59 protein-coding genes, 1 tRNA gene and 1 riboswitch are annotated in these 54,962 nt (G+C 56.9%); of the genes, 29 read left to right on the top strand and 31 right to left on the bottom strand.

Going from position 1 to position 54,962, the window contains the following annotated elements:
- Window position 1 precedes the first annotated feature (1 nt).
- Both AAC060_RS15890 and folK read right to left on the bottom strand, forming a co-directional pair.
- Window positions 2-77: transfer RNA gene (locus tag AAC060_RS15890), tRNA-Lys, on the bottom strand.
- A gap of 45 nt (window positions 78-122) precedes the next feature.
- On the bottom strand, window positions 123-653 hold the full coding sequence (folK, locus tag AAC060_RS15885) for a 2-amino-4-hydroxy-6-hydroxymethyldihydropteridine diphosphokinase (protein ID WP_339828103.1): 531 nt from the start codon (window positions 651-653) through the stop codon (window positions 123-125).
- A 117-nt stretch (window positions 654-770) separates the two neighbouring features.
- Here folK and AAC060_RS15880 point away from each other — a divergent pair, with 117 nt between their 5' ends.
- The 4 genes from AAC060_RS15880 to AAC060_RS15865 all read left to right on the top strand — a co-directional run bounded on the left by AAC060_RS15880 (window position 771) and on the right by AAC060_RS15865 (window position 3,728).
- A complete protein-coding gene (locus AAC060_RS15880) occupies window positions 771-1,322 on the top strand; it encodes a superoxide dismutase family protein (protein ID WP_339828099.1) in 552 nt (183 codons plus the stop codon).
- A 37-nt stretch (window positions 1,323-1,359) separates the two neighbouring features.
- Window positions 1,360-1,824: a low molecular weight protein-tyrosine-phosphatase gene (locus AAC060_RS15875; protein ID WP_339828097.1), complete on the top strand. Its 465-nt coding sequence runs from the start codon at window positions 1,360-1,362 to the stop codon at window positions 1,822-1,824.
- 315 nt (window positions 1,825-2,139) lie between these two features.
- Window positions 2,140-2,874, top strand: a complete 735-nt coding sequence (locus AAC060_RS15870) for a Bax inhibitor-1/YccA family protein (RefSeq protein WP_339828095.1) — start codon at window positions 2,140-2,142, stop codon at window positions 2,872-2,874.
- A 149-nt stretch (window positions 2,875-3,023) separates the two neighbouring features.
- Window positions 3,024-3,728 carry a hypothetical protein gene (locus tag AAC060_RS15865; protein WP_339828093.1) on the top strand — a complete coding sequence of 235 codons (705 nt, stop codon included), beginning with the start codon at window positions 3,024-3,026 and terminating at the stop codon, window positions 3,726-3,728.
- Between the two features lie 74 nt (window positions 3,729-3,802).
- Here the strand turns inward: AAC060_RS15865 and AAC060_RS15860 are convergent, their stop codons facing one another.
- The 11 genes from AAC060_RS15860 to AAC060_RS15810 all read right to left on the bottom strand — a co-directional run bounded on the left by AAC060_RS15860 (window position 3,803) and on the right by AAC060_RS15810 (window position 10,326).
- Complete coding sequence (locus AAC060_RS15860) at window positions 3,803-4,417, bottom strand: glutathione S-transferase family protein (RefSeq protein ID WP_339828091.1); 615 nt, start codon at window positions 4,415-4,417, stop codon at window positions 3,803-3,805.
- A 1-nt stretch (window position 4,418) separates the two neighbouring features.
- Complete coding sequence (locus tag AAC060_RS15855) at window positions 4,419-5,138, bottom strand: YafY family protein (protein ID WP_339828089.1); 720 nt, start codon at window positions 5,136-5,138, stop codon at window positions 4,419-4,421.
- Window positions 5,138-5,512, bottom strand: a complete 375-nt coding sequence (locus AAC060_RS15850) for a VOC family protein (RefSeq protein WP_339828086.1) — start codon at window positions 5,510-5,512, stop codon at window positions 5,138-5,140. The genes AAC060_RS15855 and AAC060_RS15850 overlap by 1 nt, the downstream gene beginning before the upstream one ends.
- A 105-nt stretch (window positions 5,513-5,617) precedes the next feature.
- Window positions 5,618-6,409: a VOC family protein gene (locus tag AAC060_RS15845; RefSeq protein WP_339828084.1), complete on the bottom strand. Its 792-nt coding sequence runs from the start codon at window positions 6,407-6,409 to the stop codon at window positions 5,618-5,620.
- Between the two features lie 12 nt (window positions 6,410-6,421).
- Entirely contained in the window at window positions 6,422-6,805 is a 384-nt protein-coding gene (locus AAC060_RS15840) for a DUF1428 domain-containing protein (RefSeq protein WP_339828081.1), read from the bottom strand.
- Between the two features lie 23 nt (window positions 6,806-6,828).
- Entirely contained in the window at window positions 6,829-7,503 is a 675-nt protein-coding gene (locus AAC060_RS15835; protein ID WP_339828079.1) for a glutathione S-transferase family protein, read from the bottom strand.
- A gap of 27 nt (window positions 7,504-7,530) precedes the next feature.
- Window positions 7,531-8,187, bottom strand: coding sequence for a glutathione S-transferase family protein (locus AAC060_RS15830; RefSeq protein ID WP_339828077.1), 657 nt, complete (start codon window positions 8,185-8,187; stop codon window positions 7,531-7,533).
- A 69-nt stretch (window positions 8,188-8,256) separates the two neighbouring features.
- Window positions 8,257-8,715: an SRPBCC domain-containing protein gene (locus tag AAC060_RS15825; protein WP_339828075.1), complete on the bottom strand. Its 459-nt coding sequence runs from the start codon at window positions 8,713-8,715 to the stop codon at window positions 8,257-8,259.
- A 15-nt stretch (window positions 8,716-8,730) separates the two neighbouring features.
- Window positions 8,731-9,369: a glutathione S-transferase family protein gene (locus tag AAC060_RS15820; protein ID WP_339828073.1), complete on the bottom strand. Its 639-nt coding sequence runs from the start codon at window positions 9,367-9,369 to the stop codon at window positions 8,731-8,733.
- A complete protein-coding gene (locus tag AAC060_RS15815) occupies window positions 9,366-9,848 on the bottom strand; it encodes a VOC family protein (protein ID WP_339828071.1) in 483 nt (160 codons plus the stop codon). The genes AAC060_RS15820 and AAC060_RS15815 overlap by 4 nt, the downstream gene beginning before the upstream one ends.
- 28 nt (window positions 9,849-9,876) lie before the next feature.
- Window positions 9,877-10,326: a VOC family protein gene (locus AAC060_RS15810; protein WP_339828068.1), complete on the bottom strand. Its 450-nt coding sequence runs from the start codon at window positions 10,324-10,326 to the stop codon at window positions 9,877-9,879.
- A gap of 59 nt (window positions 10,327-10,385) precedes the next feature.
- On the opposite strand from AAC060_RS15810, the gene AAC060_RS15805 reads away from it, so the two are divergent.
- A complete protein-coding gene (locus AAC060_RS15805; RefSeq protein WP_339828066.1) occupies window positions 10,386-11,096 on the top strand; it encodes a helix-turn-helix domain-containing protein in 711 nt (236 codons plus the stop codon).
- A gap of 67 nt (window positions 11,097-11,163) precedes the next feature.
- Here the strand turns inward: AAC060_RS15805 and clpA are convergent, their stop codons facing one another.
- On the bottom strand, window positions 11,164-13,482 hold the full coding sequence (gene clpA, locus AAC060_RS15800; protein ID WP_339828064.1) for an ATP-dependent Clp protease ATP-binding subunit ClpA: 2,319 nt from the start codon (window positions 13,480-13,482) through the stop codon (window positions 11,164-11,166).
- 269 nt (window positions 13,483-13,751) lie between these two features.
- Complete coding sequence (locus AAC060_RS15795) at window positions 13,752-13,949, bottom strand: DUF1192 domain-containing protein (RefSeq protein ID WP_339828061.1); 198 nt, start codon at window positions 13,947-13,949, stop codon at window positions 13,752-13,754.
- A 103-nt stretch (window positions 13,950-14,052) separates the two neighbouring features.
- Here AAC060_RS15795 and AAC060_RS15790 point away from each other — a divergent pair, with 103 nt between their 5' ends.
- The 6 genes from AAC060_RS15790 to AAC060_RS15765 all read left to right on the top strand — a co-directional run bounded on the left by AAC060_RS15790 (window position 14,053) and on the right by AAC060_RS15765 (window position 19,691).
- Window positions 14,053-15,063 (top strand): NAD(P)H-quinone oxidoreductase, encoded by a 1,011-nt coding sequence (locus AAC060_RS15790; RefSeq protein WP_339828058.1) that lies wholly within the window; start codon window positions 14,053-14,055, stop codon window positions 15,061-15,063.
- Window positions 15,064-15,067: 4 nt separating this feature from the next.
- Entirely contained in the window at window positions 15,068-15,502 is a 435-nt protein-coding gene (locus tag AAC060_RS15785; RefSeq protein WP_339828055.1) for an NUDIX hydrolase, read from the top strand.
- Window positions 15,503-15,582: 80 nt separating this feature from the next.
- Window positions 15,583-16,500, top strand: coding sequence for a UDP-2,3-diacylglucosamine diphosphatase (locus tag AAC060_RS15780; RefSeq protein ID WP_339828052.1), 918 nt, complete (start codon window positions 15,583-15,585; stop codon window positions 16,498-16,500).
- Window positions 16,497-17,561, top strand: a complete 1,065-nt coding sequence (locus AAC060_RS15775) for a glycosyltransferase family 1 protein (protein ID WP_339828049.1) — start codon at window positions 16,497-16,499, stop codon at window positions 17,559-17,561. The genes AAC060_RS15780 and AAC060_RS15775 overlap by 4 nt, the downstream gene beginning before the upstream one ends.
- 152 nt (window positions 17,562-17,713) lie before the next feature.
- Complete coding sequence (locus AAC060_RS15770) at window positions 17,714-18,400, top strand: DUF1013 domain-containing protein (RefSeq protein WP_339828101.1); 687 nt, start codon at window positions 17,714-17,716, stop codon at window positions 18,398-18,400.
- Window positions 18,401-18,572: 172 nt separating this feature from the next.
- The gene (locus AAC060_RS15765; protein ID WP_339828046.1) at window positions 18,573-19,691 is read left to right on the top strand and encodes an MBL fold metallo-hydrolase; all 1,119 of its coding nucleotides are present in this window, start codon (window positions 18,573-18,575) and stop codon (window positions 19,689-19,691) included.
- 38 nt (window positions 19,692-19,729) lie between these two features.
- Here AAC060_RS15765 and AAC060_RS15760 read toward each other — a convergent pair whose 3' ends face one another.
- Window positions 19,730-21,013, bottom strand: a complete 1,284-nt coding sequence (locus AAC060_RS15760) for a TCR/Tet family MFS transporter (RefSeq protein WP_339828044.1) — start codon at window positions 21,011-21,013, stop codon at window positions 19,730-19,732.
- Between the two features lie 97 nt (window positions 21,014-21,110).
- On the opposite strand from AAC060_RS15760, the gene AAC060_RS15755 reads away from it, so the two are divergent.
- Complete coding sequence (locus AAC060_RS15755; RefSeq protein WP_339828042.1) at window positions 21,111-22,790, top strand: long-chain fatty acid--CoA ligase; 1,680 nt, start codon at window positions 21,111-21,113, stop codon at window positions 22,788-22,790.
- Between the two features lie 12 nt (window positions 22,791-22,802).
- Here AAC060_RS15755 and AAC060_RS15750 read toward each other — a convergent pair whose 3' ends face one another.
- The gene (locus tag AAC060_RS15750) at window positions 22,803-23,963 is read right to left on the bottom strand and encodes a diguanylate cyclase (protein ID WP_339828040.1); all 1,161 of its coding nucleotides are present in this window, start codon (window positions 23,961-23,963) and stop codon (window positions 22,803-22,805) included.
- 164 nt (window positions 23,964-24,127) lie between these two features.
- Here AAC060_RS15750 and AAC060_RS15745 point away from each other — a divergent pair, with 164 nt between their 5' ends.
- Window positions 24,128-26,107 (top strand): lipoxygenase family protein, encoded by a 1,980-nt coding sequence (locus AAC060_RS15745; protein WP_339828037.1) that lies wholly within the window; start codon window positions 24,128-24,130, stop codon window positions 26,105-26,107.
- 23 nt (window positions 26,108-26,130) lie between these two features.
- On the opposite strand, the gene AAC060_RS15740 is transcribed toward AAC060_RS15745, so the two are convergent.
- Window positions 26,131-27,423: an NADH:flavin oxidoreductase/NADH oxidase family protein gene (locus AAC060_RS15740; protein WP_339828034.1), complete on the bottom strand. Its 1,293-nt coding sequence runs from the start codon at window positions 27,421-27,423 to the stop codon at window positions 26,131-26,133.
- Between the two features lie 208 nt (window positions 27,424-27,631).
- Here AAC060_RS15740 and AAC060_RS15735 point away from each other — a divergent pair, with 208 nt between their 5' ends.
- The 3 genes from AAC060_RS15735 (at window position 27,632) to AAC060_RS15725 (ending at window position 30,333) form a co-directional block, all read left to right on the top strand.
- Window positions 27,632-28,024 (top strand): hypothetical protein, encoded by a 393-nt coding sequence (locus AAC060_RS15735; RefSeq protein WP_339828031.1) that lies wholly within the window; start codon window positions 27,632-27,634, stop codon window positions 28,022-28,024.
- An 87-nt stretch (window positions 28,025-28,111) separates the two neighbouring features.
- A complete protein-coding gene (locus AAC060_RS15730) occupies window positions 28,112-29,458 on the top strand; it encodes a metallopeptidase TldD-related protein (protein ID WP_339828029.1) in 1,347 nt (448 codons plus the stop codon).
- An 86-nt stretch (window positions 29,459-29,544) separates the two neighbouring features.
- Window positions 29,545-30,333 (top strand): 3'(2'),5'-bisphosphate nucleotidase CysQ, encoded by a 789-nt coding sequence (locus AAC060_RS15725; protein ID WP_339828028.1) that lies wholly within the window; start codon window positions 29,545-29,547, stop codon window positions 30,331-30,333.
- On the opposite strand, the gene AAC060_RS15720 is transcribed toward AAC060_RS15725, so the two are convergent.
- Genes AAC060_RS15720 through crtY form a run of 3 tightly spaced genes read right to left on the bottom strand, consistent with a single transcriptional unit; the run spans window position 30,330 to window position 33,968 of the window.
- Window positions 30,330-31,265 (bottom strand): phytoene/squalene synthase family protein, encoded by a 936-nt coding sequence (locus tag AAC060_RS15720; RefSeq protein WP_339828024.1) that lies wholly within the window; start codon window positions 31,263-31,265, stop codon window positions 30,330-30,332. The genes AAC060_RS15725 and AAC060_RS15720 overlap by 4 nt on opposite strands.
- Window positions 31,262-32,782 carry a phytoene desaturase gene (locus AAC060_RS15715; RefSeq protein ID WP_339828023.1) on the bottom strand — a complete coding sequence of 507 codons (1,521 nt, stop codon included), beginning with the start codon at window positions 32,780-32,782 and terminating at the stop codon, window positions 31,262-31,264. Before AAC060_RS15715 ends, AAC060_RS15720 begins: the two co-directional genes overlap by 4 nt.
- A gap of 13 nt (window positions 32,783-32,795) precedes the next feature.
- Complete coding sequence (crtY, locus tag AAC060_RS15710; RefSeq protein ID WP_339828021.1) at window positions 32,796-33,968, bottom strand: lycopene beta-cyclase CrtY; 1,173 nt, start codon at window positions 33,966-33,968, stop codon at window positions 32,796-32,798.
- A gap of 109 nt (window positions 33,969-34,077) precedes the next feature.
- Between crtY and AAC060_RS15705 the strand changes: the two genes are divergently transcribed.
- The 8 genes from AAC060_RS15705 (at window position 34,078) to AAC060_RS15670 (ending at window position 41,188) form a co-directional block, all read left to right on the top strand.
- Complete coding sequence (locus tag AAC060_RS15705; RefSeq protein ID WP_339828019.1) at window positions 34,078-34,842, top strand: sterol desaturase family protein; 765 nt, start codon at window positions 34,078-34,080, stop codon at window positions 34,840-34,842.
- A complete protein-coding gene (locus AAC060_RS15700; RefSeq protein WP_339828017.1) occupies window positions 34,784-35,242 on the top strand; it encodes a DUF2141 domain-containing protein in 459 nt (152 codons plus the stop codon). The genes AAC060_RS15705 and AAC060_RS15700 overlap by 59 nt, the downstream gene beginning before the upstream one ends.
- Before the next feature lie 69 nt (window positions 35,243-35,311).
- Window positions 35,312-36,691 carry an HD domain-containing phosphohydrolase gene (locus tag AAC060_RS15695; RefSeq protein ID WP_339828015.1) on the top strand — a complete coding sequence of 460 codons (1,380 nt, stop codon included), beginning with the start codon at window positions 35,312-35,314 and terminating at the stop codon, window positions 36,689-36,691.
- Between the two features lie 97 nt (window positions 36,692-36,788).
- Window positions 36,789-37,655, top strand: coding sequence for a MipA/OmpV family protein (locus tag AAC060_RS15690; protein WP_339828013.1), 867 nt, complete (start codon window positions 36,789-36,791; stop codon window positions 37,653-37,655).
- 81 nt (window positions 37,656-37,736) lie between these two features.
- Window positions 37,737-37,855, top strand: a riboswitch (TPP riboswitch).
- 45 nt (window positions 37,856-37,900) lie between these two features.
- Window positions 37,901-38,305, top strand: coding sequence for a hypothetical protein (locus tag AAC060_RS15685; protein WP_339828010.1), 405 nt, complete (start codon window positions 37,901-37,903; stop codon window positions 38,303-38,305).
- A 22-nt stretch (window positions 38,306-38,327) separates the two neighbouring features.
- Complete coding sequence (thiC, locus tag AAC060_RS15680) at window positions 38,328-40,226, top strand: phosphomethylpyrimidine synthase ThiC (RefSeq protein ID WP_339828008.1); 1,899 nt, start codon at window positions 38,328-38,330, stop codon at window positions 40,224-40,226.
- A complete protein-coding gene (locus AAC060_RS15675; RefSeq protein ID WP_339828006.1) occupies window positions 40,226-40,429 on the top strand; it encodes a DUF4287 domain-containing protein in 204 nt (67 codons plus the stop codon). The genes thiC and AAC060_RS15675 overlap by 1 nt, the downstream gene beginning before the upstream one ends.
- Window positions 40,430-40,729: 300 nt before the next feature.
- Entirely contained in the window at window positions 40,730-41,188 is a 459-nt protein-coding gene (locus AAC060_RS15670) for a Rid family hydrolase (RefSeq protein WP_339828004.1), read from the top strand.
- A gap of 100 nt (window positions 41,189-41,288) precedes the next feature.
- Here the strand turns inward: AAC060_RS15670 and AAC060_RS15665 are convergent, their stop codons facing one another.
- The 3 genes from AAC060_RS15665 to AAC060_RS15655 form a co-directional block, all read right to left on the bottom strand.
- Window positions 41,289-41,768: a TIGR02391 family protein gene (locus tag AAC060_RS15665; RefSeq protein ID WP_339828001.1), complete on the bottom strand. Its 480-nt coding sequence runs from the start codon at window positions 41,766-41,768 to the stop codon at window positions 41,289-41,291.
- Window positions 41,765-42,424, bottom strand: coding sequence for a DUF5343 domain-containing protein (locus tag AAC060_RS15660; RefSeq protein WP_339827999.1), 660 nt, complete (start codon window positions 42,422-42,424; stop codon window positions 41,765-41,767). The genes AAC060_RS15665 and AAC060_RS15660 overlap by 4 nt, the downstream gene beginning before the upstream one ends.
- Window positions 42,425-42,611: 187 nt before the next feature.
- Complete coding sequence (locus AAC060_RS15655) at window positions 42,612-43,208, bottom strand: DUF2726 domain-containing protein (protein ID WP_339827997.1); 597 nt, start codon at window positions 43,206-43,208, stop codon at window positions 42,612-42,614.
- Window positions 43,209-43,367: 159 nt separating this feature from the next.
- On the opposite strand from AAC060_RS15655, the gene AAC060_RS15650 reads away from it, so the two are divergent.
- On the top strand, window positions 43,368-43,958 hold the full coding sequence (locus AAC060_RS15650) for a hypothetical protein (RefSeq protein WP_339827994.1): 591 nt from the start codon (window positions 43,368-43,370) through the stop codon (window positions 43,956-43,958).
- Window positions 43,959-44,210: 252 nt separating this feature from the next.
- On the opposite strand, the gene AAC060_RS15645 is transcribed toward AAC060_RS15650, so the two are convergent.
- The gene (locus tag AAC060_RS15645; RefSeq protein WP_339827992.1) at window positions 44,211-44,381 is read right to left on the bottom strand and encodes a CsbD family protein; all 171 of its coding nucleotides are present in this window, start codon (window positions 44,379-44,381) and stop codon (window positions 44,211-44,213) included.
- Window positions 44,382-44,619: 238 nt separating this feature from the next.
- Here AAC060_RS15645 and AAC060_RS15640 point away from each other — a divergent pair, with 238 nt between their 5' ends.
- Complete coding sequence (locus tag AAC060_RS15640; RefSeq protein WP_339827990.1) at window positions 44,620-45,480, top strand: cupin-like domain-containing protein; 861 nt, start codon at window positions 44,620-44,622, stop codon at window positions 45,478-45,480.
- Between the two features lie 251 nt (window positions 45,481-45,731).
- On the opposite strand, the gene AAC060_RS15635 is transcribed toward AAC060_RS15640, so the two are convergent.
- Window positions 45,732-45,905 (bottom strand): CsbD family protein, encoded by a 174-nt coding sequence (locus AAC060_RS15635; protein WP_339827988.1) that lies wholly within the window; start codon window positions 45,903-45,905, stop codon window positions 45,732-45,734.
- 116 nt (window positions 45,906-46,021) lie between these two features.
- Window positions 46,022-46,564 carry a lipocalin family protein gene (locus AAC060_RS15630; protein WP_339827984.1) on the bottom strand — a complete coding sequence of 181 codons (543 nt, stop codon included), beginning with the start codon at window positions 46,562-46,564 and terminating at the stop codon, window positions 46,022-46,024.
- Between the two features lie 628 nt (window positions 46,565-47,192).
- Here AAC060_RS15630 and AAC060_RS15625 point away from each other — a divergent pair.
- A complete protein-coding gene (locus AAC060_RS15625; protein WP_339827981.1) occupies window positions 47,193-47,720 on the top strand; it encodes a hypothetical protein in 528 nt (175 codons plus the stop codon).
- A gap of 358 nt (window positions 47,721-48,078) precedes the next feature.
- On the opposite strand, the gene AAC060_RS15620 is transcribed toward AAC060_RS15625, so the two are convergent.
- Entirely contained in the window at window positions 48,079-48,630 is a 552-nt protein-coding gene (locus AAC060_RS15620; protein WP_339827979.1) for a hypothetical protein, read from the bottom strand.
- A 193-nt stretch (window positions 48,631-48,823) separates the two neighbouring features.
- Window positions 48,824-49,255, bottom strand: a complete 432-nt coding sequence (locus tag AAC060_RS15615; RefSeq protein WP_339827976.1) for a nuclear transport factor 2 family protein — start codon at window positions 49,253-49,255, stop codon at window positions 48,824-48,826.
- 252 nt (window positions 49,256-49,507) lie between these two features.
- On the opposite strand from AAC060_RS15615, the gene AAC060_RS15610 reads away from it, so the two are divergent.
- Together AAC060_RS15610 and AAC060_RS15605 are read left to right on the top strand one after the other, a co-directional pair.
- Window positions 49,508-49,810, top strand: a complete 303-nt coding sequence (locus AAC060_RS15610; protein ID WP_339827974.1) for an addiction module antidote protein — start codon at window positions 49,508-49,510, stop codon at window positions 49,808-49,810.
- Between the two features lie 347 nt (window positions 49,811-50,157).
- On the top strand, window positions 50,158-50,637 hold the full coding sequence (locus AAC060_RS15605) for a hypothetical protein (protein ID WP_339827972.1): 480 nt from the start codon (window positions 50,158-50,160) through the stop codon (window positions 50,635-50,637).
- A 74-nt stretch (window positions 50,638-50,711) separates the two neighbouring features.
- Here AAC060_RS15605 and AAC060_RS15600 read toward each other — a convergent pair whose 3' ends face one another.
- On the bottom strand, window positions 50,712-52,172 hold the full coding sequence (locus AAC060_RS15600; protein ID WP_339827970.1) for a S41 family peptidase: 1,461 nt from the start codon (window positions 52,170-52,172) through the stop codon (window positions 50,712-50,714).
- 204 nt (window positions 52,173-52,376) lie between these two features.
- Complete coding sequence (locus tag AAC060_RS15595; protein ID WP_339827968.1) at window positions 52,377-53,969, bottom strand: isocitrate lyase; 1,593 nt, start codon at window positions 53,967-53,969, stop codon at window positions 52,377-52,379.
- Window positions 53,970-54,962 lie beyond the last annotated feature (993 nt).

Genomic DNA, 54,962 nt, shown 5'->3' with positions numbered 1-54,962 from the left:
ATGGTGAGCCCTGCTGGGTTCGAACCAGCGACCTACTGATTAAAAGTCAGTTGCTCTACCGACTGAGCTAAGGGCCCCTCGATTGGCTGGTGCAGTGCACAAAGCCTTCGGGAAGCGCCTCCCTAGGGACGCTTTGTTTCATGGTCAAGCGGCTTTGGCGCTTTTTCCTGTCGTTTCTTGGGACGGCGGTTGCGGGCGTCCAGTTGGGCGATGGTTTGGCCGGTCAGAGGATCGCGCCAATCGCCCGCTATTTGCGCCGCCGGGCGGAGTACAAAGCTGCGCTCGCGCATCAGCGGATGGGGGATGGTGAGGGCGGGGATAGCGCTGGCAAATGCCCCGCCGCTCCACATCAGGATGTCCAGATCGAGAACCCTGCGCGACCAGGCCTGGCCCCGCCGTTGGCCGAACTCCGCCTCGATTCCTTTTAGCTTCGTCAGCAGTTCCGCCGGTTCCAGCGTCGTTTCCATGATCGCGACAGCATTGGCATAAGAACGCTGGGAGGGGCCGACCGGGCGCGAAGTGATCGTCGTGGATGTTCCGGCGATGGCCATGTCTGCCCGAGCCAGCCGCTGCAGTGCGGCTGCCAATATAGCGCGCGGCAATCCGAAGCGCTGGTGGCGCTGGTTCGAACCGAGGGCGATCAGATAGAGCATATGCGGCAATCAGGCTCCTGTAAGATGCAGAAAGGACGAGAACGGAACAAAGGGTTCCAAGCGGGTGAATCGGCTGCTATCATGAAATCAATGTCAAGGAAATCAAGGAGAAGCTTCGTGCGTCAGCATCATATCGCTCTATCGGGTATAGTCCTTTTGTCTCTCGTGGCTGCCGGATGCAGCAAGGAAGGTATATCCCCTGGTGAAGTCAGCGGCAATGTGGCGCGCGCGGCGCTGGTCGGTGCGGATCAGGCGCAATATGGCGAAGTGATCGTAGCGCAGGGCGACAACGGTCTGCTCGTCAATATCAAGGCACAGGGCATGTCGCCTGGCCAGCATGGTGTGCATATTCACGAAACCGGGAAATGCGAAGGTCCCGATTTCAAATCGGCCGGCGGCCACTGGAACCCCGCTACAAAACAACATGGATTCGACAATCCGCAAGGCGCGCATGCCGGGGATTTCTTCAACTTGGATATCGGCGCGGACGGTACCGGCGCGCTGGAGGCACTGGTTCGCGGAGCGTCTCTCAGCGGTGGGGAAAATGCCCTGCTTGATGCTGATGGCGCGGCTTTTGTCGTACACGAAGGTCCGGATGATCTGAAAACCGATCCTTCCGGAGAAAGCGGCGGACGGATAGCTTGCGGCGTGTTCACCGGCGGTCGTTGAACCGATCAGCTTATCCCGCAATTATTAGAGTATTTTTATGAGTCTGTCGGTTCTGTTTGTTTGTCTCGGTAATATCTGTCGTTCTCCGTTGGCCGAAGCTGCCCTGCGTCAGGAATGCGCCAGCACCGGTCTGAACATCATCATCGATTCTGCCGGCACCGGTGACTGGCATGTCGGGCAACCGCCTGACGTACGCGCGCAGGCGGTTGCGGCAAAAAACGGCGTGGATATCAGCCATTTGCGGGGGCGACAGGTCAGCGCATCGGACTTTCACGATTTCGATCATATGATCGCGCTGGACAACCAGAATCTGAACGATTTGAAGGCGATGAAGCCGGCTAGTGGTGCCGTGAGGATCTCCCTGTTGTTTGACCATATCGAGGGCAGGGCGGGCGAGGATGTCGCCGACCCCTATTATGGGGAAGATGCTGATTTTGAGCAGACCTGGGCCGAGGTGACCGAGGCCGCCAGGAATCTTCGAAAACTGCTTGAAGCCGCATAGGAAATAGTGATTTTCATCGATATCGGATAATCGAACAATCGTATCTGCCGCCCTGAAAGACGAACCGGTTTTCGGCAATGTTCAGAACCTCCGAGCCCACAGGAAGGCGCGCTCGGGCGAGGTTGCGCTCGGGCATATGGTCCTGATCGAGAAAACCGGAGTAGTTAAGTCAGGGCGATAGATTTTGTCTATCGGAACGCCGGTGGTTTTTTTAGAGCAACTCGCCGGTTTCCCTTGAAAAACATGCGCTATTACGCGATATTGTAAACAACAGAGCCCGTTTACCGGCTCGTTAATTTGAGGAGTATGCATATTATGGCTTGGCAAGACCCAAGAACAACCTTCGGGCAGTCCGCTGTGGGCACGGCACCGCAGACGGAGGTCGCGTTTGACGCCGGCCTGCGTACCTATATGCTCAAAGTCTATAATTACATGGCCAGCGGCGTATTGCTGACCGGCGTAGTGGCAATGTTGTTCGCCAGCTCCGGCCTCGCTCAGGACATCATGTTCGGCGGCGGCCCGTTGAAATGGGTGATCATGTTGTCGCCATTGGCCATCGTTTTCGCGATGAGCTACGGGCAGAATAAATTCTCCACCTTCACGTTGCAGGCGATGTTCTGGGGCTTTGCGGCTCTCATGGGCATGTCGATGTCGACCATCTTCCTGATCTATACGGGCGCATCGATTGCACAGACATTCTTTGCCACCGCAGCCGCTTTCCTTGGTCTTAGCCTCTATGGTTACACGACCAAGAAAGACCTGTCCGGCATGGGCAGCTTCCTGATCATGGGCGTGATCGGTCTGCTGGTCGCGATGGTGATCAACATCTTCCTGCAGTCGACGATGATGAACTTTGTCATCAGCGCGATTGGTGTGCTGATCTTCGCGGGCCTCACTGCTTATGATACACAGCGGATCAAGAGCATGTATGCCTATGTCGCCGGAACCGATATGGTCGGCAAGACCGTAGTGCTTAGCGCGCTCAGCCTGTATCTGGACTTTATCAACATGTTCCAGTTCCTGCTCTTCTTCATGGGCAACCAGGATTAGACAGCAGGCCTGGTCAGAATATCGAAAGAGCCCGGCAGGAAACTGTCGGGCTTTTTTGTTTGGCAGTTCGTCGAGATTTGATCGCAAATGCTGGACAAGCGTTGGCGCGAATCATAAAGAAACCGCTGTTGTTCAGGGAGAGTGATAGTATGCCGCGTTTGAAGGATTTACGTCTTGTTTTGGTAGCTGGCGGATTGGCCTTTCTGGCCGCCTGTCAAACGGCACCACCACCTCCGCCGGCTGCTCCGGTTGTCCAGCCGCAATATACGCCGCGTGCGCCGACACCCCCATTTGGTGCGAGTAACCTGTCCGTCGTTCCCATGCTTCGTGCTGACGGACTGCGCGAAACCATAAACCGTGATCTCGGCCCGCTGGAAACCTTGTGGCATGTTCGGGCAGCGATGAATGTAGCGGCGCTAAGCTGCACCGGTCCCTTGTATGAACGGCTTGTCGACGATTATAATGCGTTCATCAATAATAACAGCGCTTCGTTGCGCAACGCGAACAATGCGATCATTCGCAAATTCCAGCGGGATATCGGCGCAGGTTACAAGACAGAGCATGATCGTCACCAGACGCAGCTCTATAATTACTGGTCCTTCTCGCCGCTTCGTCGGCCCTTTTGTGATCAGGCCGTACAGATCAGCCAGCGTGCCATCGTGACCAAATCTGCCGACCTCAACGCGTTTGCGGAACAGGCTTTGCTGGAACTGGAAAAGCCGTTCACCGATTTCTATCTCGCTTATGAGGAATATGAACGGGATCTCGAAAAATGGCGCGTACAATATGGTCAGCCAGCCACGGAAGTTGGCCAGCCGACACTAGGTTACGATGAGCCTTCTGCCGGGGAATGAAGCGGCTTTAGAGCAATTAAAAAGGGCCAGATGGGATGACCATCTGGCCCTTTTTCTCTGTGCGGTTCAGACGATTAGCTATTCTCGGCAATCAATGCGTCATCGATAGCTTTGGCTGATTTATAAGCCGTTCGCTCCGTCAACCGCTGTCCATATGCGAGAAAGGAATCCCGCTTGGGCAGGGTGCCGAACTGCGTGCCCCAGACCAGCTGCGCGCCGACATAGACATCGGCCATGGTAAAGCGGGTACCGCAGACATGGTCATCGGTCTGGAACTTGCGATCCAGTGCATCGACAACATGGTCATAATTTCCGTAACCCGCCATCTTCTCTTTGTCCGGCTCGACTTCGAAACCCATCGACCGGTTGGTGATCGCCGATTCCAGTGGCCCGGCGGCAAAGAATAGCCAGCGGTAATAATCGGCCCGTTCGTATGCCGTCGGGGCGAGCCCGGCGTCCGGAAAGGCGTCTGCCAGATAAGCGCAGATGGCAGCCCCTTCGGTCACGACCTTGCCATCATGATCAATCGCCGGCACCTTGCCCATGGGATTGACCGCAAGATAGGCGGCGGCCTTCATCGTGGTGTCATAGTCCAGCAGCACCTGCTCATAATCTGCGCCCGCTTCGTGCAGCGCCCAGCGGGCAATCTGGCCGCGCGACATCGGGTTGGTGTAGAATTTCAGGGTCATCTCAATTTTCTCCTTGGTTTGTTTCCGCTAAATATTTCTCGTGTTTTTCTTTCTGCTGACGCGACAATTCTTCGAGCGATTTCCTGGGGTCCGGTTTGTAGACAAGGCCAGTTGGCAGAAGCTCGGCGATGCGGTCGAGCCGGAACATCCGGAAATCATCGCGCAATTCGCACCAACCCACCAGGGTCCAGACTTTGCCCCAGAACCACAGCCCCAGCGGCTGGACATTTCTTTTGGTTGTAGCGCCGTCTTCATCACAATAATCCAGCGCCACAATCTCCCGGGCATCGATAGCCTGCTCGCAACGGTCGATCAATTCTCTGGCCTGTCCCGCCAATCCTATCGAGGGCGAGAATATTTTCGTGTCGCCAACCCGGCTCCGCTCGGCTTCGGGTAAAACCGCTTCGATTTTGAGCAGAGCCTCTTCCGCTGCCGCTATCATCGCCGTGCCGCCCCAGGCCTTGACCATCCGAGCGCCGGTGACCAGGGCGACAATTTCGTCGCGGGTGAACATCAGCGGCGGCAGGTCGAAACCGCTGCGCATGATATAGCCGATGCCAGCTTCTCCATCGATCGGCACGCCGGTAGACTGGAGATCGGCAATGTCACGATAGATGGTGCGTTCCGAGACCTCGAGACGCTCGGCCAGATTGGCCGCTGTCACGAGCCGGCCACCGCGCAGATATTGGACAATCTGGAAAAGGCGGTCGGCTCTGCGCATCAGTCGCTATACTTGAAGATACCGAGGCTGTTGCCCTCAATATCCTTGGCATAGAAAAATGCTCCCGACGGTATCGAAATGACCTCCGATATCACTTCGCCGCCACTGGCTTTGACCCGCTCCATCGCGTCGGCCAATTCTCCGGCGGCGGAAAGATGCACGGTGACACCGTCTCCGGCCGTTGCAGGCTTGCCTTCATAGAGATGGCCGCACATCTCTCCATCGGCACAGGGGATCATCTGCATGGTCTGCGGGCCATCATTGTTCTCGACTAGCGCCGTCTGAAGCACGGCTTCATAAAAGCCCTTGGCGCGGTTGAGGTTTGTGGCGGGAATTTCCACCCAGACCAGTCTGTCACGGTTCGTCTCGGTCATCTGCTTGCTCCTCCTTGTTGATTGAACAAGCGCCGGATATCATAACCCTCCTGACAGCGTCATGTCAGGAGGGTTTCGACATTTGCAGATAGTTAGGCGGATTGTCTACTTTCGTGCACCGACCAGGGCGAATGCCGCGCCTTGCGGGTCGATCGCGTTGAGTTGAAATTCGTCGCCCGGAATCTCCGTCGGTTCAAGCGTGATCTGGCCGCCCTTGGTCGTGATAGTTTTTGCCGCCTCGTCAATGTCGGCAACGCGGAAATAATAGGTCCACGCGGAAACCGGCATCACATCGGGCTTGTCCATCATCGCGCCGATCATGAAGTCGTGGCGAAGAAAATGATATGCGCCCATCGGACCCATATCCATTTCTCCGTCCTTCTCCCAGCCGAACAGATCATGATAGAAGTTGAGCGCCGCAGCCGTGTCGCTGGTGGCAAGCTCGTTCCACGCGCAATGACCGACCATCGGCTCGGTCGCTGCAAAGGCGAGGCTGGCTGCGTCCAGCTTGCCGGCGGGCGGAATTGGCTTCATCACGTAGAATGTTGCGCCCTGCGGATCGGCGACCAGCGCAAAGCGTCCGACACCGTCAATGTCTTGCGGAGGCATATGGATGCTGCCGCCTGCAGACGATATCGCCTCCGCCATCCGGTCAACGTCCTCGACCGTGATATAGCCGAGCCAGCCGGGCTGTGCGCCATTGGCAGTCATTTCCGGCGTCAGCGGCATCACGCCCCCGACCCCTTCTCCCTTCATCGAGATTTGTCGATAGTCGATGTCGGCCTGACCGCTATCTGAAAAATCCCATCCGAGCAGCGATCCGTAAAAATTCTGCGCGGCGTCGGCATCGCTGGTCAGCAATTCATACCAGATAAAATCACCATGTTTGTTGGCCATATTTCCTGCTCCTTATTTTTCAAATGTGACAACGGGTGCAAAACCGCCAAAGATCATCCTTTTGCCATCAAAGGGCATCGGATTCTTTACCGGATCCATCCGTGGATCGGCGTTGTCCGGATCTTCCATCATTGCTTCCAGTTTCGCCATGCCGGCATCCCGGGTCGCCTTGTCGGGCCATTCAATCCATGAGAAAACAACGCTTTCATCCGCGGTCGCTTTTACCGCCTTGCGGAAATCGGTGCTGCTGCCATCCGGCACGTCGTCGCCCCAGCATTCGATCACCCTCAAGGCGCCCATTTCCATGAACATGCTGTCTGCGTTATTGGCATGATCGATAAATTTCTGTTTGTTGGCGGTGGGAACCGCAATTACAAATCCGTCAATGTAACTCATTATCCTTCTCCTTTGGTGGTCGGTTAGGCGGGTTGCGGCTCGTTCCTGGTGAAAGGTAGCATCTGCGCCGCCAAAGCGCGTTTGAAGGCGGGCCGATCGATACAACGGGCGAGATAGGCAGAGAGGGTGGGGCGTTGCTCAATTATGCCTGCACGCTCTGTTTCGCGTAGCGTCGTCGCCATCGCAATATCCGCGACACTGAAATCACCGACAAGATAGTCCTTGTCGCCCAGCGCCTCGGCCATATGGCCAAGCCGACCTCCGAGAAATTCGATCAGTCCGGGTCGTCGCAGTTTGGCCCATTCCTCATCTTTGCAAAACAGATCGATATTCCCTAGTTCGAAAACCATCGGCTCAATGCTGTTAAAGGCGGCGAACAGCCAACTGATCGTGCTGGCCCGCTGCTGCGGGTTGGCGCTCAGCAGGCGGTCGTCCTTATCGGCCAGATGAAGCAGGATCGCTCCGCTTTCAAACATCGATACGCCGGCATCATTCAGTACCGGCACCTGCCCGAAAGGCTGTTCGCGCCGGTAGCTGTCAGAAGCTTGGTCTTCCGGCCCGATGAGCCGCTCGGCATAGGCCAGGCCGATCTCCTCGCAAGCCCAGCGCGGCCGGAGGTCGCGGACAAAGCCCTGCGCAAAATCGGGAACCCATTTGAAAGCGGTAATTTCGATATGTACATCGGGATTAATGGGCATTTCGTTTTTCCTTTCAATTTTGCGGTTTCATTCCGCCCCGTTTGATCTGGCGTTGAAAACCGCCAACTGGGCATCAAAGGCACGCCTGAACGCGGGCCGCGCTCTGGCACGGGCGACATAGGCAGAGAGGCGGGGATATCCCTCCAGAATGCCCGATCCGGTCAGTCTACGGAGTACCTGCACCATCAACAGGTCGCCCGCGCTGAACCCACCGTCGAGCCAGTCGGCATCGCCAAGGCGGTTGGACAACTCTGCCAGGCGGTTCCGGATTCGTTCTTCGACGCGAGACAAACGATCCTCGAACCAGATCTCGGCGCCTTCCAGATATGTAGCAATGTCACGATCGACGATCGGCGGTTCGATCGTGCTCAGCGCGGCAAACATCCATGTGATCGCGCGCGAGCGGGCGTTCGCATCGTCCGGCAGCAAACCTGTATGAGATTCAGCGATATGGAAGACGATAGAACCGGATTCGAACAGGGCGAGACCATCTTCTTCATAGGTCGGAATCTGGCCAAAGGGCTGGAGTTCGCGATGCGCTGCTTCTTTTATCCGGGCGAACGAAACAAACCGCACATTATATGGCTGGCCGACTTCTTCGAGGGCCCAGCGAACCGGCATGTCACGCGCCAGTCCACGGCCCTGGTCTGGCGAGCTTTCAAAGGCAGTGATGGTGGGGATCATCGGAATATCCCGGGCGGTTGCACGACCGGATCGTGGGCTGTGTCAGGATGGTGGAACATCATCTATATCCTATTTCTCGCACAGGCTGGCGAGCTGGTCTGCACATGCTCCCCAGCCTTCCTCGAAACCCATTTCGCTGTGCTGGGCCTGTGCGTCTTTTGTCCAGTGGCGTGCCGTGGCGGTGTAGCGGGTGCCGCCATTCTCCGCTTCGATCTCCCAAATCCCGATCATGAACGGACCTGCCGGTTCGAGGTCGCCGACAATCGCGTCCGTAAAGGCAAACCGCCGACCCTCGTCCCAGGCCAATATCAGACCGGAATGGGGATGAACCTCGCCGTCGGGGCCATACATGGTGCAGTTGGAAACTCCGCCAGCCCGGCGTTCAAGCGTCTCGAACTCCGCCCGCCACGGTTTCGGGCACCACCATTGCTCGATATGGTTGGTCATAATATCCCAGACCCTGTCCGGCGGTGCCGCGATATGGCGGGTTACCGATAGGTCAGGGCGGCTCTCTTGTGTCGCGGTCATCTTCTGCCTCTCTGGTCAGTCGCGCTCCGGCGCACCGCCGGGGAAAAAATGTCGATAGGGGCGTGCATCGTCTACCGCCCGCTTGACCGTCGGCCGTGCCAGCAGACGGGTCCGATAGGCCTTGAGCCGTTCCAGTCCAGCCGGGATTGGATGCACCCAGTCGGCATAGAAAAGCGATGGTGCGGCGGCGCAATCGGCCATGGTGAACGCATCCCCGATCGCCCATTGGTCGCCCAGATGCGCGTCGAGCCAGGCATAGCTTTTGTCGAGCGTTGCACGGCCCTTTTCGGTTTCTGACGGATCGGCGCGACCGAGCCGCACATCGACGAAGCGCTGCATCGCGCTCATCACATAATTGTCGAAAAACCGGTCGAACATCCGGGTTTCGACACCCGCCATCCCGTCCGGGATCAACCTGGGTTCAGGATGGACGAGTTCCAGATATTCGATAACCGCCGTCGCTTCGAAGATGGACCGCTCGCCGTCCGCCAGCAGCGGAAACTTGCCGGTTGGCGAACGCCGGGCAAATTCCGCACCATTGCCTTGATGGTCATCGTCTAGTTGCCGGAATTCAAACGGGATGTCCTTCTCCCACAAGGGGATCAGCGCTTTCCATGTGTAAGAGGAGAAGGGATGACCAAAAAGTTCGATCACGAGATTTCACCCCATACAGCCGCCTCAATCGTCGCTATGTCGATTTTCTGCATCGGCATCATCGCCGCGAACGCGCGTTTTGCGACATCGCCGCCTTGTGCCATTGCCTCGGTCAGGACGCGCGGGGTGATCTGCCAGTTGATCCCCCATTTGTCCTTGCACCAGCCGCACTGGCTTTCGGCGCCACCATTATCGACAATCGCGTTCCAGTAGCGGTCGGTCTCCTCTTGCGTGTCGGTATGGACCTGAAAGGAGAAAGCCTCGCTTTGCGGAAACGCCGGTCCGCCGTTTAGGCCGAGGCAGGATATGCCGAGCACGGTAAAGTCTACCGTCAGTTCATCGCCCTGTTTGCCGCCGGGAAAATCGCCAGGTGCATGCTGGACCGCGCCGATTGCGCTGTCGGGAAAGGTGGTCGCGTAAAATTCCGCTGCCGCCTTGGCGTCTTTGTCAAACCACAGGCAGATCGTTGCCCTGGACATGTTCGTTCTCCTCCCCTCCTTCCGACCGTCAGGCAGCGGATTGCTCTGCCCCTTCGTCCATCGCGGCCGTCGCGGCATCCATATCAATCCACATCGCCTCCCACACATGGCCGTCGGGATCGGCCAGATTGCGGTTGTACATCCAGCCATAATCCTGCCTGGGATTGATATCGGGAGTGCCGCCTGCTGCGGTTGCGGCCTCGTTCATCTTGTCGACCGCATCACGGCTGTCGCAGGATATTGCCAGCATCACCTCGCTCGACGTCGATGGCGGGATCGGACGGTTTGTGAAGCTGCGCCACTTGTCATGGGTGAGCAGCATCACGTTGATCGCTTCGCTCCACACCATGCAGGCGGCCGTTTCGTCGGTAAACTGCGGATTGTTGGAAAACCCAAGGGCCTCGTAAAATGCCATCGAAGCGTTTAGGTTGGTAACGGGCAGATTCACAAAAATCATACGGGTATTTGCGCTTGTCATCACTGTCTCCATCGAATCGAGATTTGACAATCATGCCATGTTGGTTATAAAAAACAACTATGGGGTTTAAAAAAATAACTAAGTCGCTAAAAACAGATAGAAAAAGATGGTATGACGATGCGTGCGGGACTGCTTTCGCGCTCGAACTAATCGGCGAGCGCTGGGCCATCCTGATCATGCGAGAGCTGATGTTCGGGCCACGCCGTTTTGGAGAATTGCGCCGCGACCTGCCGGGGGTCAGCGCCAATATCCTGACGCAACGGCTGGGCCAGCTGGAACAGAGCCGGATCCTGCGCAAACGCAAATTGCCGCCACCGGCCTCGGTACAGGTCTATGAACTGACCGAGTGGGGGACAGAGGCCGAGGAACTGGTGCAGATGCTGGGCCGCTGGGCGACCCGCCATCCGGATCATGATCCGTCTCTGCCGCTCAGCGCGGCCTCTATCATGATGTCATTCCGCACGATGTTTGTGCCGGAACGGGCAGGGGGTATGGATGCGCGGATCGGGTTCCGGCTGGGCAGCGACGGATTTGTCGTCCACATCCACGACGGGACGCTTGATACGACCCGCATGGAGCCGGACGACGTGGACCTGCTGTTCAAGGGGACACCATCTGGCCTGGCGGCTGCGGTTTATGGCGGTGGAAAATTCGTCGATCTCGAGCAAGCGGGGATATTGTCTGTGACCGGCGATCAGCAACTGGCGGAAAAATTTGTGACGCTATTTCCACTGCCCGAAAAATTGCCGATCAGCGATCAAGGCACATAAAAAAACGGCGTGGGACCAGTCACGCCGTTTTTTAATTTTTCAGGTTTTAAGGCCCGGTTTGGGTAGGCTATTTTGTCTCGCTGTCGGCCTTTTTCTTTGTCGAAGCTTTCTTTTTCTTCGCCTTCGGTGCGGCTGCCGTGACTTCGAAGGTCAGGGCATTGTCCTTCAGATGTACCTTGACCTCGCCGCCGTTCTTGAGTTTTCCGAACAATAGTTCTTCGGCGAGCGGCTGCTTGATCTTTTCCTGGATCAGGCGGCCCATCGGGCGGGCACCGTAAAGCTTGTCATAGCCGCGCTCGGTGAGCCATGCCTGCGCATCCTCGTCGAGCGTGATATGGACATTCTGGTCGGCCAGTTGCAGTTCGAGCTCGAGAATGAACTTCTCGACTACCCGCGCCACCACTTCGGTCGGCAGATAGGCGAAGGGAACGATCGCGTCGAGACGGTTGCGGAATTCCGGGGTGAACATTTTCTTCACTGCTTCCTCGCCCGCATCTTCCTTCGACATATTACCAAAGCCGATGCCTTCTCTCGCCATGTCGGACGCGCCGGCATTGGTCGTCATGATCAATACCACGTTGCGGAAATCGACGGTTTTGCCGTGATGATCGGTCAGCTTGCCGTTATCCATCACCTGCAGCAATATGTTGAACAGGTCGGGATGGGCTTTTTCGATCTCGTCGAGCAGCAACACGCAATGCGGGTTCTGATCGATGGCATCGGTCAGCAGACCGCCCTGATCATAGCCGACATAGCCCGGAGGCGCGCCGATCAGGCGGGAAACGCTGTGCCGTTCCATATATTCGGACATGTCAAAGCGCTTGAGCGGAATGCCCATGATCGATGCCAGTTGCTTGGCGACTTCGGTCTTGCCGACGCCGGTCGGGCCGCTGAACAGATAATTGCCGATCGGCTTCTCCGGTTCGCGCAGTCCTGCGCGCGACAATTTGATCGCGCTGGACAGTTTCTTGATCGCTTCGTCCTGGCCGAAGACAACCCGCATGAGATTTCTTTCAAGATTCTCCAGCGTTTTCTTGTCATCCTTGGATACGGATTTGGCCGGGATGCGCGCCATTGTCGCTATGACCGCTTCGATATCCTTGGTGGTGATCATTTTCTTGCGGCGCGAAGGTGGCAACAGCATCTGCATCGCGCCGACTTCGTCGATCACGTCGATCGCTTTGTCCGGCAACTTGCGGTCGTTGATATAGCGGGTGGACAATTCCACCGCGGATTTCAACGCATCCGGCGAATAGCGGACCTTGTGATGTTCCTCGAAAGCACCGCGCAGGCCGGTAAGGATCTTGATTGTATCCTCGATCGACGGCTCGTTGATGTCGATTTTCTGGAAGCGCCGCAGCAACGCACGGTCCTTCTCGAAATGGTTGCGGAATTCCTTGTAAGTGGTTGATCCGATGCAGCGAATGACGCCACCGGACAGGGCCGGTTTCAAAAGATTTGATGCATCCATCGCGCCGCCGCTGGTGGCGCCGGCACCGATCACCGTATGAATTTCGTCGATGAACAGGACCGCATCCGGCATTTTTTCGAGCTCGGATACAACCTGCTTCAGCCGTTCCTCGAAATCACCGCGATAGCGGGTTCCGGCGAGCAGGGCGCCCATGTCGAGCGAATATATTACCGCAGGAAGCAATACTTCCGGCACATTGCCCTCTACGATACGCAGCGCAAGACCTTCCGCGATCGCGGTTTTACCGACGCCAGGTTCACCAACATAAAGCGGGTTATTCTTCGAGCGGCGGCACAGGATCTGGACCGTCCGGTCGACCTCCGCCTGCCGTCCGATCAACGGATCGATACGGCCTTCTGCCGCTTTCACGTTCAAATTGACGGTAAACTGGTCGAGCGCGGTCTCTTTCTTGGTTTTTTCTTTCTTGTCCTCTTCGCCTTCGAGGCCGGACAGTTCTGCCGGTTCGACCGTGTGGCCGCCCTTGCCGACACCATGGCTGATAAAGCTTACGGCATCGAGCCGGCTCATATCCTGTTGCTGGAGAAAGTAGACGGCATAGCTTTCCCGCTCGGAAAACAGCGCGACCAGCACATTGGCGCCAGTGACTTCATCCTTGCCGGAAGATTGAACATGCAGAATGGCCCGCTGCACAACCCGCTGGAATCCGGAGGTGGGGGAGGGGTCAATTGCCTTTTCGACTTTCAGGGAGTCGAGCTCGCTGTCGAGATAGAGAACAACGGCATCTTCCAGTTCGCTCAGATCGACGCCACAGGCGTTCATCACTTGAGAGGCATCGCCATCTTCGATCAATGCGAGAAGCAGATGCTCGAGCGTCGCATATTCGTGACTGCGATCAGAAGCATTTTTCAACGCCTGATGCAGGGTTTTCTCGAGCGATTCTGCGAATGATGGCATATAATTTACTCCAATATTGGAACGGTGATTCCGCCCCTGTTGCCGAAACCGATGCTGACCCATCATGTTCCGGACTTTGATCAATAGCTTATACTCTAGATCGTAAGCCTCGCCCTAAACGTCAAGAGCGACAAGCCTCGGATCTGCAGCCAATTGGCCAAAGCTGCCAATTTTCCGTCTCACTTCTCTTTTACGGTCCAATGTCGAACGGTTGAAGCGAACTATTGTAAAACAAGATTAACAAATGGTTTGGCGAATGCCAGTCTTTATCACTTTTTGAACAGATTTTCTGCGCTGGCACGATGCGTGACGGCGAAATCTTTCTTCTGTTCACAGCGGCTTATTTCCAGTTTCAGCAAGGAAATCCGTTGATCGAGTTCGTCCACCGATAAGGGATCGAGATCCTGTTTGACCAACACGGCCACTGGATCATTGGCGTTACGCGGTAAATTATCGTCATCGTCCATGAATCGACATTCCTCCTGCAGCCTAATGTTGACCGCCCGCGCTTTGCTGTCAATAAGGGCCAGGAATAATGGGGGGGCGCAAATTCCCCGTGGGGGGTATATAATGGCCGTATCGGAAGTGTTGCAAAAAGAAATGACCGCCATCGCGATTAGCGAACCGGGCGGACCGGAAGTCCTGAAAGCTGAAACCGTGGCGGTTCCGCAACCAGATCACGGAGAAGTGCTGATCCGGGTCGCCGCAGCCGGGGTGAACCGGCCTGACGTGGTGCAACGGATGGGCCTCTATCCTGTGCCTCCTGGCGCATCACCGCTGCCTGGCCTGGAAGTGTCCGGTACCGTCGTGGCGCTGGGCGCCGGGGTCGAACCGGAGTGGATCGGCCGCAAGATTTGCGCGCTGACCAACGGCGGCGGCTATGCCGAATTTTGCGTCGCACCGGTGCAGCAATGTTTGCCGGTCCCCGACTGTCTGACCATGGCCGAAGCGGCGGCTTTGCCGGAAACTTTGTTCACCGTCTGGGGCAATCTGTTCAATCGCGGCTTTGCCCGTGAAGGGGAAACGGTTCTGGTCCATGGCGGCACCAGCGGGATCGGGACGATGGCGATCAAGCTTGGCAAGCTGTTTGGCCTGAATGTCATCGTGACCTGCGGCAGCGACCAGAAATGCACCGCCGCAAAGCAGATCGGCGCCGATCATGCGATCAACTACAAGAGCCAGGACTTTGTCGAGGAGATCAATAAGATCACCGACGGCAAAGGAGTGGAAATCGTCCTCGACATGGTCGCTGGCGATTATGTCGCGCGCAATATTAAATGTCTGAAAGAAGACGGTCGCCACGTGACCATTGCGGTTCAGGGCGGGCTACAGGCCACGATCAACATGGCTCATGTGATGATGAAACGACTGATTCTCACCGGTTCGACACTCCGGCCGCAGTCGGCAGATCGCAAGTCTTTGCTGGCGGACGAACTGCACAGCTATGTCTGGCCCGACGTCGAAGCCGGCAAATTGAAGCCGGTGATGGACGAGAGCTTTCCGCTCGCCGACGCAGCCAAGGCCCATGCCCATATGGAAGCCGGCAATCATATCGGCAAGATCGTGCTGATCGTCGAATAGCTTTATGAGCGGTGAAATAGATTTTCACGGCGCAAAAGTAGCCTTCTTCATTAATGATCATATTCTGGTCTATCGCCGCGACAACAAGCCGGACATTCCGTTCCCCGATATGCTGGATCTGCCCGGCGGCGGCCGTGAAAATGGCGAGAGCGGCGCAGAATGCGTGGCGCGCGAAACATTTGAAGAATTCGGCATCCGCATCGCGATTGACGAATTCGACCATGTGCAAACCTACCCGAACTGGCGCGGCTCGGGCGCGGTCGCTCTGTTCTTCGTCTGTCGATTATCAGCTCCTATTCTGGACGAGATCGTCTTTGGCGATGAGGGGCAGGACTGGCAAACCATGCCGGTCGTCGAATTTCTGGCCAGCAACAATGCTGTTCCGCACTTGCAATTGCGGCTTCAGGAATATCTGAAAACCAGGGATTTGCGTCACTAAAGCTTCATAAAATGGGAATCGGGCTGTCACAATCAGCGCGTACAGCCACGCCCATGGATCGTTTCCCATGGGAGTTTTCAATGGCCAAACAATTTCCACCCGTTAGCAGAGCGGATATTCCGCTGCTTGATGCCGACCGTTATGAAGCGCGACTGAAGCGCAAACCGGCTGTCCACTCGCGCGACCGGACCCGATATCGAACCATCTGGATATCCGATATCCATCTCGGTACACGCGGTTGCAACGCCGATCTGCTGATCGACTTTCTCGATCATGTCGACAGCGATACGCTTTATCTCGTCGGTGACATTATCGACGGCTGGCGGATGAAAAAGCGGTTTTTCTGGCCGGACAGCCATAATGATATCATTTGGCGCATATTGAAACGGGCGCGGCGGGGCACCCGCATCGTCTATATCCCCGGCAATCATGACGAGATGTTCCGCCAGTTTACCGGACTAAATTTCGGCGGCGTGGAAATCCGGCGCTCGGCGATCCATGAAACCGCCGACGGACGCCGCCTGCTGGTGCTGCACGGCGATGAATTTGATACCGTCATGCTCGCCCATCGCTGGCTCGCCTTTGTCGGTGATGCCGCTTATGTGACGCTGATGCGGGTCAACTGGCTGGTCAATAAAGTGCGCAACCGGCTGGGACTTCCGTACTGGTCCTTGTCCAAAATGGCCAAGAACAAGGTCAAAAACGCGGTCGAGTTTATCGGGCGTTATGAAGAACTTGTCGCCAAGGCGGCCGAAAGTCGCGGCGTTGACGGTGTGGTTTGCGGTCATATCCACACCGCCGAACATCGCGTGATCAAGGGTGTCGAATATTATAATGATGGCGACTGGGTCGAAGGCTGCACAGCGCTGGTCGAGTGCGATGACGGCAATATGGAAATTCTGCACTGGGCCGACGAGATCGCCGCCCGGAACGCCAAGCAGGAGCAACCGGTGCGGTTGATAGCGGTCGAGACTGATGACCTGGGACAGGCGGCATGAAAATCGCTCTGGTGACGGATGCATGGCATCCGCAAGTCAACGGCGTGGTGCGGACTCTCGACACGGTGGTCGGGCTGTTGCGGGGCAGGGGGCACGAGATTCTGGTGATTTCGCCGGACCAGTATCGCTCCGTTCCGGCGCCCAGCTATCCGGAGATCCGTCTTGCGTTCACCCGGGGCCGGACCGTCGGCAGGCAAATCGAGCAATTTGGCGCGGACGCGGTCCACCTGGCCACCGAAGGGCCGCTCTGTGTTCAGGCGCGTCGCTGGTGTCGGAGAAATAAGCGCCCATTCACAACCGCCTATCATACACAGTTCCCGGAATATCTCGCCAGGCGCACCAGAATGTCACCGCGGATGTTCTGGCCCTATATCCGATGGTTTCATCGCGGATCTGAAGCAATCATGGTTTCGACGGAAAGCATCCGCAACCAGTTGCGCGGCGAAAATCTGCGTCATGTCCATCACTGGAGCCGCGGCGTCGATCTGGACAATTTTCGAGCCGATGCCCCGTCGCCAGAAATTTACGGACAAATCGAGCGGCCGATCCAGCTTTATGTCGGGCGGGTGGCGATTGAAAAGAATATCGAGGCTTTTCTGTCCAGCGATCAGCCGGGATCGAAAGTCGTGGTCGGAGACGGACCGGCGCTGGCGGGCCTCAGATCGCGCTATCCGGAGGTGCATTTTGTCGGGCGAAAATCGGGTGGGCAACTGGCCGGCTATTATGCCGGAGCGGACGTTTTTATATTCCCGAGCAAGACTGACACTTTCGGTCTGGTGATTATCGAAGCGCTCGCTTGCGGTACGCCGGTTGCCGCCTATCCGGTGACCGGGCCGATCGATATCCTGACGCCGACCAGCGGCGCGATGGACGAGGATCTGGAGGTGGCGATACAGCGCGCGCTCGGGCTCAATTCCGCCGATTGTATCGCGCGGGGTAAGGAATTTAGCTGGGACGCCAGCGCCAGCCAGTTCCTGAACGGATTGGTGTCGCAGGAACTGCGGCAAGATTGTCATTTGTCGCGGCGGATCCTCGCAAAGGCGATTTTTGCGCGGGTATAGCCAAATATCTTGCCGTCTCCTTCCAAACGGCCTACATAAGCTTCCAACAGGCCGTCTCCGCAAGGGGGCGGCCCTTTATTTTTATATTCCGCTGGCGTAGAAATGCCAGCTATTGGAAGGATGCCATCATGGCCGAACAAGCAACTCCTCTTATGCAGCACGCAACTGCGAGCTGGCTCGTCGACAACACGGCGCTCAGCTTTGTACAGATTGCCGAATTTTGCGGTATTCATATTCTCGAAGTCAACGCGATGGCCGATGACCTCGCCAGCTCCAAATATACCGGACGCGATCCGGTGCAGGCGCATGAACTGACCCACGAGGAAATCGAAAAAGCGGAAAAGGACCCGGATTACCGGATGGTTATCCAAAAGGGCCCTGACCAGATACGCCGGACCAAGGGACCTCGCTATACGCCGGTTTCCAAGCGTCAGGACAAGCCCGACGGCATCGCCTGGCTGCTGCGCAATCACCCGGAAATTTCCGATGCACAGGTTGGCAAGCTGATCGGCACCACCCGTACAACCATTAGCGCCATCCGTGATCGTGAACATTGGAATATCGCCAATATCGCGCCTAAGGATCCCGTGACTTTGGGTCTGTGCTCACAGCGCGAACTGGATGCTGTTGTTGCCAAGGCCGCTAAAAAGGCCGGTATCGAACCAGAAGCCGAAGATGAAACGAAGCTGGGCGGCGACAAGGAAGCCTTGATTGCTGAATTGCGCGAGGAACGCGCACAAGCGACACGCGATGCAGAAGCTGCATTGTCGGGTGAGACAGGCGAAGAAGAAAAAGCGCCGGTCGAACATACCGCCGAAACGCTTTTCAAAGGCAGCTGAGTCGCTCCGGCGTGCGCCGGTTTCGGTACTCGGGATAGCGATACTGCTGGAGGGGGCTTCAGCAGGCGCTGTCTGACGTGCTCGGCAACTGCCGAAAGCCAGTCAACGGGTGATTTAACTAGTCGATTAAACCGGCTTGCGCTTGCCGTGATTCAGGGGCTATGGCTGGTCCATGGATGCTCCCTCAAAACTCCCCGCTTATGATGCGATGCTCGCCGATCATGGCTTCGATCCGATTGAATCGGACGGTCTGACCTATCCGCTCGGCGATTATGAACCGAAATTTGGCGAATATTTCGAACTGATGCCCGGTATCGGCTGGACCCGCACGCCGGTGCCCGGTCCGCTGGGCCACATCAACAATTGGGTACTGGCTGACCGCCATGCAGACGGCAGCGCCGGATTTGCTATTGCCGATACCGGATTGTTCATGCCCGAGGTCGTCGAGGCCTGGAAACATCTGTTCGAAGAAGGCGCGCTGCACGGGCAGAGCGCGACCAAGATCATCGTCACCCATTATCACCCCGACCATGTCGGTTGTGCCGGCTGGCTGGCTAAACGGTTCAAAGTGCCCTTGCACATGAATCGCACCGAATGGTTGCTGACCCGTCTGATGATCGCCGACAAGCGCGACGGCGTTCCGCAAGAGGCGCTGGATGAATGGCTTTTCTGCGGCTGGGAACAGCATTTGATCGACGATTTTGCCGCCAAGGGCTGGGGTCGCTTTGGCCGGGCCGTTTCGGACCTGCCCATCGGTCATGTCCGGATGGAAGAGGGAACGCGGCTGAAGACCGGCGATCACGAATGGCGGGTGATGATAGGCAATGGTCATACGCCTGAACATGCCTGCCTGATCGATGACAGCGCCAAGGTGATGATCTCCGGCGACCAGATATTACCCCGCATCACATCGAATATCTCGACCATGTTGAGCGAGCCAACCAGCGATCCGTTGGGCGAATGGCTGGCAAGCATCGCGCATTTCCGCGCCGAACTGGACAATGACCTGTTGATATTACCAGCCCATGGCCGTCCGTTTCTGGGCGCGCATCAGCGGCTCGATACGCTGGCATTGCGCCACAACGAGGCGCTCGATGATCTTGAACAGGGTCTGCGGGAAAGTCCCAAGCGGGTAGTCGACAGCTTCCCCTATCTGTTCAGACGGCCGATCACGCCCGACGTTATCGGCATGGCCAGCGGAGAGGCGATGGCGACGCTGAGGCATCTGGAATATACCGGACGCGCCAGGCTTGAGGTAAAGGACGGCACCGCCTGGTATAGCGCGGCTTAATATCCGTCTTCGACAGTTCTGCTAAGCGCTATTCCGGGTCAATGGGTGATCGACTTGGCATCCACTGGCGGTTCGACCTCGTCGCTGGTGCAGTGCAGGGCATAGCCGCGCAGGAATATCGCCAGCGCGACCAGCGAAACTATTCCCGCCAGCCCGAAAGGTGCGCCGGGCAGATAGTAAATGCTTCCCGCGACAGTGAAAACCGCGAAAACGGCGGCGAATAGCGGCGGGCCGATGACCGAGGCCAGGCTTTGCAGGCTGGCGACAGCGCCTTGCAGTTCGCCTTGCGTTTCATCCGACACCGCGTTGCTCATCAGGCCGTTTATCGAGGGCTGGAACAATCCCTGAAGCGAGCCGACCGGAATCGCGAGGAAGATCAACCATCCCTGATCAGGGCCAGCAATGACATAGAAGACCGAACTGATCGCCATGGAAAGTGCGGCGATAATGACCGCGTTGCGCTCACCGATGCGCGGGATCAGCACCCGGATCAACAGGCCCTGCACGATGGCGGCGCCGATCCCGACACAGGCGAGCGCCATGCCAACGGTCCATTCGCTCCAGCCAAAGGCTTCCATTGCGTAAAAGGCGAAGATGATCGGATAAACGACATGGGCCGTCATCCAGACGGTCAGCGATGCGGCGTACCAGAAGACGATCTTGTTCTGGCCATGCAGGCCCTTGAGCGCGACGAAGGCATTGGCGCGAGCAATGTTGAAGGGCCGCCGTTTTTCCGCTGGCAAGCTTTCCTTGAGCATGAAATAGCCGAACAGCAAATTGATCATCGCCAAAAGACCGGCGGCAAAAAAGGGCAGGCGAGTGCCATATTCTCCCAATATGCCGCCAATCGCCGGGCCGAATATGAACCCCAGTCCAAAGGCGGCTCCAATCAGGCCGAAATTCTGTGACCTTTGCTCGGCCGACGAGATATCGGCAATATAGGCATAAGCGGTGCTGAAACTGGCACCCATGACTCCGGCGACGATCCGCGCGATGAATAGCCATAATAAGGTCGGTGCAAAGCCCATCAGGACATAGGCGATGGCATAGCCTCCCAATGCTGCCAGCAGCACAGGGCGACGGCCATAGCGGTCAGACAGATTGCCGACGATCGGACCAAAGACAAATTGCATGGCCGCGTAGGCAAATGCCAGCCAGCCGGCATAGACCGCGGCATTGGAGATCGACCCACCGGTGATATCGGTAATCAGTTTCGGCAAGACCGGCATGATGATGCCGAAGCCGAGCATGTCGATCAGCACGACCAGAAAAACGAAGACCATGGATGATTTGGCGACGGGGGGAGAGCTGGACTCGGACATTGGATGATCCCCCTACACCTTGGTCTTATCGAAAGGGAGCCATAAACGTCAGGAATTTTCATTGTCAGGTCACGCTGCTTCACATAGATAAATATTGATGACCGAAACTTATCCTGATGAGCCGCCAATCTGGAAATCGCGCTATAATCATCCCACGCCCTGGGACCAGTTTTACGCGCCACTGTCGATGCCGGGAATGTTCTTCCGCTCGGCCGGCCGCCGCGGCGACGCCAATCTGCTCGATTTCATGGGCCGCAAATATAGCTATGCCGAGGTTGCCGCCGGGGTTGTCCGTGTGGCCAAGGGGCTGCAGGATATGGGTGTCCAGAAAGGCGACCGGATCGGTCTGTTTCTGCCCAATGTCCCGCATTATGTCACCGCATATTACGGCGCGATGGCGATCGGCGCGACGATCGTCAATTTCTCGCCGCTCTATACGGTAGACGAGCTGAACCATCAGGTGGAGGATAGCGGCACCAAAATCCTGTTCACCCTTTCCGCCACCGCGGTTTTTCCGACCGCTTATCAGGTGCTCGAACAGTCGAGCCTCGAGCGTCTGGTGGTCGGCAGTATTTCGGGTGCGCTACCAAAGGGCAAGGCGCTGCTCTATTCGCTGTTCCGCCGCAAGGAGAACAGCCCGCAACCCGAAGATGACCGGATCACCGTTTTCTCGGACCTGACCGACAATGACGGTAACTATAAAGCGCCCAATATCCGTCCGGACAAGGATATCGCGCTGCTGCAATATACCGGCGGCACAACCGGGACGCCGAAGGGCGCGATGTGCAGTCACCAGAATCTGACCGCCAATGCGCGGCAGATCAACAGCATCGACCCTTTCCTCGACGAGGCGGATCGGGTGATGGGCGTGCTTCCGTTTTTCCATGTCTTCGCTAACAGCGCGGTACTCAATCGCACCGTCGAACGCGGCGGCGAGATCGTCATGCTGCCGCGTTTTGATGCAAAGCAGACGTTGAAGGCGATTACCCGCACAAAGATTACCGCGATGCCCGGCGTGCCGACCATGTATCAGGCTTTGCTCGACCATGCCGATATCGACAAAACCAATTTTTCTTCTCTGAAAGTCTGTGTCTCGGGCGGTGCGCCGCTGCCGATGGAGCTGAAGAAGAAATTTGAAGCGACCACCGGCGCGAAGCTGGTCGAAGGCTATGGCCTGACCGAAAGCTGCGGGGTGGTCAGCGCCAATCCCTATATGGGGCTCAACAAGCCCGGTACGATCGGGCAACCGGTTCCCGGAACGATTGTGAAACTGGTCGACAAAAGCGATCCGACCAGGCCCGCGCCAGAAGGCGAACCGGGCGAATTGATATTCTCCGGACCACAAGTCATGCAGGGCTACTGGAAGTTGCCGGCAGAAGACGAGCAGGTTTTCGTGAATGGCTTCCTGCGCACCGGTGATGTCGCGACGATCGACGAAGACGGTTATATCAAGATTGTCGACCGTCTGAAGGACATGATCTCGGTCGGCGGTTTCAAGGTCTTTCCGAGCCATGTCGAGGAAGTGCTCTACCAGCATGAAGCGGTCAAGGAGGCTTTGGTTATCGGTGTTCCCGACGCCTATCGCGGCGAGAGTCCCAAGGCTTATGTCGCACTCAATCCGGGAATGGCGGCTACCGGAGAAGAGCTGAAAAAATGGGTCAATCCCCAGCTCGGCAAGCATGAACGTGTGATCGATGTCGTGGTGCGGGACAGCCTGCCCAAAACAATGATCGGAAAGCTTGATCGCAAGGCGCTTCGTGCCGGGGAGCTGGACTAGCGGCGACCGCTGTTAGCCCGACTTGGAGTGCCGGTTTTTTTGCTGTGCCGGGTCGGGGCGTTGTACTTTGGCGGCGTAGTTCTTAACCGCATAAAGTTGCCGGTCCGCAGCCTCGAACAGGGTTTCGGCTGTCTCTCCGTCGATCGGCCATGTCGCAATACCGATACTTGCACGGACACGGATGACATGTCCGTCGACGGTGCAGGCAGGCACCAGCGCGGAGAGCATATGGTCGGCGCAAGCGGAGCTGGAAATGGTCGATTCCGGTGATAGCAGGATGGCAAATTCATCACCGCCGATCCGCGCTACAATGCCGTTTTCACCGCAGGCATGCTGGAGGCGCTGGGCAACTTCGATCAGCAACTGGTCACCGACGGAATGGCCAAATTGGTCATTGACCGGCTTGAACCCGTCCAGATCGATCAACGCCACGGTAAATCCACGCTGTTCGACGCCGGTCGCAATCTGGCGTTCGAGATGTTCGGCCAATGCCCGACGGTTGAAGAGATCGGTAAGGGGATCGGTATGCGCCAGTTCGCGCATCTCGTGGCGCAGCATCAGCAGGTTGATAAACTGGTCGTTCTGCGAGGTGATCAGCCGGAACAGAAATGTCGTTACCATGATCAGGCTGCCTGCTGCGGACCAGCCGACCGGATCGCCCGACAGCAGCAAGATGATGGTGATCGGGATGATCCCGATGATGATATTGAGGATCGCCGCCAGCCGGATTGTGGCTAACGTGTAGATGGTGGTCAGCGAACCCATGGCGAGCGTGAAGGGATAGAAAAGCCGCAGTTCGGGCGGAGCAGTGACCCAGCTCAGGACGCACCAGATGCTGACAAGGACGCAGATAGCTGCCGAAAAGAAGGTAGATTCAGCGATAAATTTGCGGGCCAGTTCCGGACTGCCCGAGGCGTTGCGGTCCTGGATCAGGGAAATAAAGCCGATCAGGCAGCAACTGGCCATCGCCAGCGGTATGCCATAGCGAATTCGAGGGTCTGCACCAGCTGAGGACGCATATAGAACAAAGGGGATCGTCAGGAACATCGCCAGAAACAATGCACGGGACTGGCTTTGCAGGCGGGTCGCGCTCAATATGGCAAACTCGTCCCGGACCGGTTCCGGGATCGGCGGGATAAGCCTTTGCAGGAACTGTCGGATGGCGGACTGCATTGCACGTCACTAGCAACTATTGGTAAACACGGCGTTAAGCCTGTATCATCCTGTATCTATCAGCTCTCGTGCGGCTTGTAGCGGACGTGCTGACGGTCCCTTTACTCGGCATTAACCATAAAATGGCTAAATGGCCTCATCTGAAATCGAATTCAGGAGCCAACATGTCCTATGAAAACGCCCCGCCCGTTGTCCCTCAGCACAATCTGGCGGGAGGGGATATAAAGCGTGGCACGCGTCATCCCAGCCTGCCGCAGAATGACAGCCGCGAGCAGCGTGAACAGCGCCGTCAGCAGATTGCTGCTACTTCGGTGGAATATCAATGGACACGGGAGGTTGCGAGCCTGCCTGGCGTACCGCTGGCCACCAAAGTGCCCTCCGATGACCAGCCTTCGATCGAATGGTGGTTCAAGGTGCTCGAAGTGGGGCTGAAAATTCTGGACAATATCGCAGCTGTCCAGCTCCATCCGCTATTTTCCGGTCTTGGCGAAGCAGCGCAGAAGATTATCAGCGATGCACTGGAAGACGGACAAGAGGTCAGATCCAAAGTCGACACATTGCGCGGAAAGCATCGGCTGGACAGCGCCGGTCCCGGCCTCGAAACCAGCATCGAGCAGGCTACACAAGCTGCGGACATCGAAGCTCTGAAAGAGCATGAAAGCATTCTTCACGATATCATCACGGTGATTGTCGATGTCCTGAAAGCCGAAGAAGCGGCAGATACGCGCTCGATCGAGGCCTATCGCGATCTCTACCAGACGATTCCGGCTCCGGGCATCGCCTATACATTCCTGGATGATGACCAGTTCGCCCGGCTGCGCGTGGCCGGTCCCAATCCGATGTTGCTGCAGGGTATCGAGCAGATTCCCGACAATTTTCCGGTAACAGCTGCGCAATATGCGGCCGCCATCGATGGCGACAAGCTGTCCGATGCTTTGGCAGACGGTCGGGTATATTTGTGTGATTATAAGGAATTGGACGTCCTTGTTGATGGAGTATGGCAAGGGCAGGCCAAATATATCTATCGCCCGATGGCGCTGTTCGCCGTACCTCCCGGAGGCGCATCGCTCAAGCCGGTCGCGATCCAGTGCGGGCAGGACAGCAGCCGCAATCCGGTGATGATTCCGTCGGTCTCGGCTTCGGAAAAATGGGGCTGGGAAATGGCGAAATTCGTCGTCCAGGTCGCAGACTGCAACTATCACGAACTCTTCGTCCATCTCGGCAGCACCCATTTGGTCAGCGAAGCCATCGCCGTCGCGACCCGCCGCAATCTCGCCAATATACACCCGCTGTGGGCCTTGCTGGTTCCGCATTTTGAGGGAACTTTGTTCATCAACAATCTGGCGGTCGAAACGCTGATCAACGAGGGTGGCCCGATTGATGCATTCTTTGGCGGCACCATCACCTCCAGCCAGCTTGCCGCCGTAAAGGCGCGCCTGTCCTTTGATTTTTTCCAGAAAATGACCCCGGTCGATTTCGCGGAGCGCAACGTCGCCGATCCGTCAAAATTGCCGGATTATCCCTATCGCGATGACGCCATGCTGGTCTGGGATGCGATCCATGACTGGGCCAGGCAATATATCGATATTTATTACACCGATGATGATGCGGTCACTGGCGATACCGAGTTGGCGCAATGGGCCACATCGATCGCCTCGGAGGGCCATATTATCGGTTTCAAGCCGATCACCTCCCGGGCCCAGCTGACCGACGTCTGCACAATGATCATATTTACCGCCAGCGCCCAGCATGCTGCGGTCAATTTCCCGCAACGGACGATCATGACCTTCGCTCCGGCTGTCAGCGGGGCGGGCTGGACCGCTGCACCCACCGGCCAAAAGGATCATGATAAAGGCGAATGGCTGGGCTATATGCCGCCGATGTCGCTGGCGCTGGAACAACTGTCCTCGCTGTTTTTGTTGGGCTCGGTCTATTATCGCCCGCTCGGCGACTATCGCACCAATCGCTTACCTTATGAAAACTGGTTCCAGGATCCCGTGATAACCGGCACAGAAGGGCCGCTAGCCCGGTTTCAGGCGGGATTGAGGGCGGTCGAGGAGCGTATCATCGCCCGCAACGCGAAGCGGATGCATCCCTATGTCTATCTGCAACCGAGCCAGATCCCTACCAGCACCAATATCTAGCACCGGCACGGTGCCCGAGAAGATCAGCGGGGGCTGCGCGCTGCCAATATCCGTTTATTGCGGGCTTCGACCGCGCGGAACGCCTTGAACACGCTCAGGTTCGGATCGGTCTTTCCGCTCTTGCCAAGATTTTCGAGCTGTTCGTAGAACCAGTAGATTGTAGCGAAGCCGGCAACCGCCTTGATCATCTGGAAACGCATGAGAAAACCCAATGATTTGGGAATCAGACGAAGCTCGTCCTCATAGCGCGGTAATGCTTCCAGATCTTCCAATAAACGCTTCGGGGCGTCGGTCATCACGCACATCGGACGGCCCAGACCGATCAGATCGGCTGCACCGCTTTCCACCGCCGATTCCATCGCCGCACGGGTCCGGAAACCGCCGGTTACCATGAGCGGAACCGTGACTGCATCCTGCATCGCTTTGGCGAAATCGACGAAATAGGCCTCGCGTTTCTTTGTCGAAGGCGCAAGATTCTGCTGTTCCTTCTCTTCGATGCCGTCTGCGCCCATCAGCGCCGGTTGTTCATAGGTGCCGCCGGAAATCTCGACCAGATCAACACTGGCCTGTTCCAGCCATTTCAATACTTGCAGACTGTCGTCGAAATTGAATCCGCCCTTCTGGAAATCGGCGCTGTTGAGCTTGACCGCGATAGGAAAATCGGGACCGACTGCCGCGCGCATCTTGGCCACGACCGCAAGCAGGAAACGCGCCCGGTTCTCCAGACTGCCGCCATATTCGTCTGTACGCTGGTTGGCCCGCGGGCTGAGAAAGCTGCTCAGCAGATAGCCGTGAGCAGCATGGATTTGCGCGCCGGTAAAACCAGCCGCCTGACAGGTCTTCGCCGCCAGTGCGAAGCGGTCGACCAGCTCTTCAATCTCTTCTATCGTCAGCGCAACCGGCTCGCCGAATTGCCCGCCGGGAAGGCCGAGTTTAACGGCAGACGGAGCCTTGGGATGCTTGTTTACATTGCTTTGGGTCTGCCGTCCGGCATGGCTGATCTGCGCCCAGAAATGATTACCGTTACGGGTCGCTGCCTGTGCCCAGCTTTTCAGTGCGGACATCATGGCATTATCCGCTTGGCGATCAATGACAACATTTCCCGGTCGTTCGAGATGGTCACGATCAATCTGGATATTGCCGCTGAGCAGCATCCCGGCGCCGCCATCGGACCAGAGCCCGTATAGCCGTTCCAGTTCCGCTGTCGGGATACCGTTCGGACTGGCCAAACCTTCGGTCATTGCTGCTTTTGCGAGGCGATTGGGCAGGGCGATACCGCAAGGCAGCATCAGCGGATCGGAAAGGTTTGTGGTCATGATATTTAGCCCCGGAGTTGAATTGCGTTCTAAAACTGATTCTGTCGCATCCTGCAATTTTTGGCAAGCGAAACGGGCTGGCAGTGCAATAATATGTTGCAAAACCGGTGATTTTGCATTTACGGTAAAAAGGTATAGTATTGATCTTTATTGCACGGGGGCAAACTTCCGGCGATGTTCACAGGATGAAATTCTGAAGGGGATAGAAATGGTCGCAGCAGCATCTCGGAAATCAGTTGGTAAAAACCACGCGCGTCAGGATGTGCGAAACACAGCCGTTCGCTGGGACAAGAAGATGAGCAACAATTGTGCTGCCGCCTTGTTGGTCTACACAATGATGCAGATTTTCTTCGTGCTCAGCTTTATAGAAACCAGCGGCATGTCGATCGCTCCCTATTTCGGTCTGGTTGTGCTGGTTGCGGTGATCATCCCTTTCTGCCGAAAATTTGAAAAGCGATGGGCAGATATCGGCAGCAGCGGCCTGACCGAGCAGAGCATTGCCGCAAAATTCCGGTCCGATCAGATACTCCTGTGGGTGCTGGCTATCGGTTTGCCCTTTGTCTTCGTCGGTGTGATCAAGACCGTTGGACCCATGCTCTAAAAACGGGCGCTTAAAACCGGCGATCGTTTCTTCACCAATTAACACCACATCGTTGACCTTGTAGGGTGCCGCACCTATGTCCGGCATATGCTAAAACCTACAGAAGCGCAGGATCGCGCCGACGCCCTTATATCCCAAGCCAAAAAAGCCGGTGCTGACGCTGCCGACGCCATCTATGTCTGCGATGCCGCGACGCAGGTGCAAATCCGTCTCGGAAATCTGGAAGATGTTGAACGGTCCGAAGGCGAAGAAATCGGCCTGAGGGTTTTTGTCGGCAAGCGTTCGGCGACCGTGTCTTCCTCCGATATGGATCCGAAAATCCTGTCCGCTCTGGTCGGACGCGCTATGGATATGGCCAGAGAGGCACCGGAAGACCAATATGCCGGTCTGGCTCCCGAAGAATTGCTGCTGAAATCAGAGCCGCATCCGATCGACGGAGATGACGGCCAGAACCCGGAACCCGAGCTGTTGCGCGAACTGGCGTTAAAGGCAGAGGATGCAGCCCGATCCGTCGAGGGCGTTAGCAATAGCGAAGGTGGTGGCGCCAGCGCCGGTCGCAGCATCGTTGCACTGGCGACTAGCCACGGTTTCTCCGGCGCTTATTCCACCAGCGGCTACAGCCTGTCAGCCAGCGTTATTGCCGGGGAAGGCGATGGTATGGAACGCGACTATGCCTATGACAGCGTGCGCTTTCTCGAAGATCTCGAGAATCCTGAAAATATAGGTAAGGAAGCGGGAGAACGGGCCGTTTCGCGGCTCAACCCGGTGGATTTTGCCTCTGGTGCGATGCCCGTCGTTTTTGATTCTCGCGTCGGCAACAGCCTGCTCGGCCATTTTGTCGGCGCCATTGCCGGTAGTGCGATTGCGCGCAAAACCAGTTTTCTGCTCGATGCGCTGGACACGCAGGTGTTTGACAGCGCCCTGAACATCATCGATTGCCCCCACCGCAAGCGCGGTCTCCGGTCAAAGGCGTTTGACGGCGAAGGCTTGCCCACCGCTAAGACCAAATTGATCGACAATGGTCGCCTGACTCAATGGCTGATGGAAAGCGCTTCCGCTCGCCAGTTGGGACTGCAACCAACCGGACATGCCTCGCGCGGTGTCGGTGGTGCACCGGGCGTGAGCGTGACCAACCTGCATATGGGCAATGGCTCGGTCAGCAAGGCGGAGCTGATCAAGGATATCAAGCACGGCGTCTATATTACCGAACTGATCGGCATGGGCGTCAACCCGGTGACTGGTGATTATAGCCGGGGCGCAGGCGGTTTCCTGATCGTCGATGGGCAGATCGGGCCGCCGATCTCGGAAATCACTATTGCCGGCAATCTGAAAGACATGTTCAAGAGCCTGATTGCGGCCGATGATCTGGAATATCGTTATAGCATCAACGCGCCGACCTTGCGCACCGACAGCATGACGGTGGCGGGCGGCTGAACAAATCCGTTAGTGGTACGCCCGTCGAACCACGCCTATCGGAACAGAAGCGCCCCTCGACAAGATCGGGGCGAACGGAGAAACTTGTGGCTGATATCGATTTTGACCGGGTCATCGCGATCGCCCAAGAGGGCGGGGCGCTCGCCATGCGCGACTGGCAGCTCGGTAAAAAGGCCGACAAGACCTGGGAAAAGTCACCCGGACAGATTGTCAGCGACGCCGACCTGGCGGTCGACCGGTTCTTGCGACTGGAGCTCGAAAAAATGCTTCCCGAAGCCGGATGGCTCTCGGAAGAAACCCATATCGATCATAGCGGTGCTGGCGACGAACTGACCTGGGTGGTCGATCCGATCGACGGCACCAAGGATTTTGTCGCCGGCAAGACCGGCTGGTGCGTCTCGGTCGCTCTGGTCCAGAATGACTCTCCGGTTTTCGGAATACTCGTCGCTCCGGCTATGCAGGAGGTCTGGATTGCCAAGGCGGGCAGTCATGCCGAAGTGAATGGCAGGGCCTTGATCGCCAGCCATGTTCAGCAATATGACGGCTGCCGCATTCCGGCGGAAGAGCTGCCGCCCGGACTCAATTTCACTGTTGTGCCGAAGCCAAACAGCATTGCGCTGAGAATGGCGATGGTTGCGGATGACCGGGCAGATGTTGTGGCCTCGACCCGTTGGGGCCACGAATGGGATATCGCCGCTGCCCATGTGATTGCCACCGAAGCGGGGGCCAGCGTCACCAATGCGCTCGGCGAAACTCTGGTTTACAACGGCACTCACGGCAAAGCGCTCGGGGTATTGTGCTGTTCGGAAAATCTCTTTGGCGAGGCGGTGAAGCGTATCGGCAAATATGTTACCGAAAACGGCGCCAGCCACTAGGCTGGACGGATCGCGCGCTCTCTTGTCCAGAGCCCCTGACGGTCGCGCTTGGTCGATTTGAACATCGCCTGGCCAAAAGCTTTCACTATCCAGCCCAGTTTTTTAACCTTGCTGGTATATATCCGTCTGTCCAGCGAAGCGCCGTCGCTCTTTTTGATCGCGCGCGCAATATCTCCGTAAATACCGGCAGCGGCCAGCACAGCCCAGCGCGACCGGAAGGGCAGGTTTGCAGCGCCGACCCGCGCGGAACGCTCATATTCGCCCGCCAGATCGCAAAGCCCGTTGATCTGGGTGATGAGCGCGTCCCGGTGGTCCGGGTTCATGATGTCATCGGGATTAATGCCCGCTTCGGCGAGCCATGCTTTTGGCAAATAGCAGCGTCCGGCCTGCGCATCCTCGGCGACGTCCCGCGCAATATTGGCTAGCTGGAACGCCAGTCCGAGATCACAGGCGCGATCGAGCACTTCCTGATCGTTGGCCGGAACGCCCATCACTACCGCCATCATGCAACCGACGGTTCCGGCGACATGATAGCAATATTGCAGCAGATCATTTCCGGTTTCCGGCCGCCAGCCCCGGGCATCCAGCGCAAAGCCGTCGATCATGTCATTCGCCAGAGAAAGGGGGATATTACATTCCTGCGCAACGACGCCAAAGGCATCGAACGGCGGATTTCCGGTCTGTTCACCGCCGTGCGCACGCCGCGTCATCATCCGCATGGCCGCGATCGCTTTTTCCGGGTTGGCGACTGTGGACATGCCGTGACCATGATCCTGTCCGTCGGCCAGATCATCACAGGCGCGACACCAGCTGTAGAGCAGCCAGGTACGTTCGCGCGTCGGTCTGGAGAATAGTTTCGAGGCCCGGGAGAAAGATTTCGACCCGCGTTCGATGCTCTTTCTGGCGTGAAGGACAAGATTTTTGCGGTTCATCGCGCCTCTCCCATATCCTCCAGCATCAATTCGGCGGTTGCCTTGGCGCTGCCGACCACGCCGGGGATACCCGCGCCCGGATGGGTGCCGGCGCCGACGAAATAGAGATTGTCGATGATATCGTCGCGATTGTGTACGCGGAACCACGCGCTTTGCGTGAGCAGCGGCTCTAGGCTGAACGCGCTGCCGAGATGGGCATTGAGGTCCGTGCCGAAATCCTGCGGCGTATAGTGAAAGCTGGTGATGATCCGGTCATGGATATCGGGGATCAGCCGGTGCCCGATTTCATCGAGAATGCGTTTCTTGTAGATCGGTCCCATGACCTCCCAGTCGATCGGCAACTTGCCCTGATGCGGTACCGGGGCTAGCACGTAGAAAGTGCTATGCCCTTCGGGCGCCATTTCCGGATCGGTGACCGTGGGATGGTGCAGGTAGAGCGAGAAATCGCTCGGCAGCACGCCATTGTCGTAAATATCCTCTAGCAACCCTTTATAGCGCGGCCCGAACAGGATCATATGGTGCGGGATACCCGGCCAGCTGCCCTTCAGGCCAAAATGCACGACGAACAGCGAAGGCGAATATTTCTTCTTCTTCAGCTTTTCCGTGACGGTCGCGCTGCGATGTTTATGCCCGAGCAGGTCGCGGTAGCTGTGCATGATATCGGCGTTGGAGGCGACGGCATCAAAGCGCTCGCTCCAGCCCGATTTGCAGGTGACCCCGGAGGCGCGGTCGCCGATTGTATCGATGCTCGTCACCGGATCATCGAGCCGGATTACGCCGCCGATCCGTTCGAAATGCTTGACCATCGCGGTGACCAGCATGTTGGTCCCCCCCTTGGCAAACCAGACCCCGCCGAGCCGTTCCAGCTTGTGGATCAGGCCGTAAATCGCGCTGGTCTTCATCGGATTGCCACCGACCAGCAGCGACTGGAAGGACAAGAATTCGCGCAATTTCTCGTTTTTTACAAAACTGGCCACTTTGGCGTAGACCGAGCGATAGGCTTCATATTTCATCAGGGCAGGGGCCGCCTTGATCATCGACTTGAAATCGAGGAACGCCTTGGTACCCAGCTTGACATAGCCTTCCTCGTATAGCCCGCCGCTATATTCTAGGAATTTCTTGTAGCCTTCGACATCATCCGGTTCGATCGCCGCGATATTGGCGTAAAGCTCTTCGGGATCATTCACATAGTCGAAATTGGTGCCGTCCGGCCAGTTGAGTCGGTAGAAAGGTGATACCGGCATCAGCTCGATATCTTTCGCCATATCATTGCCGGTCAGTTCCCACAGCTGCGACAGACAATCGGGATCGGTGATGACGGTCGGGCCGCCGTCAAAGATAAAGCCCTCTTTTTCCCAATAATAAGCCCGCCCGCCCGGCTTGTCGCGGCCTTCCAATATGGTGGTCTGGATACCGGCCGATTGCAGGCGGATGGCGAGCGCGAGGCCGCCAAAGCCGGACCCGATCACGGCCGCTTTCTTGAACAATTCGCTCTGCGATTTTGCAACATCACTCATGTAACAGGAATACTCATCTAAATTTTAACAAAAGGCGAATGGCACGGGACACCGGAATGGGCGGTTTGCCGGTCAGCAGGCTGATCTTGTCCATCCAGGTCGATTTTCCGGCATAAAAGCGGGCGAGTAACGGTTCGCTCTTGGCATAGCTATGTTCCAGTGTCTTGTAACGTTTCTCGGGATCGGCACCAAGAAACAGGAAGGCGCAGAGCAGCCGATAGAATTTGCCGTCTTTCCAATGTTGTGTCGCAAGATCGCGCAGCATTTTGTCGAGTTTGCTCTGGCTGATTTCGGGCATCTCGGCGATCAGGATCGCGGTCCGGACCGCCATTGGCAGGGAATAGCTGGTAATCGGCTGGATCAGCGCCGCCCGGGCGCCGGCACGGGCATCGACGCTCTTGTTGGCGTTCCAGAAGGCTTCGAAGTTCCCTCCATAAATCACTGGAAGCTGGCCTTTTTCTTCGCTGGTTACCGTTTCGATTTCCCATCCCCGCGCGGCTGCATATTCGACAATTCGGCAGTGGGAGGTGGCGCTGTCGAGCGCTGCTGTGTCGGCATAATAAGTGTCTTCGACGAAAATCTCGGTGTCGCTGAACGGCAGGCAATAGACGAAGCGATAGCCGTCAATCTGCTCGACCGTCGCATCCATAATGACTGGTCGCTCCAGTCCGTGCGGCTGTTTCAGCCTGAGCATCTGGCCGCAAAATTTCTGCCAGCCGATATCCAGCGCAGAAATGTCGCCGCCACCGCGCACATCGAGCACCGCTTTCGCCGTAATTTTTCCGCCATCTGAAAGCTGGACAAGTCCGGGTTCGACCTTCGCCACTTTTTGCCCGCTCTTCAGCGCTCCGGCGGGCAGGCGCTTGCGCAATTCCCGGTCGAGATTTCGTGACTCGATCGAATAATAGCCATTGCCGAGCGTGCGGCTATATTTCGGGAAATGCACATCATAGCTGCTCCACTGGCGGGAGATCAGCGGCTCGACCAGCCAGCGATGCTCAGGTTCAACGTCGCTTTCGAAAAAGGACCAGATATGATTGCCGCCAAAATGATCCTCGGCCTCAATCAGCGCGATATTCAGTTCGGGCCGCAATTTTGCCAGCGCCAGTGTTAGCAGACCACCCGCCAGACCACCCCCGGCGATCGCCAAATCATAGGGTGGTGAATTGGGCATTTTGCTCGGCATCCCATATCCCTAGCCGAACGCGAATGCCGTGGAAAGCCTGTCTGAAAGCAGGTAGTCGGTTCATGCTTTAGGCCTTGCTCAGCGGCGACCGGCGGCATATTCCCTGCCGATGGAATATGCTCTACCGGTTCTAATTTCCGCTCTCGCGATGACTTTTATCGTCGGCGGACGCTATCTGCTGAGCAGCGGTTTCTTTGCCTGGCTGACGGGTCGGGTGCGGCCCGGCCACTATGACCAGTTGAAACCCCAGATTGGCCGGGAAATCCGCTGGTCTCTGCTGTCCGCCGCGATTTACGGCGTGCCTGCTGGCATTGTCGCATGGGGCTGGCAGAATGCAGGCTGGACGAAGATCTACACCGATCCGAACCTCTACCCGCTATGGTATTTGCCGCTGTCATATTTTCTCTATCTGGTCCTGCACGACACATGGTTCTACTGGACCCACCGGCTGTTTCACCGGCCGCGATGGTTCAAGATTGCCCATGCGGTCCATCATGACAGTCGCCCTCCCACGGCATGGGCGGCGATGAGCTTCCACCCGGTCGAGGCAATTAGCGGAGCGGTCGTCATCCCCGCTCTGGTCATCGCGATACCGATTCACGTCGGCGTTTTGGGTTTGGTATTGCTGACCATGACGCTTATGGGCGTGTCCAATCATATGGGGTGGGAGATGTTTCCGCGCTGGCTTGTTCAGGGTAGATTGGGACAGTGGCTGATAACCGCGACCCATCACGAGAAACATCACGAATATTACAGAGGTAATTATGGGTTATATTTCCGCTTTTGGGACAAAATTTGCGGCACGGATGTCGGCCTTGCCGATCCTGGCAGCAGTTTCGGCGGCGGTCCTCGGGGCAAGCGCTTCGGCAAGTGAAGCACCGGCCGCGACGACGCCGGCCATTGCGGCTTCGGTTGACCTGGCGATAACCGGCCTTCGCTCCGAAAAGGGCAATGTTCTGGTCTGCTTGAGCACCGATCCCGACTATTTTCCGGATTGTACCAAGGATAAAAAGGCCCGCAAACTGAAAATTGCGGCGGCCAATGCGGACTCCATTAAAATCGCCGGCGTGAAACCCGGAACCTACGCCGTAGCGCTGATTCACGACGAAAATGCCAATGGGAAAATGGACTTGCGACTGTTCCTGCCGCGGGAGGGTTTCGGCTTTTCGCGCAACCCCAAAATCGGGATGGGACCGCCAAAGTTCAAATCCGCTCAATTCACCCTTGGCGCCGACGATGTGCGTTATTCGGTACACATGAAATATATCCTTTGATCCCCCAAAAATTAACCGCTTAATAGGATTGGCAGGGCCATATACCGGGGCAGACAGGAGCCATCGGAAATGTTTCAATCCAGCCACGCATATTTTAAAGCGAACGACAGTTCCGGCCAATCGCGATTGGCGGAAATTCTCGGTGCCTTTTCCTATGCGCTGGACCTTACCGAAGGACAGCCCGCAGGGCACAGTATCCGCGCCTGCTGGATCGGTACGCAAGTGGCGATGGCGATGGGATTGAACGGAGACGAACTGCGAGATATCTATTATGCGGTTCTGCTCAAAGACCTTGGTTGCAGCGCCAATGCGGCGCGGGTTAGCGAGATGTTCGCCGGCGACGACCGCAAGCTGAAGCATGATTTCAAGCTGATCGGCCCGCAACCGGAAGATTTCGGCGCATTTGTGGGCGGCGCAGTCGGCGTTGACGCGACACCGGAGGTGCGCGAACAGGCTTTATGTAATCTCACTGAAAATGTCGGTGAGATCATGACCGATATCATGGCAACCCGCTGCTCGCGTGGTGCGGATATCGCCCGGCGATTGCGCTTGTCCGAAGATGTCGCTCAGGCCATTGCCCATCTTGACGAACATTGGGACGGAGGCGGGCTGCCTCTTGGTATTGCCGGCTCCAATATTCATCTGGGCGGCCGGATCGCTCTGCTGGCTCAGGTAGTCGACGTCTTTTATACGGCCAGGGGCAAGGATGCTGCGCTTGCAGAAGTCCGTAATCGAGCAGGAAGCTGGCTCGATCCAAAGCTCTGCGCCCTGTTTGAGAAATTATCGGAAGCCGTTGGCTTTTGGGAAGAACTGGCGCTCGAGGATCTGCCTGAACAACTATGGGCGCTTGAACCGGCTGCGCAATATATCAATGTGGACGAGGATTATCTCGACGATATCTGTTTTGCATTTGGCTATGTAATTGATGCCAAAAGCCCCGACACCGCTGGCCATAGTGCCCGGGTCGGGATGATCGCAGATAAAATTGCTGAAATATTGGGAATGGGAGCTGCATCCCGCCGGGTGCTGCGCCGTGCTGCCATTTTGCATGATGTCGGAAAATTGGGCGTAAGCAGTTCGATTCTCGAAAAACCGGGCAAGCTCGATGCCGAAGAATGGGAAACGATGCGATCCCATGCGGCGCTGACGACCAATATTCTCGGGCAGATTGGCGTGATGAGCGATATGGCGATGATCGCCGGTTCGCATCATGAACGGCTCGACGGCAAAGGCTATCCGCTTGGTCTCGATGAACGCAGTATCGCGCTGGAATCGCGGATCATCACGGTCGCGGATATTTATGATGCCCTGACTACCGACCGGCCCTACCGGTCGGCCATGTCATCCGAAAAAGCGATGGCGATCTTGCAAAGCGAAACGGGTACGGCGGTGGATCAGCAATGCGTTGAAGCGCTGCAGGACCTGATTGCTCAGGGACAGTTGTCCTAGAAGCTTTTTGCCATATGCGGGAGCGACGACTATATCGGGATGCAACCGTTCCGCCGTCCGCGCGTTGGACCGTTACGAAATAACATGGGGAACCGTCTTGAAAAATCTGAATGTCCTGAGCCGTACTGCATTATTCTCTCTCGGCCTCGGGATATCGTCCCCGCTTCTGGCGCAGGAAGACCCGGCGCCGTTGCCGGTCGAAAGCTCTGTCTTTGACGGCGATTATCTGACAGCAGGCATCGGTATCGCGGCCGGCCCCAGCTACGAAGGTTCGGACGATTATGCTATTTCTCCGCTGCCGGTGATATTGGGCAGCTTCCAAGGCGTCGATTTCCAGCCGCGCGGCCCTGGCATCGCGCTCGACTTCATTCCGGATCAGAAAGGCGCGAAAGTCGACTTCATATTGGGCCCCGTGGTGCGGGCCCGTTTTGATCGGCAAAATTCGATCAAGGACCCAGTGGTAAGATCTCTGGGAAAGCTCGACTTCGCAGTTGAAGTGGGACCTTTTGCAGGTATCCAGATCAATCGCGTGCTCAATCCCTATGACTCGCTGACCGCGCAGGTCGATCTGCGATGGGATGTTGCTGGCGCGCATGACGGCATGGTCATCTTCCCCAGCCTGACCTATTTTACCCCGCTCAGTCGCGGTGTTATCACCAGCCTCGCGATCAGCGGCGAATATGTCGATGACAATTATGCCGATTATTATTTCAGCATTTCGCCAGCCGGATCAGCCGCTAGCGGCCTGCCGACTTTCACCGCTGACAGCGGCTGGAAGAATGTCGGCGCGACGATGCTCACCGCGGTCGATCTCGATGGCGACGCGACCAACGGCGGTTTCGGTCTGATTTTTCTGGGCAGCTATTCGCGGTTGCTCGGCGATCCAAAACGGTCGCCGGTCACATCGATCCGCGGCAGCGCTGACCAGTGGTTTGGCGCGATCGGCATAGGCTATACATTCTAGGAAATCTCGCCACGCCCTTTGGTTGAGCGACCCCGGTCTGTAAACTTCACTGGACCTGCTCTCCGCTTCGCCCTAACATCCACCCATTCCCCGGGGAGTCGTTTGACTGAGAGGGGCGCGTAACGTCGCCCGACCCGCAGAACCTGATCCGGCTTCGCAGACGCGGGCTCACCGGCGTAGGGAGGGAGCGGTCATCCGGTTATCCCGACACGCTCTTTCTCCATCAGGACAGAAGGAGAGAGGCGATGGGCAGTGCAGGCGATATCACCGGGTGGATCACCCTATTTTTTGGCCTTTATGGTCTGGCCGCCGGCGTCGGCGAATTTCGCAATCCCGGTTTCTGGTCCAAAATGGTCCGCGAAATCCAGACCAGCAGCGGGCTCCAGTTCGTCACCGGCATAGTTGTCCTGAGCCTTGGCGCGATCATCTATCTCCTGAATCCGTTCAATCCGTCCGACTGGCTGTCGATCCTGATCACCGTCATCGGCGGCTGGATTGTGGTCGAGGGATTGTTGATCCTCGCGGTCGGCGACTGGTTCATGGGCCTCGCCAGCAGGATGATGGCCAATGGATCACGCGCCTGGGCGATCTTCGCGATCGTCTTCGGCTTCGCCGCAATTTTCGCCGGTCTCGTCCGGCTCCAAGTTTAACCTTTACAGAAAGCAGAATATTATGGCTGACCTACCAGCAAAAACCGAAATCGGCGTAACCACCGGCCCGATCAGTGGCTCGAAAAAAGTCCATGTCGCAGCGCATAGCGGCAGCGGCATCCGCGTGGCGATGCGCGAGATTCATCTTGAGGGCGGCGAAGCGCCGATCCGCGTCTATGACACCAGCGGGCCTTATACCGATCCGCAGGCTTTGATCGATATCAAGACCGGCCTCAACGAATTGCGCAGCCCGTGGATCAAGGCGCGCGGCGATGTCGAGGAAGTCGACCAGCGCGAGATCAAGCCGGAAGACAATGGCCAGCTTGGCCCCGACCGCTCCGGCGGCGTTGCGCCGTTCCCCAATGTCCGCCGCAAGGTGCTGCGCGCCAAAGCCGGCGCCAATGTCTCCCAGATGCATTATGCGCGTCAGGGCATCATCACCCCTGAAATGGAATATGTCGCCGAGCGCGAAAATCTCGGGCGCGAGCGGCTCAAGGAATATAAGCGCGACGGCGAAAGCTTCGGCGCGTCGATCCCCGACTATGTCACGCCGGAATTCGTCCGCGACGAAATTGCACGGGGCAGGGCGATCATTCCGAACAATATCAATCACCCCGAATCCGAACCGATGGCGATCGGACGCAATTTCCTCGTCAAGATCAACGCCAATATCGGCAATAGCGCGGTGGCTTCCGACGTCGCCAACGAAGTCGACAAGATGGTCTGGTCGATCCGCTGGGGCGCCGACACGGTCATGGATCTGTCCACCGGCCGCAATATCCACGACACCCGCGAATGGATCATCCGCAACAGCCCCGTGCCGATCGGCACCGTGCCGATCTATCAGGCGCTGGAAAAAGTCGGCGGCGTTGCCGAGGACCTGACCTGGGAAATTTTCCGCGATACATTGATCGAGCAGGCCGAGCAGGGCGTCGACTATTTCACCATCCACGCCGGCGTCCGTCTGCCTTATGTGCCGATGGCCGCCAAGCGCGTCACCGGCATCGTTTCGCGCGGCGGATCGATCATGGCGAAATGGTGCCTTGCCCATCACAAGGAAAGCTTCCTCTACGAACATTTCGACGACATCACCGAGATCATGAAGGCCTATGACATCGCCTACAGCCTCGGCGACGGCCTGCGCCCCGGCTCGATTGCCGACGCCAATGACGAAGCGCAATTCTCCGAACTCTACACGCTCGGCGAACTGACCCACCGCGCGTGGAAGTCGGACGTACAGGTGATGATCGAAGGCCCCGGCCATGTGCCGATGCACAAGATCAAGGAGAATATGGAAAAGCAGCTAGCCGTCTGCGGCGAAGCGCCTTTCTACACGCTCGGCCCCCTCACAACCGACATCGCGCCCGGCTATGACCATATCACAAGCGGCATCGGCGCCGCCCAGATCGGCTGGTATGGCACCGCGATGCTCTGCTATGTCACGCCCAAGGAACATCTCGGCCTGCCAGACCGCGACGACGTCAAGGTCGGCGTGATCACCTACAAGCTAGCCGCCCACGCCGCCGATCTCGCCAAGGGCCACCCGGCGGCTCAGGTCCGCGACGATGCGCTGTCAAAAGCCCGTTTCGAGTTCCGCTGGCGCGACCAGTTCAACCTCAGCCTCGACCCCGAAACCGCGATGCAATATCACGACCAGACACTCCCGGCAGAAGGCGCCAAGACCGCCCATTTCTGCTCGATGTGCGGGCCGAAATTCTGTTCGATGAAAATCTCGCAAGAGGTCCGCGATTTTGCCAGCAAACAGAACCAGAGCGCCGAAGGCTTTATCGCCAGCGAGAAACTGGGCGCAGACACCGCAGCCGCGAGTAAGGCCGCAGCGGAAGAGGGGATGCGCGAGATGGCCAAGGTCTATAAGGACAAGGGGGATCGCTTGTATTTGCCAGAAGACGAGGTGAGCTAATGACAGACGAAAAGGTGAAGGGACCGGCGTCCTATTTTCCATCGATCGAGAAGAAATACGGTCAGCCGATCGACCATTGGCTGGGCCTCGTGCGCAGCCGCTTGCCGGCCAAGCATATGGAACTGGTTGCCATGCTCAAGGACGAGCATGACATCGGCCACGGCCATGCCAACGCCATTGTCGCTTATGCGCTGAAGGAATGACGGGACAGCATGATCAGGTCTTCTCATTTCGAGCGGGCCTGATCATTCTGAACCGAAGTTCTCCGTCATCCTAAGGCGGCACCGTCATCCTGAACTCGTTTCAGGACCCCGTGAGATTGCGCACTGTCGTTCGAGGTCCTGAAACGAGTTCAGGATGACGAGCGAATATCATGCACACTCCGAAAACCGCCCCCGCACCCGCCCGCTTGACGACAGCCAGCCTAAGAGTACAGTATAACCCCCTGCAACGGCTGGCCTTTTCCGCCAGCGAGTCGGTACAATCAAAGGGGGGTAAACAATATGCGAAAATTTTGGATGGTCCTGCCACTGCTGGTCATGGCTGCGCCGCCGCTACAGGCGAAGGACGCCAAAGACGTCATCATGCCGGAAGATGCCGGGAATCTCGCCTTCCAGTCAGCGGTCGGTTACGCCGATGCGGTGATCGCCGGGGACAAAGTCTATCTGTCCGGCGTGATCGTCACGCCAGAGCCCGGAGAGAGTGACCTGAAACCCGCTTTCACCCGCGCCTTCGACCGGATCAGCCGGACGCTGGAACGGGCCGGGGTCAGCTGGGATGATGTCGTCGACCTGACCAGCTATCACACCGACCTGCAAAGCTCGATCAACGAAATGGTCGAGGTAAAAAACCGCTATGTCAAAGCCCCGTTCGCCACCTGGACCGCGATCGGCATCAGCGCACTCTACGAGGCGGACGGCGTGGTCGAGATCAAGATCGTGGCGCAGCGGCGAGGGGAGTGACCCGCCGGACAAGATACGAGATTTAGAAGTGGCTTGATTTTTTAGGAGGGGTGTACTGTCATCATAAATTCGGACGTGCTTAGCAATTGTCATAACAATCTTAATCTAATTCATATCCTGCCTGTTCTAATCTTCTAATGAGAAACGATGCTAAGCTAAGGTGGTCTAAACAGGATTCGATCGAGTCATTGAAATCGTATTCGTGACCTCTTGGATTTCGAACTGCACTCATCGCTCCTGCGAATAGAAACTTGTATCCATTCTGTTCGTCTAGTTCAGAATCGTTACTTAAGTTATTCAATTTAATCGCACCCGTTTCTGACAATGCTTGCATCATAAGCTTTTGGCCAGATTCGCGAGAACCAGCCAATTTTGCGACCCTCTTGTCCAAAAACTTGAACGCCTCAAATGTTGCTTCAGAATAGTGAGCATCATCAAATAATTTTTTTACTTTAGGTGGAAAGCGATCATATATCGAGCGATCGAAGAATGGATGATTGGATACTCCTTCTTCGTCTTCTTTCTGTTGTGATACAATCCCAGCACGTCGAACTACTCGTTCAAAGTATCTTATCCTCACGGGAATAAATTCTTACGGATACTTTGAAAAATATTATCATAGGTCGCTTGAGATCCATTTGCAGGCAAGTTAATTTCAATTCTCACAGTAAGGCCAACATCGCTTGAATTGGGAGCAGAAGGTATCGGTGTTTGAATGGCGGGTTTAACTGCTTTGGTGCCGGATTTTTCTGCTTTTTGAGCAGCAGGTGCGATCCCCTTCCTGGTACGAGTTTTTCGTGTTTGAATTTCCTCGTCGCGTTGTCCTGCAATGGACGCTATCGCAATGAATGCAATTGCTTGCCTTTTTCCGACAATTTCACTTGTTTTGTCGCTGGTACGAAAAAACGATATTAGGGCATCGCGATCAAGCTTCCAGGCCTCGTCGCCGCGAATATCGAATAATTCTGAATATTTTTCTTTCGCAATGGAAGCCAAGCCTTTTTGAAACTCACTGTCATCGTGAGTAGTAAAGAGGTCGTGACCTTTGTCGGTGCGATTATTCTCCACATCGACAACACCTAAGAATTTTAGAGTGTTTATTATATATCCTTCGTTGCTGGGAGCGATTCCTAGTTTTTTCAAAGTCGCAGCATCAACAGTTGATGGGATTGACTTACGAAACTGGTCTACAGCCTGTTGGAAAATGCCGGCACTAGGTAAATATGGAAATGACAAATCCTGTCTCCTGTTTTCCTAATAAGAGGCAACAAAAGTAATATAATGTCAAATTATTATTATTCATATTTTATTTTGCTATGTTCTATTTTCTCACACTGAAGTTAAAGTGTTCTTGCTAGAGTCTACACCGGCAGAGCAGTTTTGCCAGCATTACGGTGACAGTGCACTTTTTTCCGCTGTTCCCTCAACCCACCGGCACCAACTTCTCCACCAGCGCCCTTAGCTCCCCCGCTGTCGTATGCCCCGCAACCACCTCGTGATAGCCAATCCCCGCCTTGCGCAGCGCTTCCTTTTTCACCGCATCGCGGGCAGGGGCGCAGTTGCCGACATGGTGGCCCGATCCTTGATATTCGAGCGCGTGAACCACGCAGCAGCGGTCGTCCATCAGCGCGAAATCGATCCGCTTGGAATTGACGCTCAGAAAGGCGTTCTTGTCGGGGCTGGCGAGAAACTCGCCGAGCGAGACTTGCGCCATCACCTGCCAGCCGGGATTGCGCGCGATCACCGCCTTGTCGAGCGCGGTGAAGACGTTGGCCTCTGACTTGTTGAGCAGCGGACGGGAGGTGAAAGGGGCCTGACTGACGGTCTTGAGCTGGCCAGCCGCGAAATCGGCGCGCGTCACCGGTTTTTTCTTGCGAAATTTCCAGCCATTTTTCGCGCGCCACTCGGCCCGCCGTGCTTTGACGCGATATTGTTCAACCGCAGTTCCCAGCATGAACGCTATCACCAGAGCCACTAGCCCGGGCAGGTTCGACAGGATGAAGGCCATCGGTTCGTCCATTTTTTTCTTCCACTTCTCCTGCGCGCATCATGCCCGAGAACGGTTGAAAAATCGTGTACGGCGAGCCTTCCTCAAAAACTCCCTGTTTTGAATGCATTGCAATCAAATGAAGGTATCGGCACAGGCGCAACCATTCCCCGACCAAGGCGTAAACCCAATATGAAACAAACTCTCTCCCTGATCCCGCTCGCGCTGCTGGCGGCCTGTTCGTCGCAGTCCTCCCCCGACCCTGAGCCGTCTGCGGACGAGACTGTTTCTGTGACGCCCGCACCGCCGGTGGCTCCGGAGAAGACTGCCCCCGCTAGCGATCCCGCGCCATCGGTAAACACCCTCACGCTCGCCGGTCTTGGCGATCTGCGGATCGGGCAAGCGGTGCCCTCGGGCAGCCGCTGGAGCGCGGAGGGTGCGCAGGCTTCGGATATGTGCCGCGTGATATCCTCGCCCGACTATCCCGATGCTTATGCGATTGTCGAAGAGGGCAAGGTGCGCCGCATCTCGGTTGGCGAGGGCTCGCAGGTCAAGCTGGCCGAGGGCATTGGCCCCGGGGCGAGCGAAGCATCGGTGAAGCAATATTTCCCCTTTCCCGCTACGCCGCATAAATATGTCGACGCGCCGGGCAAATATCTGACCGCCCCCAATGCCGCCAGCGGCGACCCCGCGCTCCGCTTCGAAATCGGCAGCGACGGCAAGGTCAGCCAGATCCATGTCGGCACGATGCCGGTGCTGGGATATGTCGAGGCCTGTTCCTAGAACGTGTTAGCGAGATAAACCCGTTCGCCCTGAGCCTGTCGAAGGGTTGGCGTCTTTAGGTCGAAAGTCAGCTAGTCCCACTCGTACTTCGACAGGCTCAGCACGAACGGCTGGTGTGCCGTGTGTGCACCCCCAGCGATCAACACCCCCAAACAAAAAAGCCGCCCCGTGAGGGACGGCTTCTTTTCTGGCACTGCGCGCCGGGGGGAGGGGGGAGGGCGGGCAGGGCCGGGTTCAGGGAGGGGGTGTGTGCTAGACCTTGTCGCCGAGAGCGCCTTTGACGGAGCCCTTGACTTGCTGGGCCTTGCCCTTGGTTTCCTGAGCCGCACCCTTGGCGCGGGTTTCAGGGTCATTGCTGTTCTGTTTGGCCTTGCCAACGGCTTCGTTCACATTGCCTTTTACTTTGTCTACAAATTCGCCCATTTTCATGGTCCTTCTGTTGTGGCCGGTTGTCCGGCCGGTGGGGGATGCAGGCGTTGTTGCCTGCACAGTCTATATAAGCCGCGAACGGCCGGTTCGTTCCCGCCGCAATCACGGGTTGGCGCTCAATACAAACGGACTGGCGCTCTGGCGGAGAATGGGTCCGGCAAGGCAAGGCTTTGCACTATCTTAACCCGCGCCCGCTAGTCCCGCAGACCTGACCAGCAGCAGGACCATAGCGATGGACAGCCAGCCTTTCTCTCCCGAGACGATCGACGCGCTCGCCGCTGCCTATCCGCTTGCCCCGCGCCATCTGCAGCACCAGATCGCCGACCACCCGCTGCTGCAGCTCGACGCACTGGCCGCGCTCGCTCACCGGCTGCGCCCGGAATCGATCGAGTTTAACGCCGCGACCGACCTGCCGCTCGGCATCAGCAATGACGAGACGCCTTATACCGGCCTCGACGTCCACCAGACGATCGCGCAGATCGACAGCGCCGGCTCCTGGGTGTTGCTCAAGACCATCGATCAGGACCCCGCCTATGCGCAGCTGATGCGCGACGTGCTGGCGGCGATCGAGCCGGTGGTCGAGCCGCGCACCGGCAAGATGATGCGGCTCGAGGGCTTCATCTTCATCTCCTCGCCCGGCGCGGTGACGCCGCTGCATTTCGATCCGGACTATAATATCCTGTTCCAGGCGCGCGGCAGCAAGACGATGACTTTCTTTCCCGCCGGTGATGAAGAGATGATCAGCGCCCGCTTTTTCGAACAATATTTCAACGGCGGCCCGCGCAACCTGTCGTGGCGCGACGAATGGGCCGACCGCGGCCAGCCGATCACCGTCACCCCCGGCGAGGCGATCTATGTGCCGATCCTCGGGCCGCACTGGGTCAAGGTCGATGACGAGGTCTCGGTCTCGCTGTCGCTGACCTGGCGCAGCGAGTGGAGCTTCCACCACGCCGACGCCTGCCGCTTCAACAGCCGCCTGCGCAAGATCGGCCTGCGCCCGTCCTCGCCGCCACTCTTTCCCGCCGACAACCGCCTCAAAAGCTACAGCCAGCGCGCGCTGGTCCGGGCGGAACGGATGTTCGGGAGAGGCTAGGGGCGAGAGGCGGAAAAACCCCGTTCGTCCTGAGCCCGTCGAAGGACGGTGTCTAGGAGGCAGGTTCAGCTATTCCCACCCATGCTTCGACAAGCTCAGCACGAACGGACTGGTCGGGGCGACAACCGATGCGCCCCGCAGCCAGCGCCCCACTACCACCAAATAAAAAAAGCCGACCCCCCGCAGGGCCGGCTTTTCGTTTGGCGCTTCCCTAAAGGGACAAGGGGCGCCAGCTAGTGCCCTGGGGCAAACTATTTGATATCGTTGGTCAGCTCCGCCTTCAGCGAGGCCTTGACCTGCTGGGCCTTGCCCTTGATTTCCTGCACCGCGCCCTTGGCGCGGACCTCGGGGTCGCTGCTCTTGCGTTTCGCTTTGCCGACGGCTTCGTTCACATTGCCCTTCAACCGGTCTAGAAGTTCACCCATGATATTCTCCTTCTGTCTCGCCGGATAGCCGGCCCGTTGGATTGGCTGCGACAAAGCCCGCCTGCTCAATCAAATAATGCGCGAGCCGCCAGATGGTTCCCCGCGCGCTGTCCTTCTCAGCTCTGGTCGGTCACCCGCACCAGATTCCAGTCATAGCCAAGCTCCCTGACTCGCGCCTCGATCAGCGCCCGGGTCGCGGCCTCGGGCTGCGCCTCGCGGGTCAGCATCCATAGATAGCGCCCGCTCGGCTCGCCAACGATCGCCCAGCTATAATCATCCGCCCGGTCAAGTATCCAATAGTCGCCGTAAAACGGCCCGAAAAAGGAGACTTTCAGCTTCGCATTGCCGCTGCCCTCGACGATCTTCGCCTTGCCGTCGGCGGTGCTCAGCTTGCCGTCTTTGGTGCAGCTGTTGACCACGGAAATCTTACCGTCATCGCGCAGCGCATAATCGGCGGTCACGCCGTCGCAGCCTTTCTGGAACGGCGCTTCATAGCGGGCCATTTCAAACCATTTGCCGAGATAGCGATCCAGCTCGACCGCCTTGGCCGGCTCCGGCACCGCGCTATTGCCGACGGGGCCGGGCGTGCCGGCGCAGGCGCCGAGCAGGGCGATCGGCAGCGTGCACAGCGCGAGCCTCTGTCCGGTCGATAATTTCATGCGATAGTCTCCATCCTGTAGAGACTATATAGACGGACCTGAGCGGGCGCTGAATATGGCCCTTGGTACATGTCGCGGGTTATGGGTCAGGGCGTTGAGCGGAGCTTCATAGCCCCTCCCATTTACGGGAGGGGTTGGGGTGGGGCCTGTCATCGAACCCGCATTATTTCGTCACCCTGAACTCGTTTCAGGGTCCATTTCCCCACGCGCACAGGCTGTGATTCAGGCGCGATGGATGCTGAAACAAGTTCAGTATGACGAGCTTTGTGAAGGGAAGTATATCTCGAAACTTCGAAATCTCCGACAAACGGCCCGCCACCCCAGCGCCTGCACGTCCGGCAGTCGCGGGTATCGACATGGCTGGCCGCCTGTTTCGCGGTGATCGTGATGGCGCCTCAGAGGCAGTGGCCCTGGCGTTGGGTATTTTGGGGGGGGTGGTCATGTGGATGCCCCTGTGGTGGTGGGTGTGGGGGAGGCTATCAAAATCGGGTTGTTTTTGCATGGGGTAATATTACGGTAGATTCTGGGTTATACTGACTTGGGCTGTGTGGCTCCGTTCGCGCCAAAACTTTGGCAAAGGCCGAGAATGTATGAGTGAGACGACGAAAGTTTTTAAGGGCTCCTGACGGTGACTTTATTTGCCAACGGATTAGGTGGAGTACAAAATATGACTTGGATTGATCCGTCTGTGTTTGCGGCTTTGATTGCCGCTTCGGCTGCACTAGGTGCAGCGGTTTTTGCTTTTGCAGCAGCCGTGATCAATGCCCGCGTCGCTCGAAAAAATAGTGTACTTCAAGCACTGATCGCTCAACGCACAAAAAGGGCCGAGTTTCGACAATCTTGGATAAATCAATTACGAGATTGTTTTTCAGAGATCCAAGGCGGATTAATCGTATCTGAAGATGTGGAAATGTTGCGGCAAATTACAAGAAATTCCCATAAAATATTATTGCTGATGAATAGAGATGATCCTGATTACGAACGCATGCGCCATGCGCTCTCGGGTATCCTAGAATACAGGAACCAAGTTGAAGATGTCGCGGCAACAGCGGCGCGACTTGAAATGGTCGAAGTTTGTCAGGATATACTAAAGCGAGAATGGGAAGTGACGAAAAACGAGATTCGTCTACTGGAAAAAGACGCTCAAGACATTTGATGACTGACAAGATTGAAGCGGGCGGCTATTTGCGCCGCCCGCTCCTCATTTTACGCCGGTACTAAGATCGGCCACGCCTTGAACCCAAAGTTCTTAGCATACAGGATGTCACCGGTTTTCGGACACTTCCGCCAAGGGCGAAAGATGTATTTGAATCCCGGTGGCGGTGGTGCAAACTTACGTTTACTCATACCGCAACCTCATTCGGGGCGCTGTTTACCTTGCTTTAATGACCAATTTGTATATAAAGAAATTGCAACACTTCTTTAATCGATCAGCTAGGCTTCGTCATCGGCGAGCCCCGTTGTACCCGATGAAGAAAAATGGATTGGCCCGAGCTTGCTCGGGCCTTTCTTGTTTAAGTCATAGCCATTGCCTTTACTACCGACGCTATTCTCTCTGCTTCGGCAGGAGTAAGGTCGAATGGCAGGCCGTGAATCCGGACAACAAGGTTTTCTCGGATCTGTATCGGAAACACTTTGGCTGAATCTGATTGAGAAATCGAAATTGGTGCGCTTGTTTCATCTGGCATTACTGATGATGCTTTTGGCCGCTTAAGTTTCTTTGGCGGGTTGGTTCCTGTTCCCTTTTTATCATTTTTCGCAGCGTGCGGCTTGAATGAAAGAGGATCATCAATATAGGATAGAAAGTCATTTATGGCGGCATTTGTCCGGCTTTTGTAAACGTTCAAGCTGCTTGTATTATACTTCTTTCCTTCCAAATTAATGAAACGGGTCATCGCGCTATCCAAATCGATGGAGGTGACGTCGCCTTTCTCTTCTGGATCAAGGACTCCTAACACGTTGCCAACCGCAGCTTTGCGGCCGCCAACAGTGTTCTTGGCCATGATCCCTTTTTCTGCTGTCCAATCTAGAAATTCCAGTAGTGCGCTAACTGATTTGTCCGTCATAGTATCCTCCGATAATTGAGGGCTATACGACTCGCTTCTTGGCTTGTCAAGATGATGTTGTTCCGAACAGGAACGGTATGGTTCTAAATGGCCTCGTTGCTCGTTCTGAATTAGCTTTTTTAGCGTTCGAAACTACGGATACGGTGCTCTAATTTACTATTTCGTTCTCGATCTGGCCGCACCCCCCACCCCCTCACAACCCTAACTCCTTTGCAATCATCGCATCACTAAAATAAGCCCGCTCGCAAATGATCCGGTCCGTCCCCGGCGCAAATTCAAAACTGGCGGCCATCCGCACCCGAAAGCTTTCGCCGGTCGGTTCGATCACCCGCTCGCCAATGGTCAGCGGGCCGAGATGGGTGCCGGTGAGCCAGAATTCGACCAGCACGACATGCTCGCCTGCCGCGCCGATCGCGATGACTTCATTGGCCTGGTCGGGAAAGGGTGTCCGCGACATGGCAAAATATTTGCGCACCGCTTCCTCGCCGTCGAATATCGTGCCATTGCCGTATAACTCATAGCGCGGATGCTGGAACGTATCGATCACCGCATCCCATTCATGGGTGATCTCCAACGCCATATGATCGCGCACGACCTTCAGCCGCGATTGTTCCAGGTCGGTCATTTTTCTCTCTCCCGTTTATTTTGTTTGGGAGGGTTTCGCGCAGCGGCGCGGGGAATGCAATTGGATTTGTAAAACGCTGGTGATGGTGCAGCACGAACTCGTCATTTGAACCACCATCACTCGTAATGTTGCAACCATCACTCGTCATCCTGAACTTGTTTCAGGACCCAGAGCGTTTTATAACCGGCTGTGATTTTTGCGGCTCTGGATGCTGAAGCAAGTTCAGCATGACGAAGAGAGGAACGGGCTGAGATGACCAAATTGCAGACCACACCCTTTGACGGTGCGAAATATATTACCGAACCACCCCATGTCATCGAATTGCTTAACGATGCGCTGGAAAGTGGCGAGGCGGGTTATCTCGTCGCTGCGCTCAAGGCCGTAATCCGCAGCAAATGCATGACCATGATCGCCGAGAAATCGGGCGTGAAACGGCAGGCGCTCTATCGTTCGCTCAGCGAAGATGGCAATCCCACGCTGGAAACCTTGCTCAGCGTGCTGGGTGCGATGAACCTGCAGCTGGCGGTAAAGGAAAGTGAGGCGAAGGCTGCGTGAGGTTAGCGGGTCATCGTGAACCAAAGACCAGCGCAGCCAATTTGTTTCAGGACTTCGAGCAACAATTCCAGCCCCTCCTCTTCAGAGGAGGGGATTAAGGGGTGGTGGCGATGCGCAAGCATCGCTCGCGTCAGCGAACGAGGGCGTGCGGCAGTTGGTAGCTTCTATTATCGGGAATAGCACGTCGCCGCGAGAAACCACCCCAACCCAGTTTCAGGTGAAACGCCCCCCGGCCGTTTCAGATCAGTCCGGGGGACTGATCGACCTGGAACTTTTGAAAAGGAGGGGCTTAACCCACCAAAAAAACCGCTTTCCTACACCGCCCCCAATATGCCCTAATCCCGCCCATGACCGACTCTCGCCCCGACCCGCGCAGCGCCGCCGTCCAGCAGCGCGACATTTCCCGTGTTCCCGCTTTCACCCCGGTGCCGCTGCGCGCCCGCAAGGACGGGTGGACGCCGGTCCGGCAGGCGGAGTTTCTCGGCCTGCTGGCGCAGACCCGCTCGATCACAAAAGCGGCCATGCTGGTCGGGAAGAGCCGCGAGAGCGCCTATCGGCTGCGGTGCAAGCCGGGGGCGGAGGAATTTGTTGCGGCGTGGGACGCGATATTGGGTGTGCCGGAAGCGCCGCAGCCAAAGGTCACACTAGAAAGGCTGTTCCAGCGGATCAGGCAGGGCAGCTACCGTCCGGTCATGCGCGGCGGGCGCTATGTCGCGACGATCAGAAAGCCTGACAATTCTGCGCTTCTGGGGGCCCTGGCGCGGCTCGACCGGCTGGCTCCACCGGAGGCTGACGGGGCCGACGAGCCGGAAGGTCACAGAAAATAAAAGGAGGCGTCTGTGTAAAGTTCCGCGCGCGGCGCCGCGGGAAAATGATGACTCAGAGTTTTTTCGCCGCGACGTCAGAATGATCCCGGAAGCTCGCGCTGGGCCGGGGTCGGCTGCGCCGGCATCAGCAGCTCGCGGGGCAGGGTCAGGGACGCGGCTTCGCGCTGTCCGGCAATGTTTCCGGCTGCGGCGCTGCTGATCGGGGTGCAGGCGGCGCCGGAAAGAAAGCCGAGGGCGCGGGCCATCGACGCTTCGCCGGGATCGCCGAGCGGCAGGGTGATATCGTCGGCGGCCTGACAGCTGTTGCTCAGAGAGCTGGCCAAGCCGCTGAAATAATTGGCGTTGCCGTCTGCATTCTCGGTGGCAAAGGCGACGATCCGGAGCCGGTCGTCGCAGGCGCTGCGGTCGAGGCCGATCTGGCCGACCGGCTTGCCGTAGGTGTTGCTGCCGACCAGCGCCATATTGGCGTCGTGATAGGGGATCATCGCGTTGATCACCAGCTCGCTGGCCGAAGCCGAGCCGCCGGTGGTGATGAAGGCGATGCGGGTCGGGGCGATCGACTGGCTCTCGGTCTTGAATTTGCGGGTCTCGTTGTTGGTCGACTTGCTGGTGCGGTAGCGGGTCACGCCCTGGACCTGGTTGGTAAAGCGGTCGCGGCCGAGCAGGTCTGCGAACAGCTGGGCGGTGCGCACCAGGCCGCCGCCATTATAGCGCAGGTCGATGACCAGCTCGGTCACGCCGGCGTTGCGGAACTGCAGGAAGGCGTCGCGCAACTGCGGCTCGGCGCTGTCGATGAAGGTCCGCAGGTTGACATAGCCGGTCATGGTGCCGCCATTGTCGATGATTTGCACGCCATAGCGCGGCGAGACCGGCTGGATGTCATAGTCGGCCTTGCTGACCGTGGTGATGGTCTCGACGCCCGCTGCGTTGCGGAAGCGCAGCACCCGGCTGGTGCCCGCTGTCGATGGGCCGAGCGCGTTGCTGACCGCCGCAGCGCCGCCTTGGGCAAAGAGCGCGGTGACGGTCTGGAGATTGGCGGTGCTGGTCCCGATCGCCAGTATCTCTGTGCCGCGATCCAGTCCGGCGGCGAGAGCAGGCGCGCCTTCATAGGCGTCGAGAACGAAGACGCGGGATGACGGGCTGTCATAGCTCAGGCGGATCCCGAAACCGGCGGTCGCGCCCGAAGCGTAGAAGGCATCTTCCTCGGCGATCGAGGTGATATAGGTGAAATAGCGGTCCCGTCCCTGACCGCGCGCGGTGGCGGTTAGGGCGTCGATATAGCTTTGCACGGAGCCATAAGGCGTGGGGCTCAAGCTGGCGGGCAGGGTGTCGGGGAAGAGATACCATTGGTTGAGCTGGTCAAACGCCCAGTTCTGACGGTTTTGCAGGGAGCAGGTTGTTCCAGTCGGCGTTGGTGTCGGTGTGGACCCGCCACCGGAAGGCAGGCTGACCGTGTTGCTGCTCCCGCCGCCGCCTCCACAGGAGGAGAGCAGGGCTGCCAGAGCCAATATCGATCCGGATTTCCGTAGTGCCATGCTGCCCCCTTCGCCAGACTGGACGAAAATCGGGTGCGACCATCTGAACCCGACAGGCGCAACCCTGATAGGCTTCGCGACAATTGTCCACACAGAAAAAATCCGCCGACATTGCTGCCGACGGATAGTTTTTTCCTCCCCAGGAAAACTTGTTGGATCAGGTGCCCGCCGAGGGGTCAGAGGGACACCCGAACTCTGAGTGATTTAACCGAACTGGTTCATGGTGTTGTGCGCACCACCGGCTTTCAGTGCGGCGTCGCCGGCGAAATATTCCTTGTGATCATCGCCGATGTCGCTGCCCGACATATTCTGGTGACGGACGCAGGCAATACCCTCGCGGATTTCCTTGCGCTGCACACCAAGGACGTAGCCCAGCATGCCAGCGTCGCCGAAATATTCCTTGGCCAGATTGTCGGTCGACAATGCCGCGGTGTGATAGGTCGGCAAAGTGATCAGGTGGTGGAAGATGCCGGCGCGCTTCGATCCATCGGCCTGGAAGGTGCGGATGCGCTTGTCAGCCGCTTCGCCCAGTTCGGTGTCATCATATTTAGCGTCCATCAGGCCATCGCGGTCATATTCGGATACATCAAGGCCTTCTGCAGCCATCGCGTCATAGACCTGCTGACGGAAGTTCAATGTCCAGTTGAACGAAGGCGAATTGTTGTAAACCAGCTTCGCATTCGGAACGACTTCGCGTACCCGGTCCATCATACCGGCAATCTGTTCGACATGAGGCTTTTCGGTTTCGATCCACAGCAAGTCAGCGCCGTTTTGCAGCGAGGTAATGCTGTCGAGGACGCAACGGTCTTCGCCGGTACCCGGTTTGAACTGGAACAGGTTGGAAGGCAGGCGCTTCGGACGAAGCAACTTACCATCGCGGTTGATGATGACATCGCCGTTCTTCGCGGTGGCGGGGTCAATTTCTTCGCAATCGAGGAAGCTGTTATACTGGTCACCGAGATCACCTGGTTCGTTGGAAACCGCAATCTGCTTGGTCAGGCCAGCACCCAGAGAGTCGGTGCGGGTGACGATGATGCCGTCGGTTACGCCGAGCTCAAGGAAGGCATAGCGGCAGGCGCGGATCTTCGCGAGAAAATCTTCATGCGGCACGGTAACCTTGCCGTCCTGGTGGCCGCACTGCTTTTCGTCGGAAACCTGGTTTTCGATCTGCAACGCGCAGGCACCGGCTTCAATCATCTTCTTGGCGAGCAAGTATGTCGCTTCGGCATTACCGAAACCGGCGTCGATATCGGCGATGATCGGTACAACATGGGTCTGGAAATTCTCGACCTTATCCATTGCCGCTTTTTCAGCTGCTGTATCACCGGCGTCGCGCGCCGCATCAATGTCGCGGAACAACAGGTTCAGTTCGCGGGCATCGGCTTGACGCAGGAAGGTGTACAGCTCTTCGATCAGCGCCGGTACCGACGTTTTCTCGTGCATCGACTGATCAGGAAGGGGGCCGAACTCGCTGCGCAATGCTGCAACCATCCAGCCGGACAGATAGAGATAGCGGCGTTTGGTATTGCCAAAATGCTTCTTGATCGAAATCATCTTCTGCTGCGCGATAAAACCGTGCCAGCAACCGAGTGACTGCGTATATTTTGAACTGTCAGCATCATAAGCAGCCATATCTTCGCGCATGATCGCCGCCGTATATTTGGCAATGTCGAGGCCGGTCTTGAAGCGGTTCTGCAACTGCATCCGGGCAACGGATTCAGCATCAATGCCGGTCCACGTGCTGTTCTGGTTGTTGATCAGGTTGTTGGCAGAACTTTTGAAATCTTGATAGGACATGATATTCTTCCTTAGGCTGGGGAGGTGGTTATATGGTTGTGCTGTAAAATTATTTTCAGCGTCTGAGAGGATGTTTGGGCGATTATGTGGGAATATGCCAGAAATTATTGTCATATTATGAGTCGCAATGTCTGAAAAATTGGATTCTAGCATGTAAATATGTAAATATATTTACATGCTAGGTTGAATGATCATTTATACCTATGATTTGGTGACTGTTCGCTGTGCCAGCCTTGATTACAAGATGAGCGCGCGCCGATGAGTAAGCACTTCGACATTCCATGCGTTGTTAATTATCTTCCTGACTGCTTGATGCAATTCTTGGCGCGATAAACGATATTGGTCCTACAGGCTGATATATTGCTGGCGGTCCCTTAGGGCACTTCTTCGTCCGAGTGCGGACCAGTTTCAGATATATATATATATGGAGCCGCATCCTTCCCAGAAGGAAGGGCAACCAAAATGTGAGATTGCGAAGCCGCAATGGTCGATGTCATATGCTCGACCGATTCTTTCTGGCTTAGAGAGTCTTGTGGAAATATTCTTGGCGGTATGCGCTGAAACTTCCGAGCTGAATACTAGCGTGCCGCGCTCAATTCAAATGCGCTGACATCGGGTAGGCGGGCACGAACTCCCAGCAACTCCGCAAGAATATAGACGTTTGCCGGAGTTTTTATTTCAATGCGGCCAATAGTCTGAAGCGGAATTCCGACGTCTCGTGTGGTCAGGTCAATAGCCGGTTACGGTTATAATATGATTCAATTCGGGAATATCGGCGCGAAGGGTTCAAGCTCCCTTCGCGCCGACCTCCATTTGGAGTCCTTTAAAACTGGCAATCACAAATTCATCAACTCAAGGGCGCTTGAATCACTTGTTAACAAACCACGGGTAAGAGGCCGATGTGGTCGTTGTGGCACAAGTCCCAGAGCTTTTGCTTTTAGAACTTGATGCTTGCACCAAAGGTGAGCCTGCGGTCAGGCAAGCCCTGGAAAC

Source organism: uncultured Parasphingorhabdus sp., from assembly GCF_963975555.1.
Taxonomy (GTDB): Bacteria; Pseudomonadota; Alphaproteobacteria; order Sphingomonadales; family Sphingomonadaceae; genus Parasphingorhabdus.
The sequence above is the reverse complement of the archived record's forward strand: the minus strand, read 5'-3'. Positions and strand labels throughout refer to the sequence as shown.

Excerpts from the sequence above, each read along its gene's own strand:
- AAC060_RS15750 (WP_339828040.1), bottom strand. The coding sequence starts at position 23,963 with ATGCAGTCCGCCATCCGACAGTTCCTGCAAAGGCTTATCCCGCCGATC.
- AAC060_RS15860 (WP_339828091.1), bottom strand. The coding sequence starts at position 4,417 with ATGACCCTGAAATTCTACACCAACCCGATGTCGCGCGGCCAGATTGCC.
- AAC060_RS15635 (WP_339827988.1), bottom strand. The coding sequence starts at position 45,905 with ATGGGTGAACTTCTAGACCGGTTGAAGGGCAATGTGAACGAAGCCGTC.
- AAC060_RS15770 (WP_339828101.1), top strand. The coding sequence starts at position 17,714 with ATGCAGCACGCAACTGCGAGCTGGCTCGTCGACAACACGGCGCTCAGC.
- AAC060_RS15865 (WP_339828093.1), top strand. The coding sequence starts at position 3,024 with ATGCCGCGTTTGAAGGATTTACGTCTTGTTTTGGTAGCTGGCGGATTG.
- AAC060_RS15730 (WP_339828029.1), top strand. The coding sequence starts at position 28,112 with ATGCTAAAACCTACAGAAGCGCAGGATCGCGCCGACGCCCTTATATCC.
- thiC (WP_339828008.1), top strand. The coding sequence starts at position 38,328 with ATGGCTGACCTACCAGCAAAAACCGAAATCGGCGTAACCACCGGCCCG.
- AAC060_RS15805 (WP_339828066.1), top strand. The coding sequence starts at position 10,386 with ATGGGGTTTAAAAAAATAACTAAGTCGCTAAAAACAGATAGAAAAAGA.
- AAC060_RS15830 (WP_339828077.1), bottom strand. The coding sequence starts at position 8,187 with ATGATCCCCACCATCACTGCCTTTGAAAGCTCGCCAGACCAGGGCCGT.
- AAC060_RS15795 (WP_339828061.1), bottom strand. The coding sequence starts at position 13,949 with ATGGACGATGACGATAATTTACCGCGTAACGCCAATGATCCAGTGGCC.
- AAC060_RS15610 (WP_339827974.1), top strand. The coding sequence starts at position 49,508 with ATGACCAAATTGCAGACCACACCCTTTGACGGTGCGAAATATATTACC.
- AAC060_RS15695 (WP_339828015.1), top strand. The coding sequence starts at position 35,312 with ATGTTTCAATCCAGCCACGCATATTTTAAAGCGAACGACAGTTCCGGC.
- AAC060_RS15825 (WP_339828075.1), bottom strand. The coding sequence starts at position 8,715 with ATGACCGCGACACAAGAGAGCCGCCCTGACCTATCGGTAACCCGCCAT.
- AAC060_RS15645 (WP_339827992.1), bottom strand. The coding sequence starts at position 44,381 with ATGGGCGAATTTGTAGACAAAGTAAAAGGCAATGTGAACGAAGCCGTT.
- AAC060_RS15670 (WP_339828004.1), top strand. The coding sequence starts at position 40,730 with ATGCGAAAATTTTGGATGGTCCTGCCACTGCTGGTCATGGCTGCGCCG.
- AAC060_RS15845 (WP_339828084.1), bottom strand. The coding sequence starts at position 6,409 with ATGGCCAACAAACATGGTGATTTTATCTGGTATGAATTGCTGACCAGC.
- AAC060_RS15705 (WP_339828019.1), top strand. The coding sequence starts at position 34,078 with ATGGAATATGCTCTACCGGTTCTAATTTCCGCTCTCGCGATGACTTTT.
- AAC060_RS15840 (WP_339828081.1), bottom strand. The coding sequence starts at position 6,805 with ATGAGTTACATTGACGGATTTGTAATTGCGGTTCCCACCGCCAACAAA.
- AAC060_RS15815 (WP_339828071.1), bottom strand. The coding sequence starts at position 9,848 with ATGTCCAGGGCAACGATCTGCCTGTGGTTTGACAAAGACGCCAAGGCG.
- AAC060_RS15630 (WP_339827984.1), bottom strand. The coding sequence starts at position 46,564 with ATGAAATTATCGACCGGACAGAGGCTCGCGCTGTGCACGCTGCCGATC.
- AAC060_RS15620 (WP_339827979.1), bottom strand. The coding sequence starts at position 48,630 with ATGACGGACAAATCAGTTAGCGCACTACTGGAATTTCTAGATTGGACA.
- AAC060_RS15780 (WP_339828052.1), top strand. The coding sequence starts at position 15,583 with ATGGCCAAACAATTTCCACCCGTTAGCAGAGCGGATATTCCGCTGCTT.
- AAC060_RS15760 (WP_339828044.1), bottom strand. The coding sequence starts at position 21,013 with ATGTCCGAGTCCAGCTCTCCCCCCGTCGCCAAATCATCCATGGTCTTC.
- crtY (WP_339828021.1), bottom strand. The coding sequence starts at position 33,968 with ATGCCGAGCAAAATGCCCAATTCACCACCCTATGATTTGGCGATCGCC.
- AAC060_RS15855 (WP_339828089.1), bottom strand. The coding sequence starts at position 5,138 with ATGCGCAGAGCCGACCGCCTTTTCCAGATTGTCCAATATCTGCGCGGT.
- AAC060_RS15650 (WP_339827994.1), top strand. The coding sequence starts at position 43,368 with ATGAAACAAACTCTCTCCCTGATCCCGCTCGCGCTGCTGGCGGCCTGT.
- AAC060_RS15595 (WP_339827968.1), bottom strand. The coding sequence starts at position 53,969 with ATGTCCTATCAAGATTTCAAAAGTTCTGCCAACAACCTGATCAACAAC.
- AAC060_RS15740 (WP_339828034.1), bottom strand. The coding sequence starts at position 27,423 with ATGACCACAAACCTTTCCGATCCGCTGATGCTGCCTTGCGGTATCGCC.
- AAC060_RS15775 (WP_339828049.1), top strand. The coding sequence starts at position 16,497 with ATGAAAATCGCTCTGGTGACGGATGCATGGCATCCGCAAGTCAACGGC.
- AAC060_RS15790 (WP_339828058.1), top strand. The coding sequence starts at position 14,053 with ATGGCCGTATCGGAAGTGTTGCAAAAAGAAATGACCGCCATCGCGATT.
- AAC060_RS15715 (WP_339828023.1), bottom strand. The coding sequence starts at position 32,782 with ATGAGTGATGTTGCAAAATCGCAGAGCGAATTGTTCAAGAAAGCGGCC.
- AAC060_RS15675 (WP_339828006.1), top strand. The coding sequence starts at position 40,226 with ATGACAGACGAAAAGGTGAAGGGACCGGCGTCCTATTTTCCATCGATC.
- AAC060_RS15850 (WP_339828086.1), bottom strand. The coding sequence starts at position 5,512 with ATGACCGAGACGAACCGTGACAGACTGGTCTGGGTGGAAATTCCCGCC.
- AAC060_RS15765 (WP_339828046.1), top strand. The coding sequence starts at position 18,573 with ATGGATGCTCCCTCAAAACTCCCCGCTTATGATGCGATGCTCGCCGAT.
- AAC060_RS15785 (WP_339828055.1), top strand. The coding sequence starts at position 15,068 with ATGAGCGGTGAAATAGATTTTCACGGCGCAAAAGTAGCCTTCTTCATT.
- AAC060_RS15720 (WP_339828024.1), bottom strand. The coding sequence starts at position 31,265 with ATGAACCGCAAAAATCTTGTCCTTCACGCCAGAAAGAGCATCGAACGC.
- AAC060_RS15875 (WP_339828097.1), top strand. The coding sequence starts at position 1,360 with ATGAGTCTGTCGGTTCTGTTTGTTTGTCTCGGTAATATCTGTCGTTCT.
- AAC060_RS15745 (WP_339828037.1), top strand. The coding sequence starts at position 24,128 with ATGTCCTATGAAAACGCCCCGCCCGTTGTCCCTCAGCACAATCTGGCG.
- AAC060_RS15600 (WP_339827970.1), bottom strand. The coding sequence starts at position 52,172 with ATGGCACTACGGAAATCCGGATCGATATTGGCTCTGGCAGCCCTGCTC.
- AAC060_RS15835 (WP_339828079.1), bottom strand. The coding sequence starts at position 7,503 with ATGCCCATTAATCCCGATGTACATATCGAAATTACCGCTTTCAAATGG.
- AAC060_RS15870 (WP_339828095.1), top strand. The coding sequence starts at position 2,140 with ATGGCTTGGCAAGACCCAAGAACAACCTTCGGGCAGTCCGCTGTGGGC.
- clpA (WP_339828064.1), bottom strand. The coding sequence starts at position 13,482 with ATGCCATCATTCGCAGAATCGCTCGAGAAAACCCTGCATCAGGCGTTG.
- AAC060_RS15615 (WP_339827976.1), bottom strand. The coding sequence starts at position 49,255 with ATGACCGACCTGGAACAATCGCGGCTGAAGGTCGTGCGCGATCATATG.
- AAC060_RS15685 (WP_339828010.1), top strand. The coding sequence starts at position 37,901 with ATGGGCAGTGCAGGCGATATCACCGGGTGGATCACCCTATTTTTTGGC.
- AAC060_RS15605 (WP_339827972.1), top strand. The coding sequence starts at position 50,158 with ATGACCGACTCTCGCCCCGACCCGCGCAGCGCCGCCGTCCAGCAGCGC.
- folK (WP_339828103.1), bottom strand. The coding sequence starts at position 653 with ATGCTCTATCTGATCGCCCTCGGTTCGAACCAGCGCCACCAGCGCTTC.
- AAC060_RS15640 (WP_339827990.1), top strand. The coding sequence starts at position 44,620 with ATGGACAGCCAGCCTTTCTCTCCCGAGACGATCGACGCGCTCGCCGCT.
- AAC060_RS15735 (WP_339828031.1), top strand. The coding sequence starts at position 27,632 with ATGGTCGCAGCAGCATCTCGGAAATCAGTTGGTAAAAACCACGCGCGT.
- AAC060_RS15810 (WP_339828068.1), bottom strand. The coding sequence starts at position 10,326 with ATGACAAGCGCAAATACCCGTATGATTTTTGTGAATCTGCCCGTTACC.
- AAC060_RS15755 (WP_339828042.1), top strand. The coding sequence starts at position 21,111 with ATGACCGAAACTTATCCTGATGAGCCGCCAATCTGGAAATCGCGCTAT.
- AAC060_RS15655 (WP_339827997.1), bottom strand. The coding sequence starts at position 43,208 with ATGGACGAACCGATGGCCTTCATCCTGTCGAACCTGCCCGGGCTAGTG.